At 40.0% G+C, this 55,923-nt stretch carries 46 protein-coding genes and 2 pseudogenes (1 of these 48 running past the window's edge); 12 read left to right on the forward strand and 36 right to left on the reverse strand.

What is annotated here, in order from left to right; all coding sequences use genetic code 11:
- Together gpsA and cysE are read left to right on the forward strand one after the other, a co-directional pair.
- Nucleotides 1-573: the 3' portion of an NAD(P)H-dependent glycerol-3-phosphate dehydrogenase gene (gpsA, locus tag PR709_RS13725; protein ID WP_004924313.1), read on the forward strand. It extends 456 nt beyond the left edge of the window; the window shows 573 of its 1,029 coding nt (coding positions 457-1,029); its start codon lies off the left edge, out of view; the stop codon is at nucleotides 571-573.
- A 23-nt stretch (nucleotides 574-596) separates the two neighbouring features.
- On the forward strand, nucleotides 597-1,418 hold the full coding sequence (gene cysE / locus PR709_RS13730; protein ID WP_004924317.1) for a serine O-acetyltransferase: 822 nt from the start codon (nucleotides 597-599) through the stop codon (nucleotides 1,416-1,418).
- Nucleotides 1,419-1,527: 109 nt separating this feature from the next.
- On the opposite strand, the pseudogene PR709_RS13735 reads toward cysE, so the two are convergent.
- From PR709_RS13735 to cpxR, 21 genes and pseudogenes are all read right to left on the reverse strand, one after another.
- Nucleotides 1,528-1,763, reverse strand: a pseudogene (locus tag PR709_RS13735) (Txe/YoeB family addiction module toxin); the annotation flags it as partial.
- 75 nt (nucleotides 1,764-1,838) lie between these two features.
- Nucleotides 1,839-2,027 carry a type II toxin-antitoxin system Phd/YefM family antitoxin gene (locus tag PR709_RS13740; RefSeq protein WP_014657215.1) on the reverse strand — a complete coding sequence of 63 codons (189 nt, stop codon included), beginning with the start codon at nucleotides 2,025-2,027 and terminating at the stop codon, nucleotides 1,839-1,841.
- 80 nt (nucleotides 2,028-2,107) lie between these two features.
- Nucleotides 2,108-2,611, reverse strand: a complete 504-nt coding sequence (gene trmL / locus PR709_RS13745; RefSeq protein ID WP_014657216.1) for a tRNA (uridine(34)/cytosine(34)/5-carboxymethylaminomethyluridine(34)-2'-O)-methyltransferase TrmL — start codon at nucleotides 2,609-2,611, stop codon at nucleotides 2,108-2,110.
- A 152-nt stretch (nucleotides 2,612-2,763) separates the two neighbouring features.
- Complete coding sequence (gene galE, locus PR709_RS13750) at nucleotides 2,764-3,792, reverse strand: UDP-glucose 4-epimerase GalE (protein WP_154625773.1); 1,029 nt, start codon at nucleotides 3,790-3,792, stop codon at nucleotides 2,764-2,766.
- 17 nt (nucleotides 3,793-3,809) lie between these two features.
- Nucleotides 3,810-5,888, reverse strand: coding sequence for a polysaccharide biosynthesis tyrosine autokinase (locus PR709_RS13755; protein WP_272570940.1), 2,079 nt, complete (start codon nucleotides 5,886-5,888; stop codon nucleotides 3,810-3,812).
- 33 nt (nucleotides 5,889-5,921) lie between these two features.
- Complete coding sequence (locus tag PR709_RS13760; RefSeq protein WP_014657219.1) at nucleotides 5,922-6,350, reverse strand: arsenate reductase/protein-tyrosine-phosphatase family protein; 429 nt, start codon at nucleotides 6,348-6,350, stop codon at nucleotides 5,922-5,924.
- Between the two features lie 5 nt (nucleotides 6,351-6,355).
- Nucleotides 6,356-7,510: a polysaccharide export protein gene (locus PR709_RS13765; RefSeq protein ID WP_272570941.1), complete on the reverse strand. Its 1,155-nt coding sequence runs from the start codon at nucleotides 7,508-7,510 to the stop codon at nucleotides 6,356-6,358.
- 628 nt (nucleotides 7,511-8,138) lie between these two features.
- Nucleotides 8,139-9,263, reverse strand: a complete 1,125-nt coding sequence (locus tag PR709_RS13770; protein WP_272570942.1) for a glycosyltransferase family 4 protein — start codon at nucleotides 9,261-9,263, stop codon at nucleotides 8,139-8,141.
- A gap of 178 nt (nucleotides 9,264-9,441) precedes the next feature.
- Nucleotides 9,442-10,536, reverse strand: coding sequence for a glycosyltransferase (locus PR709_RS13775; RefSeq protein ID WP_272570943.1), 1,095 nt, complete (start codon nucleotides 10,534-10,536; stop codon nucleotides 9,442-9,444).
- Between the two features lie 128 nt (nucleotides 10,537-10,664).
- Nucleotides 10,665-11,840 carry an oligosaccharide repeat unit polymerase gene (gene wzy / locus PR709_RS13780; RefSeq protein WP_272570944.1) on the reverse strand — a complete coding sequence of 392 codons (1,176 nt, stop codon included), beginning with the start codon at nucleotides 11,838-11,840 and terminating at the stop codon, nucleotides 10,665-10,667.
- A 4-nt stretch (nucleotides 11,841-11,844) separates the two neighbouring features.
- Nucleotides 11,845-12,837, reverse strand: a complete 993-nt coding sequence (locus PR709_RS13785) for a glycosyltransferase (RefSeq protein WP_272570945.1) — start codon at nucleotides 12,835-12,837, stop codon at nucleotides 11,845-11,847.
- Nucleotides 12,827-13,846, reverse strand: coding sequence for an ATP-grasp domain-containing protein (locus PR709_RS13790; protein ID WP_171831102.1), 1,020 nt, complete (start codon nucleotides 13,844-13,846; stop codon nucleotides 12,827-12,829). The genes PR709_RS13785 and PR709_RS13790 overlap by 11 nt, the downstream gene beginning before the upstream one ends.
- 2 nt (nucleotides 13,847-13,848) lie before the next feature.
- The gene (locus tag PR709_RS13795) at nucleotides 13,849-14,751 is read right to left on the reverse strand and encodes a 1-aminocyclopropane-1-carboxylate deaminase/D-cysteine desulfhydrase (RefSeq protein ID WP_171831103.1); all 903 of its coding nucleotides are present in this window, start codon (nucleotides 14,749-14,751) and stop codon (nucleotides 13,849-13,851) included.
- Nucleotides 14,748-15,200 carry a GNAT family N-acetyltransferase gene (locus PR709_RS13800; RefSeq protein WP_171831104.1) on the reverse strand — a complete coding sequence of 151 codons (453 nt, stop codon included), beginning with the start codon at nucleotides 15,198-15,200 and terminating at the stop codon, nucleotides 14,748-14,750. The genes PR709_RS13795 and PR709_RS13800 overlap by 4 nt, the downstream gene beginning before the upstream one ends.
- Complete coding sequence (locus PR709_RS13805; RefSeq protein ID WP_171831105.1) at nucleotides 15,190-16,287, reverse strand: DegT/DnrJ/EryC1/StrS family aminotransferase; 1,098 nt, start codon at nucleotides 16,285-16,287, stop codon at nucleotides 15,190-15,192. The genes PR709_RS13800 and PR709_RS13805 overlap by 11 nt, the downstream gene beginning before the upstream one ends.
- Nucleotides 16,280-17,737 (reverse strand): lipopolysaccharide biosynthesis protein, encoded by a 1,458-nt coding sequence (locus tag PR709_RS13810; protein ID WP_102780896.1) that lies wholly within the window; start codon nucleotides 17,735-17,737, stop codon nucleotides 16,280-16,282. The genes PR709_RS13805 and PR709_RS13810 overlap by 8 nt, the downstream gene beginning before the upstream one ends.
- A 4-nt stretch (nucleotides 17,738-17,741) precedes the next feature.
- Entirely contained in the window at nucleotides 17,742-18,605 is an 864-nt protein-coding gene (rfbA, locus tag PR709_RS13815; protein ID WP_040132581.1) for a glucose-1-phosphate thymidylyltransferase RfbA, read from the reverse strand.
- Nucleotides 18,606-18,607: 2 nt separating this feature from the next.
- Nucleotides 18,608-19,666 carry a dTDP-glucose 4,6-dehydratase gene (rfbB, locus tag PR709_RS13820; protein WP_272570946.1) on the reverse strand — a complete coding sequence of 353 codons (1,059 nt, stop codon included), beginning with the start codon at nucleotides 19,664-19,666 and terminating at the stop codon, nucleotides 18,608-18,610.
- 750 nt (nucleotides 19,667-20,416) lie between these two features.
- Complete coding sequence (locus PR709_RS13825; protein ID WP_036942537.1) at nucleotides 20,417-21,856, reverse strand: capsule assembly Wzi family protein; 1,440 nt, start codon at nucleotides 21,854-21,856, stop codon at nucleotides 20,417-20,419.
- A gap of 430 nt (nucleotides 21,857-22,286) precedes the next feature.
- Nucleotides 22,287-23,657 carry an envelope stress sensor histidine kinase CpxA gene (gene cpxA, locus PR709_RS13830; RefSeq protein ID WP_004924389.1) on the reverse strand — a complete coding sequence of 457 codons (1,371 nt, stop codon included), beginning with the start codon at nucleotides 23,655-23,657 and terminating at the stop codon, nucleotides 22,287-22,289.
- Nucleotides 23,654-24,352 (reverse strand): envelope stress response regulator transcription factor CpxR, encoded by a 699-nt coding sequence (gene cpxR / locus PR709_RS13835; protein ID WP_004924392.1) that lies wholly within the window; start codon nucleotides 24,350-24,352, stop codon nucleotides 23,654-23,656. The genes cpxA and cpxR overlap by 4 nt, the downstream gene beginning before the upstream one ends.
- Before the next feature lie 153 nt (nucleotides 24,353-24,505).
- Here cpxR and PR709_RS13840 point away from each other — a divergent pair, with 153 nt between their 5' ends.
- The 6 genes from PR709_RS13840 to PR709_RS13865 all read left to right on the forward strand — a co-directional run bounded on the left by PR709_RS13840 (nucleotide 24,506) and on the right by PR709_RS13865 (nucleotide 30,973).
- On the forward strand, nucleotides 24,506-25,042 hold the full coding sequence (locus tag PR709_RS13840; RefSeq protein ID WP_014657231.1) for a Spy/CpxP family protein refolding chaperone: 537 nt from the start codon (nucleotides 24,506-24,508) through the stop codon (nucleotides 25,040-25,042).
- Between the two features lie 576 nt (nucleotides 25,043-25,618).
- The gene (locus PR709_RS13845; protein WP_004924398.1) at nucleotides 25,619-26,371 is read left to right on the forward strand and encodes a M48 family metallopeptidase; all 753 of its coding nucleotides are present in this window, start codon (nucleotides 25,619-25,621) and stop codon (nucleotides 26,369-26,371) included.
- A gap of 310 nt (nucleotides 26,372-26,681) precedes the next feature.
- Nucleotides 26,682-27,323 (forward strand): lysophospholipid acyltransferase family protein, encoded by a 642-nt coding sequence (locus PR709_RS13850; protein WP_004924402.1) that lies wholly within the window; start codon nucleotides 26,682-26,684, stop codon nucleotides 27,321-27,323.
- Complete coding sequence (locus tag PR709_RS13855) at nucleotides 27,320-28,267, forward strand: phosphatidate cytidylyltransferase (RefSeq protein ID WP_004924405.1); 948 nt, start codon at nucleotides 27,320-27,322, stop codon at nucleotides 28,265-28,267. The genes PR709_RS13850 and PR709_RS13855 overlap by 4 nt, the downstream gene beginning before the upstream one ends.
- 540 nt (nucleotides 28,268-28,807) lie before the next feature.
- Nucleotides 28,808-29,785: a 6-phosphofructokinase gene (gene pfkA, locus PR709_RS13860; RefSeq protein WP_004924408.1), complete on the forward strand. Its 978-nt coding sequence runs from the start codon at nucleotides 28,808-28,810 to the stop codon at nucleotides 29,783-29,785.
- 186 nt (nucleotides 29,786-29,971) lie between these two features.
- The gene (locus tag PR709_RS13865; protein ID WP_042117111.1) at nucleotides 29,972-30,973 is read left to right on the forward strand and encodes a sulfate ABC transporter substrate-binding protein; all 1,002 of its coding nucleotides are present in this window, start codon (nucleotides 29,972-29,974) and stop codon (nucleotides 30,971-30,973) included.
- Nucleotides 30,974-31,941: 968 nt separating this feature from the next.
- Here PR709_RS13865 and PR709_RS13870 read toward each other — a convergent pair.
- From PR709_RS13870 to PR709_RS13890, 5 genes are all read right to left on the reverse strand, one after another.
- Nucleotides 31,942-32,898, reverse strand: coding sequence for an OmpG family monomeric porin (locus PR709_RS13870; protein WP_004924417.1), 957 nt, complete (start codon nucleotides 32,896-32,898; stop codon nucleotides 31,942-31,944).
- A 125-nt stretch (nucleotides 32,899-33,023) separates the two neighbouring features.
- A complete protein-coding gene (locus tag PR709_RS13875; RefSeq protein WP_042117114.1) occupies nucleotides 33,024-34,904 on the reverse strand; it encodes a glycoside hydrolase family 3 N-terminal domain-containing protein in 1,881 nt (626 codons plus the stop codon).
- 424 nt (nucleotides 34,905-35,328) lie between these two features.
- A complete protein-coding gene (locus tag PR709_RS13880; protein ID WP_036942548.1) occupies nucleotides 35,329-36,276 on the reverse strand; it encodes an OmpG family monomeric porin in 948 nt (315 codons plus the stop codon).
- A gap of 475 nt (nucleotides 36,277-36,751) precedes the next feature.
- A complete protein-coding gene (gene tpiA, locus PR709_RS13885; protein ID WP_040132578.1) occupies nucleotides 36,752-37,522 on the reverse strand; it encodes a triose-phosphate isomerase in 771 nt (256 codons plus the stop codon).
- Between the two features lie 186 nt (nucleotides 37,523-37,708).
- Nucleotides 37,709-38,323: a DUF1454 family protein gene (locus tag PR709_RS13890; RefSeq protein WP_004924673.1), complete on the reverse strand. Its 615-nt coding sequence runs from the start codon at nucleotides 38,321-38,323 to the stop codon at nucleotides 37,709-37,711.
- A gap of 53 nt (nucleotides 38,324-38,376) precedes the next feature.
- On the opposite strand from PR709_RS13890, the gene PR709_RS13895 reads away from it, so the two are divergent.
- Nucleotides 38,377-38,799, forward strand: coding sequence for a DUF805 domain-containing protein (locus PR709_RS13895; RefSeq protein ID WP_014657237.1), 423 nt, complete (start codon nucleotides 38,377-38,379; stop codon nucleotides 38,797-38,799).
- Nucleotides 38,800-38,836: 37 nt separating this feature from the next.
- Here PR709_RS13895 and fpr read toward each other — a convergent pair whose 3' ends face one another.
- Nucleotides 38,837-39,583, reverse strand: a complete 747-nt coding sequence (gene fpr / locus PR709_RS13900) for a ferredoxin--NADP(+) reductase (RefSeq protein WP_040132576.1) — start codon at nucleotides 39,581-39,583, stop codon at nucleotides 38,837-38,839.
- Nucleotides 39,584-39,985: 402 nt separating this feature from the next.
- On the opposite strand from fpr, the gene emrD reads away from it, so the two are divergent.
- Entirely contained in the window at nucleotides 39,986-41,170 is a 1,185-nt protein-coding gene (emrD, locus tag PR709_RS13905) for a multidrug efflux MFS transporter EmrD (protein ID WP_014657239.1), read from the forward strand.
- Between the two features lie 38 nt (nucleotides 41,171-41,208).
- Here the strand turns inward: emrD and PR709_RS13910 are convergent, their stop codons facing one another.
- The 3 genes from PR709_RS13910 to PR709_RS13920 form a co-directional block, all read right to left on the reverse strand.
- Complete coding sequence (locus PR709_RS13910) at nucleotides 41,209-45,648, reverse strand: hypothetical protein (protein ID WP_272570947.1); 4,440 nt, start codon at nucleotides 45,646-45,648, stop codon at nucleotides 41,209-41,211.
- Between the two features lie 205 nt (nucleotides 45,649-45,853).
- Entirely contained in the window at nucleotides 45,854-47,380 is a 1,527-nt protein-coding gene (glpK, locus tag PR709_RS13915) for a glycerol kinase GlpK (RefSeq protein WP_004924654.1), read from the reverse strand.
- A 24-nt stretch (nucleotides 47,381-47,404) separates the two neighbouring features.
- Entirely contained in the window at nucleotides 47,405-48,247 is an 843-nt protein-coding gene (locus PR709_RS13920; protein ID WP_004924651.1) for an MIP/aquaporin family protein, read from the reverse strand.
- Between the two features lie 303 nt (nucleotides 48,248-48,550).
- Here PR709_RS13920 and zapB point away from each other — a divergent pair, with 303 nt between their 5' ends.
- Nucleotides 48,551-48,790, forward strand: a complete 240-nt coding sequence (zapB, locus tag PR709_RS13925; RefSeq protein ID WP_004924650.1) for a cell division protein ZapB — start codon at nucleotides 48,551-48,553, stop codon at nucleotides 48,788-48,790.
- Between the two features lie 347 nt (nucleotides 48,791-49,137).
- Here the strand turns inward: zapB and rraA are convergent, their stop codons facing one another.
- The 6 genes from rraA to cytR form a co-directional block, all read right to left on the reverse strand.
- Nucleotides 49,138-49,659 (reverse strand): ribonuclease E activity regulator RraA, encoded by a 522-nt coding sequence (gene rraA, locus PR709_RS13930; RefSeq protein ID WP_014657241.1) that lies wholly within the window; start codon nucleotides 49,657-49,659, stop codon nucleotides 49,138-49,140.
- Between the two features lie 110 nt (nucleotides 49,660-49,769).
- On the reverse strand, nucleotides 49,770-50,690 hold the full coding sequence (locus PR709_RS13935; protein WP_004924644.1) for a 1,4-dihydroxy-2-naphthoate polyprenyltransferase: 921 nt from the start codon (nucleotides 50,688-50,690) through the stop codon (nucleotides 49,770-49,772).
- Nucleotides 50,691-50,915: 225 nt separating this feature from the next.
- Nucleotides 50,916-52,250: an HslU--HslV peptidase ATPase subunit gene (gene hslU / locus PR709_RS13940; RefSeq protein WP_014657242.1), complete on the reverse strand. Its 1,335-nt coding sequence runs from the start codon at nucleotides 52,248-52,250 to the stop codon at nucleotides 50,916-50,918.
- Nucleotides 52,251-52,260: 10 nt separating this feature from the next.
- Nucleotides 52,261-52,791: an ATP-dependent protease subunit HslV gene (gene hslV / locus PR709_RS13945; RefSeq protein WP_004924640.1), complete on the reverse strand. Its 531-nt coding sequence runs from the start codon at nucleotides 52,789-52,791 to the stop codon at nucleotides 52,261-52,263.
- A 154-nt stretch (nucleotides 52,792-52,945) separates the two neighbouring features.
- On the reverse strand, nucleotides 52,946-53,761 hold the full coding sequence (gene ftsN / locus PR709_RS13950; protein WP_036942552.1) for a cell division protein FtsN: 816 nt from the start codon (nucleotides 53,759-53,761) through the stop codon (nucleotides 52,946-52,948).
- A 151-nt stretch (nucleotides 53,762-53,912) separates the two neighbouring features.
- The gene (cytR, locus tag PR709_RS13955) at nucleotides 53,913-54,941 is read right to left on the reverse strand and encodes a DNA-binding transcriptional regulator CytR (protein WP_004924634.1); all 1,029 of its coding nucleotides are present in this window, start codon (nucleotides 54,939-54,941) and stop codon (nucleotides 53,913-53,915) included.
- Nucleotides 54,942-55,240: 299 nt separating this feature from the next.
- Here cytR and PR709_RS13960 point away from each other — a divergent pair.
- Nucleotides 55,241-55,866: pseudogene (locus PR709_RS13960) on the forward strand (transposase); the annotation flags it as partial.
- Nucleotides 55,867-55,923 lie beyond the last annotated feature (57 nt).

The following is a 55,923-nucleotide window of genomic DNA, read 5'->3' on the forward strand; positions in this document are numbered from 1 at the left end:
TCGGTTGCGGCAACCGACAGCCAATTTGGTGATGAACTGCAACAACTTTTCCATTGCGGTAAGAGCTTCCGTGTGTACAAAAACCCTGATATGGTCGGCGTACAGCTTGGCGGAGCCGTGAAGAACGTCATTGCGATTGGCGCGGGTATTTCTGATGGTATGGGGTTTGGCGCGAATGCGCGTACCGCATTAATTACCCGTGGCCTTGCCGAAATGAGCCGGTTAGGTGCGGCATTAGGTGCTGATCCTGCCACCTTTATGGGTATGGCGGGGTTAGGTGACTTAGTGTTAACCTGTACTGATAACCAATCACGTAACCGCCGTTTTGGTATGATGCTCGGCGATGGGGTGAGTGTCAGTGAAGCCGAAAAAGAGATTGGCCAAGTGGTGGAAGGCTATCGCAATACTAAAGAAGTGAAAGCGCTTGCTGAGCGTACTGGTGTTGAGATGCCTATCACGGAGCAAATTTATCAAATCCTCTATTGCCATAAAAATGTGTTAGAGGCTGCACAGGCTCTATTAGGGCGTGCAACAAAAGATGAAATTGCTTATACGCCGACGTCGAAAGATTAAAGTTAAAAGATAAGTGAGTCATTATGTCGCGAGAAGAATTGGATAGGATCTGGGGGTTTATTAAAGAGGAAGCAAAATCGCTTGCTGATTGTGAACCGCTACTAGCCAGTTTTTTTAATGCAACACTGCTAAAGCATGACAACTTAGGCAGTGCGCTCAGCTATATGTTAGCAAACAAGCTAAGCTCTCCCATTATGCCTGCGATGGAAGTGAGGGAGATTGTTGAAGAAGCGTATCGTAATGATGAGCAGATGATCTTTTCAGCTGCAATGGATTTATCCGCCGTGCGTCTACGTGACCCCGCGGTGGATAAATACTCTACGCCACTCCTCTACCTTAAAGGGTTCCATGCATTGCAAGGTTACCGTATTGGGCATTGGCTATGGAAAGAGGGGCGCCAAGCGCTTGCGGTTTACCTGCAAAATCAAATATCAGTCACTTTTGCAGTGGATATTCACCCTGCTGCTCGTATTGGTTGTGGCATTATGCTGGATCATGCTACGGGCATTGTGATTGGTGAAACTGCCGTTGTTGAGAACGATGTTTCTATTCTTCAATCTGTGACTTTAGGCGGTACAGGCAAAACCTGCGGTGACCGTCACCCTAAAGTACGAGAAGGCGTGATGATCGGCGCTGGCGCGAAGATTCTTGGTAATATTGAGATAGGTCGTGGCGCAAAAATTGGCGCTGGCTCGGTTGTTCTTCACCCTGTTCCCCCTCATACAACCGTCGCGGGTGTACCTGCTCGGGTGGTTGGCAAGCCAAATAGTGATAAACCATCATTTGAGATGGATCAGAACTTTAATGGTTCGATTTATGGTTTTGAAGATGGCGATGGGATTTGAGAAGAGTCATTATTTTATCTGAGCTGAAACTGCTAAAAGATATGGATGAATATACTAGCCATACAGATGAGTTATTTCATGTTACTGTATCACAATTTATTGAACCTTATTAATAATAACGACAAGCAATAATAGTTAAACCCTCATCGTCTATTGAATAAATGAGCCTATTTGTTTCATCTATTCGTCTAGACCAGAAGCCAGCTAAGTTTTCTTTTAGTGGTTCTGGTTTTCCTATCCCATAAAAGGGGGTTCTTTTAGTATCGTCAATGAGCTTATTAATGCGTTTGAGCGTTTTTTGTCTTGGGTTTGCCAGTATAGATAGTCTTCCCATCCTTGGTCAGTTCATATTAAAAATCTACTCATTTATAAGCTCTCTTTTCTTTACTTTTCCGGCTTTAAATTGAGCGATTGATTTATTTAAATGTTCGGCATTTGCTGGTGAGCGTAATAAATCGTTTCCATTAGGCTATTGTAATACTCTAAAGACATAACTACAGCATCCTCTGAGTCACGACGAGTGATGATAGTTGTATCTGCATCATCAACAACGCTATCTAATACCGATTTTAGATTATTTCTAGCATCACTAAATGAAATTGTTTTCATTTACCCTCCTATACTTGTACTTTATTCTGTACAGGTATAATGGCGTTATAAGGACAGTTCAAGCATGCATGACTGCTAAATCAGTCGCGTAATAATGCTCCTGCGTAACCCAACTGCCTCCATGCCTCGAACACCACCACTGCAACAGAGTTGGATAGGTTCATACTGCGACTATCTGCCAACATAGGGATACGAATTTTTTGCTCAATTGGCATATTGTCGAGTACGTAAGGGGGTAATCCCCGCGTTTCTGGACCAAACATTAAATAATCATCTTGCCGATAGCTTACATTACTGTGGCTTGGCTTACCTTTGGTGGTTAAAGCAAAAACGCGAGCACCGCTAGCAGATTGGTTATTATCAGGACTTAAGCCTTCGCTATCTAAAAAAGCATAATAGTCATGATGGTGTTTGATATCGGCGAATTCACTGTAATCTAAGCCTGCACGGCGTAGTCGCTTATCATCCCAAGTAAAGCCTAGCGGATGGATAAGGTGCAAGCTAAATCCGGTATTGGCACAAAGGCGAATAATATTGCCCGTATTTGGCGGGATCTCTGGTTCGAATAAAACAATATGTGGCATAACGAATGGTTGTATTAAACAGTCAAGTTAGATGGAACAATGAGGAAGGATTTTACGCGCAAATGGTACAAGTTGCATGTAGTTGTTGAAGCTAAATAAAAAAGCGGGTTCGATAAGGAACCCGCTGTTAAGTGAAGGATCTCAATTAAAGGCTATTGCTGCTTATAGCCGTTAGGGTTTTGAGATTGCCAACGCCAGCTGTCATTAACCATATCTTGTACTGAATATTGTGCTTTCCATCCTAAATCATTAAAGGCCTTTTTAGGGCTAGACCAACATTCAGCGATATCGCCAGGGCGGCGCTCAACAATTTTATACGGGATAGGTTTACCTGATGCTTTTTCAAAAGCAGCAATCATCTCTAATACACTCGTTCCTTTACCCGTACCTAGGTTATAGATATGTAGGCCTGCTTGATGGCTGACATTGTTTAATGCTGCAATATGACCGCTAGCTAAATCCATAACATGGATATAATCACGTACGCCAGTACCATCTGGAGTTGGGTAATCAGAGCCAAATACCATGACTTCTTTATGACGACCAACTGCTACTTGAGCGATATAAGGTGTTAGGTTATTTGGAATACCCTGTGGGTCTTCACCAATTAAACCTGATTGGTGGGCGCCAACGGGATTAAAGTAGCGTAGTAAAGTAACCGACCAATCGTTATGTGCAATATATAGATCAGCAAGAATACGCTCAACCATATATTTACTGGTGCCATATGGGTTGGTAGTACCACCGACTTTAGAGTCTTCGGTTAATGGTACTTCTTGTGGATCACCATACACAGTAGCCGATGAGCTAAAAATTAAGCTTTTGACGCCCGCTTTTTGCATACTGGCAAGTAATACTAACGTGCCATTGACGTTATTATCATAATACTCAATCGGTTTTTGAACGGATTCACCAACCGCTTTTAACCCAGCAAAGTGGATCACCGATGTGATTTGGTGCTCAGCAAAAATCGTATCCAGAATAGCGTTATCACGTACATCACCGGCATAGAAGACAGGTTTTTTACCTGTGATGGTTTCAATGCGGTTGAGTACTTCTGGGTTGGCATTACATAAATTATCTAAAATAATTGGCTGCATGCCTTGTTCAATCATCTGCACACAGGTATGGCTACCAATGTAGCCAAGACCGCCTGTGACTAAGACCTTTGTATGATTCATTTTAAATTCCTGTACGACTAGTACTCATAGACATAGTTATAGTCGTCTGATTTCGCATCGATACCATTGAGGATCACGCCTGTGATTTCGATATCGTTTTGTTTAAAGCGTTTTAGCGATAGCTCAATATCTTTCACCGTATTGACACCATAGTAGGCAATAAGCAGTGAGGTGCCGACGTACTTACCGATAATCGCGGAGTCAGTGATTGCTAAGATTGGGGCGGTATCGATAACCACGATATCATATTGCCCTTTCACCGTGTCGAGCAGGTGTTTAAAACGTTCTCCCATCAGTAACTCAGAAGAGTGAGTGACATTTTTACCACGGCAGATCACATCTAGGTTTTCAATCACACCACGGTGGATGGCCGGTTGCGTAATGTCCTGCTGAGCCAAATATTCGGATAACCCCGCTTTATTGCTTAAACCAAAGGCTTTATGAATACGGCCTTTACGTAAGTCGGTATCAATTAAGAGAACTTTTTTACCCGCATTAGCTAATACAACCGCCATATTAGAGGTAACAAAGCTTTTACCTACGCCCGGTGACGCACTACTGATCATCACCAAGTTATTCCCTTGGTTCATCACCGAGAAGTAAACGCTGGTACGCAGGGAACGGATGGCTTCTACTGCCGTATCGGCTGGGTTTTCCAATGCAAGTGGGCGCTTATTCCCCGCTGCAATTAATTTTTTCTCATGAGTAGAGAATGGAATAGTGGCATAGACGTTAACACCTAATGCATCGATATCTTCAGTACCTTTAATCTTATTATTAAAGAACTCACGGGCGATCACATAAGCGCAACCCACAATAAAACCGAGGATCGTCGCCAGAACCATTATGAGCGCTTTTTTCGGTGCCACGGCATTAGGTTGGGATTCTGCCGAGTCAATAATGCGTACATCGGCGGTGATCCCGGAGTTTAATACGCTCAGCTCTTGCTGTTTGGCTACTAGCTGATTATAGATAGCTTGCTCGGACTCGACATCACGGGTTAAACGCACTATCTGTTGCTGGGTATTAGGAAGTTTTTGGATATTTTTACTGATTTTCTCTTTTTCACGTAACAGTTGCTGACGCTTATCCAGTAATGATTGGTAAGCAGGGTGGTTACGGGTATAGAGCTGTTGGATCTCTACCTCTTTAAAGGTTAACTCATTGAGTTTCTCTTCGACTTGCAAGGCGCTATCAAGAGCCGATTTAGCCTCTAAGGACAGGTCGATAGATTCATTCTTTTTACGGAAAGCATTTAATTGGTTTTCATAGTTGTCCAATTTAGTTTTTACTTTCGGTAAGTATTCATCTAGGAATAGTAGAGTATTGTTGGTAACCTCTTTTTTGCGCTCGGTATTTTGATCCACATAATTTTGAATAATACTATTCAGAATTTGCACATTTTCTGCTTTATCGGCACCTTTAATAGCAAGATTAATAATACCCGTACCTTTACCGACTTCTGCAATCGTTAAGGTATTACGTAGGTTTTCAATGGTTGAATAACGGGCATTTTTAGATAAGGTAAATTCTTGTCCGACTTCAGCATTGATTGAGGATACCAGCAAGCTGATTTCATCTTGTTTTAGGAGTTCGCCCACTTTGCCTTCAAAGGTTTGGTTATCAATATGAAGAGCATAACGGTTTTCGCCTAAATAGGTCAGGATAGCGGGTTCACCAATAAGATGTTCAGGTAAAGAATAGAGGGAAATAGTGACAGAAGCTTTGTCTCCCCAAAGCCTATCGAAAAAACCAGCAGGTGCGGTGTGGGTATCTAAATTAAGGTCTGCAACCGTTTTACCGAGCACCATCCGAGACTTAATGACCTCGATTTCGGAATCGGCTTGGCTATTACTATTAGCAAATGGCATCACATCGCTCATTTGATCTAACAATGAAACTTGACTCATTTTATCGTATTGCAGTGTCGCATTGGCTTGATAGATTGGTGTCGCTAGAAAACTATAAGCGGCACCAATAACAATAAAAAAGAGGGTAAAAAAGCCGATTTTAAGGTAGCTGGATTTGAGTATCTTAAAGAGCGCCAGCAGATCGATTTCGTCCGAGGCAGCGGAGCTGGTTTTTGTCGTGTTCATAATCAATTAACGTTAAGCCTTCAAATAGTAAAATTAAATTTTCCCTTGCCACTGTATAACGGCTTTTTCCATCAGTTGATAAACATGCTCGAACATTTCATCACTGCGTTTATGCGGATCTGGGATCTCGGTTTTATTTAGCCACTGGCCGAACAGCATGACTTTGCCACGCGTCTCGGGGAATTGTTGATGGATTCTATCAATATGGTCGTTTTCCATCACTAGGATTAAATCTGCTTCTTTACATAATTCACTGGTTAAACGACGTGATTGATGGCCATCTAAAGAGAGATTGTGGTTTTGTGCAATACGGATGGCGCTATCATAAGCGGGGCGATCCTCTTTGGCGATAATGCCTGCGGAGTGCACTTTTTTATCGGGGAAATGGGTTTGTAATAGGCGCTCCCCCGTGGGGGAGCGGCAAATATTCCCCATACAGACAACGAGAATATTATTAAACATATGGATTACCAGTCATGAATACGTTTAGTACCTTCGGTTAACTGATTATATGACGCGATGGTTGGTAGCAATTGGGTGATTAGGCGGTTCCAACGTACAATAGGGGCGGCAGTGACATAAACTAAGTCATAAGGTTGCAGTTTAAATTCCGTTCCCATCACCATGGCAGTGGCATCGGATAAATCTAACTGATAGACCGCCGCCATTTTTTTCGGCAGTAGGGCATCCAGCTCTTTATCACCTGAGGTTTGGTTTTTAATTGGACGGATGACAAATACGCCAGTTGCATTAGCGGTATTTTGATCTGTACCGCCTGCTTTACTCAGTGCCTCAGTAATACTCATGCCAGCACGGTCAATGGTTAGGGTGTTTGGCTGACCCACTTCGCCCATCACAAACACTTTTTGCCCGTCATTACGTGGTACATATAGTACATCACCCGGTAGCATCAGATGGTTTTGGGTTAGGTCGCCATACTGAACTAATGCTTGCAGTGAGATTTTTATCTCTTTGCCATTTCGGGTGAGTACGACATTGTCCCAATCGGCTTTTTCAGTCAGGCCGCCTGCATTATTAAAGGCCTCTAAAACCGTTAGCGGTACGTTAGTAATCGGTAATGTACCGGGTTTAGCCACTTCACCTGAAACATACATTTTCTGTGAGCGGAAGGCAGCAATGCTGACATCCACTTGTGGTGATTCGATATAAGTCGATAGACGGTTACTCACTAGATTACGGATTTCAGTGACCGTTTTACCAATGACTTTCACTTTACCGATATACGGATAGTAGATAGTACCATCGGAATGTACCCAGTTACCGGAGTCCGCGGCGCTACGGTAAGAGCCGGCAGGAATAGTTAACTCAGGGTGATCCCAGACAGTAATGGTTAATACATCACCCACACCAACACGGTATTCATAGGTTGCCAGTTGCTTCTCTAGGGTTGGGTTGGGTTTTGCAATAACTTGTGGGGTATACATCTCATCTAACAGTTTTGGCGAGATTGGGTAGATATCGACAAATTTAGAAATATCACGATCGCCAGTGTCGACGACATTTTTCCCCGAGGTAGACATATAAACACCAGGGGTAACAGTACAGCCAGTTAGGAGAATACTAACAGCGACTAAGGTAAGTGGGAGACGCTTACTAAGCACAAGACCATCCTATGTAAAAATGTTTAGATTGAATAAAGCATAAGTGGTAGAGTTCTATCATCACCTTTCACTTATACGTGTTTAATATAAATGTTACGTGCCTTTGGAAAGAAAGGAGAATCTTTATTTATTTTAGTGCAGTCAATGTTTATTTTACACTTTTTGTATTAGCACAATGATTATTCACGCTCCATGAGTTCAAATATAAAATAATTTTGTACGATATGGGAGTTATAATGCGATTTTAACTATTTGAAATTTTTATATGCGGTACATAATCGCCTGAGAATGACTTTCGAGATAAATTTTGGCTAAATTATTATACTATTATGTATGTCCGAAACTAAGAATCAAAATTGACTTTTATCCAACTATGCATTGCCTTTAAACCTATTGTGTTTATTAAAAATTTAATATTTGAAGATAGTGGTCTATGATACTTTTGATTATTCAAAAAAGTTATATTTCAACACGTGAGATGAGTGGGGCTATATTCACTACTTAATCACTTTCCAAACAATGTTTAGATAATAACTTATCATCATTTATAGTAAGAATTCTACAGCTTATATTAACAGTGACTATATCATTGATACGTGATAAATATAAATAGGTTGATTGAGTGATTTTAATCAGTTATTAATTTAATTAAACGTTCGTTTATTTCATTGACATCATATTTAACTTTTGCTATGTCATGACTTTTATTACCCATTTCTATAATTTTATCTGGATTATTAATAAAAAACTCCATTTTATTTACTAAAGCGTTTATATTGTATTTAGGAATTATAAAACCATTTACGCCATCTATAACAGTTTCTCTGCAACCAGGAGCATCTGTTGTGATGACAGCTCGACCTATTGCCATCGCTTCTTGAGTACTTCTGGGGGAGCCTTCTCTATAAGACGGCAAAACAAAAACGCTAGATTTAGATAACCAATCTGGCACATTGATAACATGACCAGGATAAATTATAACCTCATCCGATATAAGCGCATTCAATTGATTTTTACTTAAACCTCCAGGATTATCTTCATCGAGCCCTCCTAAAACTATAAATTGTACATTCGGATAATTTTTCTTTATCAAGCGAGCAGATGAAACATATTCATGAATTCCTTTTTCAGCGAGCAAACGACCAATGAAAATGAATCGAATTGGTTGAATGGGGGCTTCAGAATAAGAATACTCATTTAAATTTAAACCAATAGCACCAAGTATACTTGTTTCTTTTACTTTTAATCTATATTTATTTATTAAATCTAAAGGGTCATCATGGTTTAAAAAAATGATACGGTCTAAAAATAAAAAAGATAATTTATACAGATATACTTGTATTCGCTTAATAATTTTAGTTTTTATGGGAATACGCTTGGGTTGTTCTGTAAAAGTGAAGCCTAACCCTTCTAGCATTGCAATTCTCTTCGGTATTTTGGCTAATACAGCAGAGATAGTTCCAAAAATCACAGGTTTAGAAAAATAAGAGAATACAATGTCAGGTTTTATCTTAATTAGAATTTTCCTAAGTTGAACGATTGTTTTTATATCATGTATAGGGTTTAGGCCTGTTCGTTTTAACTCATAGTCTATTGGAACAGCACCCAATTTTTCCACTATATTTTTTTCACCGTCAGTATAATCAATAGCAAAGGCAAAAACATTATGACCACTTTTAACTAATGAAACTATTAAATCTTTTCGAAATCCTAAGATACTTGAAGCATTAGTCCCTATTATTGCTATTTTCATGATGCCTCTATATATTTTAATTTTTTTCAAATAGGAAAAACATTGATAATATACAAAAACTATTCTTGCTTAATTATTAAAGCATATAGAGTTTATTTTATTTCATATATTAAAAAAGGAAGATAAGATATCTTGAAGTGTTTTTCCTATATTGTTATGAAATAATATTTAAAATAAGTTATTTTAATAAATTCGTGTATAACTTTATCCATTCATTACTAATTTTCTCTAGAGAAAAGTTATTGAGAATATGTTTTCTTGCATTGGTACCAATAGCATTTTTTTCTTGCGGTGTGAGTGATAAACATTTTGTTATTACAGAAGATAAGGCATCTGAATCATTTGTAGGAACAATGAATCCATGTTTACTAATAACTTCACTTACTCCTCCAGCGTTAGTCCCAATAACAAGACGTTCACAAGCCATTGCCTCTGCAACAACTAATCCAAAACCTTCCCATGCAGATGATAAGACAAATAAATCACATGCAGACATCCAATCTTCAACATCATGTCTTATACCTAACCAAATGATATGTTGCGCTATATTTAATTGCTTAGCTAATTTTTTTAATTTTTCTTTATCCTCACCATCACCGATGATCACTAATTTAATATCAATAGGATGATTTAATTTCGAAATAGCATGGAAAAGATTAGGATAGTCTTTAGCTTCAGTTAATCGACCAACAGCTAGTATTAATTGAGAGCTTTTACTGATATTAATATCTTTTCGTTTTTGATTACGGATAAATTCATTGTAATGATATTTATTTATGTCTATTCCATTATAAAATGGGATCATTCTCCCTTTCTTTGTTGCTTTAAGCGATACGAAATTATTTACCGCTTCTTGACTAACATTAGTTGATATATTTGCAAGCCTATCAGTAATTCGATAAATAAACATTCTAAGTTTACCACCTTCATTTTTGTTATGGGCTGTACAAACTAAAACTGGAAATTTTATAAATAAACGCATTATACGAGAAAAGATATTGGCGTGAACCATATGACTATGTATTATATCTGGTTTATAGTGATTTATCATTTTTTTTACTTTAAATACTCCCTTAATAATACTTAAAGGATTTTTTTTTATTTTTAATTCAATGATTCTAATCTTAGGGTTTTTCGGCTTAACAATAGTTTCACCGGTGAGCGAAATTATGAATACTTCATGGTTAAGATCTGTAAACTTGTCTGCAAGGTCAGATATGCTTCTTTCTGCACCACCCATACCTAGGCCAGTGATAATAATGAAAATTCTCATTTGTTATTTCTCGTTAAACTTACTATTTTTAAAGGTTATAATAATTATTTAAATTATTTTTCCATTTTTTCTCGTCAAAAAATCTAATCTAATTTACGGAGGTTCTATTTTGCATAAAAAGTATATACTTAAAAAGAACGCTTTAAATTTATTTTTTTTATTAAGAATAAAATGAACATAGTAACTAATAATGAAATTATTAGATTTATATATGCAGCATTCCAGCCGACAAATAATCTAGAAAAAATCATATACAAGAAAAATGCTTGCATTAATTTACTGTGTTTAGTTATGGCGAGTAGATTAGTGAAAAATATAGTTATAAAGATATATATATATAGGAATAGATCAAAAGGATACATGATAAGCCAAGATTCTATGCCGATATGTATATTCCAATCTGCGTTTGAATAACCTAATAAATTTGTGACGGCATAATTGTTGATACTCTGTAGCTCAATACTGAATATTTTCTCAAAGAATAACTGAAAATTACCTTCTGCCCAATAAGGTTTTATGGAGTCAAAGTTGATAAACTGTAGATTATCTGTTATGAACATAACGCTAGATATGTGCTGAAATCTTAATAAGAGGTATTCAATAGAGCTTGCTAAAGAAGCCGAGTAATCTTTTACATTGAATATCACATCAAAAAAATTGCTCGTGTCATCTGACCTTAGGTACCATTTTGCATTTATTATAAATGGCATAGATAATAGTAATAAGGTCATGGTAAGTAGCAATATAATATAAACACGAAATTTAAATTTTTTTGTAATAAAGTAATATAATAAAACATAAAGAATCCCAGCCATCCATCCTCGAATTGACATTGAAACTAAATAAACTACTATATTAATTTTTTTAATTTTTGATTCTTTTGTAAAAAATAGATATATTAAGAACAGTATGTCTGGATTAAATATGACGAAGAAAAGTGAAAGCAAGGCTGGCAGGTCTTTACGTCCTGGTTGGCCAGCAATATTTATTCCATAATGAATATTGATTATAAAATATGATATTTGAAGAATTAAAATAATAAATGAATATTTATTTTCATTTATTATTATAGGTTTTATATTTCTCTGTGTGGAAAAAAAAGAAAACAGTATAAATATAAAACATATTAAAAAAGCCACATAAGAATAAATTGCATTTTCTATGTTTACTTTGAAATAATCTCGTTCTACATAATAGTAACCGTCATTTAAAAACATAATATATGAAACGGTATTTGATAAAAATTGAAAAATGAAAATCAAAAAAAGAGTTTTTTTTAATTCTGGCGATATATTTTTAATCATTTTATTATCTTAGTACTGAATTTATATAGGAAAGTAATATTTTTATATAGTTTTTAACCTTCATTTTTTTTATTCTTTTTATACAGCCATATGCATTTTTATAATTTTTTAGATTTAAATTTAATCTAGCTAGGTCTTTATATACTTCAGATTTTCTATATTCTATTTCTTTTGTTAAAGTATTGTTCATAGACTTATTTAATAAATCTAATGCATATAACATTTTTTCATTTCTGTCGATTGAGTTTTTTATGTTTTTTAATTCATTGTTTGTCCATGAACCGATTGAACTATATCGATAGAGACTCATTTTTTCTTTAATATAAAATACACCATTATCTCCAAGTATAGTTTCTAGGAAAAAATCCAGAACAGGGAATTTATTATATATAGGGAGATATTGTAAGAAAATTTCTTTTCTAAAAAAAAGAGATGCAGTAGCTGAAAATTGACCTGGTGTAGTATATATTAACAAAGAGTCAACAATTTGATTTTTTTTAGTCTGAAATTTAAATAAATTCGTTAAACTATTATTTTCACAATTTAAAGAGTATGAATTATGAACACATAAGTTAATGTTTTTATTTACCTCTAAAATTTTTATTTGAGTATCAATTTTATGTTTTTTTAGCCAATAATCATCACCCTCACATATAGCTATATATTCTCCATTTGAAGATGATACTGCTAATGGAATTATTTTCTCCCCTTTTTGATATTGGTTCTCAGTTTGTAGAATTAATTTAATTATATTAGGATATTTTTCCTTATATTCTAACAGAATCAAGCGGGTGTTATCTGTAGATACATCGTCATGGATTATAATTTCAAAGCGGTAGTCTGTAACTTGCGCTAACATTCCATTAATTGTATCTTTAATATAATTTTCTTGATTGTATGTAATGCAAATACAGCTAATATAGATCTTATCTGTATATTTCCAATGCTTAATGATTGAAGCTTCATCTTCAGGGGCTTGTAATGGATTAATATTCATCGTTTATCACAGTTGGTTGGATATCTTTACAACTTAGTACATTTTCTTTGAGCGTAGTATATTTTTTTAAAGTATTTCCGCTTATAATCCACTCAATGATTTGTCTTGGTATATTTACCCCAGCTAGATGTGAAAATGGGTACTGGCCTCCAAATCTAGCGTTCATTTCTAATACATAGAATTGTCCATTCTGCTCTAGACAATCAGTATCTAAAATACATATATGCTTTAATTCTTTTGCTAAAGACTCGCCTAATTTACTGAGAGTTTCATTTTTAATAGTTAATGCTTGGTCTGTCTCTCCAGAACGCATAGCTATTTTCTGTTTACAAAATGTAGTAATGTAATTACTGTGTAAATCATTCACAATTTCGAGTCCATATTCTTTACCTGAAATATATTGTTGTATTAATACAGACTGCTCTAAATCTACAGCAGATTCATACTTGAGATAAGTAGACTGTATTTCATTTTTAACTTTAGAATAAAATATTTTGAGCTCATCTAAATTGTCTGCTTTATAAATTCCAATAGATCCCATACCCCAGCGTGGTTTGACAATTAAAGGAAATACTAATGAATTTTTTTTAATTTCTTCCTCGGCGAAGGGTAAAGATAGAAATGTTTTTGGCGTGGGAATATTAGAATCTAATAAAAAATTATATGTTTTCCATTTATCGTTGCAAATATCTATCACATCAGGAGAGGATATTATTACCCTTACGCCAATGTTTGAAAATAATTCTTTATTTTTAGCTAAAATAGGTAAGTCAATATCAAATAGTGAAATTATTATCTTAATTTGATTGTCTTTACAATATTTTAAAAGAAATTCAATATAATTGTCTGAATATATTTCAGGCGTTATAGTATATGAATCAGCTTGAGTTATTGCATAAGTTTTTACACTATTAGCGGCAAATACTTTACTATTAAACTCACGTAAAGCATCTTTAAAATAATCAATCAAATATGTACGTCTACCTACAGATGTTAGTAATATATTCATTTTTATGCCATTAGATTAAGTAAGCCGCCAGTGTGCCAAAATAAAATATTTGTATTTTTAGGATATTGTTTAGACTTGATAATATTTTCCATTCCCATCCACGCTTTTCCAGTGTATACGGGGTCTAGGATAATTCCTGTTTTCCTAGCCGTTTTATTCAATACATTGAATAGCTCATGATTGGTTTTTTCGTATCCACCGCAGTTATAATTATCATCAAAAACAATATCACTGATGTAATTACTATCTAGACTACTTAAAGATATAAATTCTTCAATAGACTTTTTAACTTCTATTGTTCCTCTGTTCTTATCTCGTGCAATACTTATTCCATGAACTGTTGTATTGTTATAATAATGTTTGAAACCACAATGTAGGCCAGCTTGTGTTGCTCCTGTTCCACTAGCTAGGAAAACTGCATCAAATTCAACTTTACTTTGTTTTTTTAGCTCTTTTACTGCATCAAAATAAGCTAATGTCCCTTCATAGCAATGTCCTCCTCCCCAAATATAAAAAGGAGTATCTCCTTGCGTACGATAGCATGCCATCTCCAAATCCATAACTTTTGCTATATCATGGAGCTCACAATAAACAATTTTTACACCTAATAACTCAAGTATTCTTAAGTTACCCGTACTATGGGTAACAGTCTTGCTGTGTATAACTATTGTGCATTTTAGCCCTAATTCACGACAGCGAATTGCAGTTGCTCGTGTATGGTTTGATTGTATACCACCACATGTAACTACTGCATTACATTTCATATCGATGCATTTTTTTAAAATATAATTAAGCTTTCTACCTTTATTACCACCACCGGATATAGGATATAGGTCATCTCTTTTTACATATAAATTTATATCTGTAACTGAATTTATTTTTTCTAAAGGTGTTATGAAATTCATAATTGTAGTTCCATATCACATCCAAGAATTTTAGTATTGGTATATAAAAATTCTTTTTTTTCAATAAAATTATATTTTTTATATAAGTTATAAGCAGCTGAGTTTTTTCTTACTGTTAAAGATAACAATTTAAATTCATTCTGATTCAAATAATCTATTATGCTATCTAGTAATAGCTTTGAATAGCCATAACCTCTATATTTTTTATCTATAGCAATATATGGTATATATGCTTTTTTTTCTATAAAATCATTAGCGTAGCAAGCTACTAGCCCAATAATAATATCACCCTCTTTAATAGCAAATATGACAGAATTAGCTGCTAATTTCTTTGCATAAATAGAAATGTTAATACGTGACGACAAAGATGGTGTGAATTCATTGTCAGTATTGTGAATGAATTTTTCAAGAGCAAGAATATTAATATTTTTTATTTTTTCAATCTTCATTTTTGATAATTTTCACAATGAACTCTAAATCATTGTTGTTCAGCGCAGTGTGAATAGGGAGGCAAATGACACTATCAGAAACACCCTTAGATTTAGGAGTATATGATGAGTATTTTTTATATAAATTAAACTCAGTAATCAAAGGAAAGAAATATCGTCTAGCTAATATATTATGATCTTTTAATTTTTTAAATAAATCATCTCTGCTCATTCCATACTTATTTTCATTTATTAATATAGGGAAGTATGAATGGTTCATTGTAATATTTTTATCTATAATAGGTAACGATATCCCCTTAACCTCCATTAAGTTATTTATATAAAATGAAGCAACATTTTTTCTTTTTATTAAGGCAGAATCAATATGTTTTAGTGTCGCTAACCCAAATGCTGCTTGTACTTCGTTCATTTTTGCGTTTGACCCAAGCATAGATATTTCAATTTCTGATTCATATCCAAAGTTTTTTAGTCTATCTAATTTTTCTTTCATCTCTTTGGTATGACAGATAATAGCACCACCTTCAATTGTTGAGTATGCTTTAGTTGCATGAAAACTCAGAATAGAAAGATCGCCCCAATTAAGAATGGATACGTCATCTTTTTTAACACCGAAAGCATGTGCAGCATCATAAATTACTTTTAATCCATGCTTATCAGCAATTTCTTGAATAGCATCATGATCGCAAGGGTTACCATAAACGTGAACGGGTAATATCGCTGATGTCTCTTCTGTAATTGCCTCTTCTATTTTTTTAGGATCTATATTGAAGGTGTTAGGATCGATATCGACAAAAACAGGTTTCAAATTGTTGAGTAAAATGGCATGACTTGTTGCTACAAAACTGTAAGGTGTTGTTATTACTTCCCCTTTTAGGTCTAAAGCTTGTAATGCAGTAATTAAAGCGAGTGTTCCATTAGAAAATAGAGAAATATAGTCGACACCTAAATAGTTACATAATTCTTTTTCTAATAGTTGGTGGTAATACCCATTATTTGTCAACCATTTCCTTGACCAAATATCTTCTAAATAAGGAGTCAATTCTTCTAATGGTGGCAATAAAGGTGATGTTACAGTGATATTATTCATAAGTTTTAGTTAGCTTCTTAGGCAGAATATTTAACATAATATATTTGTATAAATCTTTTTGCAAAAAACGGATACTTAATATGTAAAATAATGTAGCCATGGTGATTATTAATATAATTGAAATCCATGGAGATACTGATATTAAATTTGTTATTAACCATGCTATAGAACAAGTAGTTATTGAAATTAGCCATATGGGTAATAATGCTTTTAATTGAGATCTACCAGATAGGCTACCAATTTTACCGTTATAATAAGTATTTATTACTAATGCGAGATAAGATTGAATTACAACTCCAATACATATTGCATTCATTCCATATGGAATAGTAATAAAAAGAACAATCGTTGTAATAATTTTTTTTATAACTTCTAATCTTAAGAAAAGATCAGATCTACCTTTTACTTGAAGATAATTTAGATTTATAGCATGGATAGGATAAAGCAGTAATCCAGTAGCTAGTATGCTGGCAAGTAATGAGGCTGATTTCCATTCATAGCCTAATAGCTCAGGTATTAACGGATCAGCTACTACAGCAAGTCCGAAAAGCAACGGAAAAATAATAACAGCTGATAAGCGTAGTGTTAGTAAATATGCATTATTTAACCGTTGTTCATCGTTTTGTATGCTACTAAGCATTGGATAGGTGACCCTTTGGATTATTGAGGTCATTGTAATCGCCGGTGTTCTAGCCAGTTGGTTTGCTTGGGTAAAATAGCCTACTTCTAACACATTAAATTTTTTACCGATAACTATTTGATAAATATTTTGATAAATACTATCGATTAAACCAGATAGCATAAGTTTTGAGCCAAACCCAAATAGTTGCTTAAATGAGTCAAAGTTAAAACTGAGTTTTGGTAGCCATTTATGTAGTATATTAAGGAAGATAACATTACATAATGTATAAGTTATAGTTTGTCCAATTAAAGACCACACACCAAATCCACAATATGCCATAGCGAATGCCACTATACTGCTTATACAAACAGCGGCTAGTGAAGCTTTTGCTTGGGTTTTGAAATCCATATTTATGGATAACTTAGTACGCTGTATTATTGCAAGGGCATTAATTATGATAACCAATGCTAATACCCGAGTTAAAGAAGTCAGCTCTGGCTGTTTATAAAAATCAGCAATATACGGTGCACTAATATATAAAATAAGATAGCAAACAAGTGCAATGGCAATATTGAAATAGAAAGCTGTTGAATAATCTAGCTCTGTTCTATCTAACTTTCTAATTAATGCCGAACTTAATCCACTATCAACGAAAACTTGGCTGACGGCAATAAATATAGCTAACATACCGATAAGGCCGAACGCTTGAGGGCCAAGCATTCGGGCAAGTACAAGCATTACCACTAATTGAATGGCTTGTGTTGCTAACCTTTCAATTGCACTCCATTTTAAGCCTGAAGTTGTTTTTTGTTTTAAATTACTATCCATAGGGTTACTTCAGTAAAGATAGCAAATATTCGCCATAGCTATTTTTAGCCATTAGCTTAGCTCTTGCTAATAAATCTTCTCGTGTTAGCCATTTGTTGTTGTATGCTATTTCTTCTAAACAAGCTACTTTGTAACCTTGTCTTTTTTCTATTGTTTCTACAAATTGGGCTGCCTCAAGTAAACTTTCATAGGTGCCTGTATCTAACCAAGCGAAGCCGCGACCCAACATTTCTACATTTAATGAACCTTGTTTTAGATACAATTCATTAAGTGTTGTTATCTCTAATTCCCCACGTTGTGACGGTTTTACTTGTTTTGCTAGTTTGACCACTTGGTTATCATAGAAATATAAACCAGTGACAGCATATTTTGATTTGGGTTTTTGAGGTTTCTCCTCGATAGAAATAACTTTTTTATTCTGATCAAACTCAACAACACCAAAGCGTTCTGGATCTTTTACTTGGTATCCAAAGACTGTTGCTCCTTTTTGGCGTGAAGCGGCTTCCTTTAACTTCGGTGTAAAGGCTTGTCCGTAGAAAATATTATCTCCTAATACCAAGCAGACACTATCAGAGCCAATAAACTCTTCACCAATGATAAAGGCTTGTGCTAAACCTTCAGGTTTAGGTTGTATTGCATATTGTAATGAAATACCAAATTGAGACCCGTCACCTAATAAACGCTCGAAGCTGCTTTGATCTTCTGGGGTTGTAATAATCAGGATTTCACGGATCCCTGCCAGCATAAGAACTGACAATGGATAGTAAATCATGGGTTTATCATAAATAGGAAGCAATTGCTTTGATACGCCCATTGTTATTGGATATAACCGTGTTCCAGAGCCACCCGCTAAAATAATACCTTTCACTTTTAAGCCCCTAACCTTTCTCTATTATATTTATTATTTTGAACTGACTCACACCACTTTGAATTACTCAAATACCATTCAACTGTTTTACGCAAACCGCTCTCAAATGTTTCTGCTGGAACCCAGTTTAGTTCATTTTTGATTTTAGTTGCATCGATGGCATAACGTAAGTCGTGGCCTGGCCTATCTGTAACGTAAGTGATTAGGTCGCTATAACTTTGAATATTATTAGGTTTATTAGGCACTAATTCTTCAAGGATATTACAGATAGTTTTAACAACATCAATATTGGCTTTTTCATTATGACCACCAATATTATAAGTTTCACCAACTTTACCTTCGGTAACAACTTTGTAGAGTGCTCTTGCATGGTCTTCAACGTATAACCAGTCCCTGATTTGTTGACCATTACCATAGACAGGCAGTGGTTTACCTTCTAGGGCATTTAAGATCATTAAAGGAATGAGCTTTTCCGGATAGTGGAATGGGCCGTAGTTATTAGAGCAGTTAGTAACGAGGGTTGGTAAACCATAAGTGCGTTGCCAAGCTCTAACTAGATGGTCACTCGATGCTTTTGATGCTGAATAGGGGCTACTTGGGGCGTAGGGTGTTGTTTCAGTAAACAGATCCGTCGTTGATTCTAGATCACCATAGACTTCGTCCGTCGATATATGATGGAAACGGAATGTTGCTTTCTTGTCTGCTGGTAGTTGGTTCCAATATTGGCGAGCCACTTCTAATAATGTGTAGGTGCCGATAATATTGGTTTGAATAAATTCACTTGGACCATCAATTGAACGATCAACATGTGATTCGGCGGCTAAATGCATAATTGCATCAGGTTGGTGCAAATTGAATATATTTGTGATAGCGGCTGAGTCACAAATATCAGCTTGAACAAAGGTGTATCTAGGATCTTCACAAATAGATGTGAGTGACTCTAAGTTTCCCGCATAAGTTAATTTATCAACATTAATAACGGTATCATTGGTGTTATTAATAATATGGCGAATAACTGCGGAACCAATAAAGCCTGCACCACCAGTAACTAATATTTTCACTGAAAACCTTGGTATTTAATAATTTATTAAGTAAGAATAAATTTAGCTATGGTATAAATGTTTACTGCAATATTTGATCAGCCATAGCTACCGCACTGGGTTGTCGGGTCCCAGAGCACCATCGAATTCTACATTCGTGCTTATTAATTGAAAACATTACGTTTTTACGTAGTTGCTCAATTGATAAGCACGTCTTATCATTCATCGCCCTTCAAAAGGGCATGCATTTTCGCTGACTCGGTCAAGCGAAAGCGCCTAATAATATCACTAAATATAGTTGCTGACTATCGGTGTGATTGTCTTAGAGAATAGTCTTATTATTTTGCTAACTCTCTAACCTATTGTAAAGAATAGATTTATATTCTTTTGGATTCCTTTGCTGACCGTAGGCAATATTTTATCTGCCATCTTAGGAAATAACCTTATTTTTTATGGATGTATTTTATTCATTCGATTGAGATATATTTCTATACCCGAATATCGAGTTAAGATAAGTGAAATAATTTAGAAATATATCATTTTTATTTTTTGGTTATGCTAATACGCCTTAGTGACGTTAAATTAATAAAGAGCAATAATTAATTTTATTATTTTATTAAATGAATAAAAAAGCATCAGAAATAAACCTTGCTGATAATTATAGTGTGATTTCTAAATAAGTCGAATTTCGACTAGAAATAAAAAACTAGCCGCGAATAATTCAGCGGCTAGTTTTATCATGGATATAACACTTTTATTAATGGCGATTGATTACCATTCGAACGGTACGGTTACCATGACGGAAGCACCAATATCATCACTGGTGTCGTAATCTGTTTTCGATACCCAGACTTTTGCATCGGTGCTGACCATGTTATCAAAGTTATGCCACCAACCTAAATCGACACCCTTGATTGTTTCTGATTTAGGGTAGATTTTGTTTTGTGGATAACTTTCTTTATTGACCTTGGCATAGACTAAACGTGTACTAACACGGTTATCATCGTCAAGGGTGTATTCCACTTTGGCTGATAACATACGCCCATCACCACCCATGGCATGACCCAAAGGTGCACCTTGTTGGTAGTATCCATTTTGGTAGATAAAGTGAGTATACATCACGCCGTTTTTGTTCCATTCGGTATGGGTATTAGAACCTTCAATATACCAGCTTAAAGGCTGACCCCATGCAGTATGGTAGCCTTCGATACCCCCCATAAAAGCATTTTTCGATGGGAACATACCGGCTTCATCTTCACCGATCATTTGGCCGTAAACACTGACAGGTAAACCAATCAGCGGGTAGAGTTTGATTTTAGCGTCAAGCCCTGCAAGCTGGTTACCGGGGTCATCATTTTGATCACCTGTGTTATCTTTACCGGCCATCGCATTCCAGAAAGAATTCCAGTTGTTAGGGCGACCTTCACCTCCCCACATGACTACGCGTGAACCCCCTAACTCAAAGAAATCCGTTGGGTTCATGGTCATACGTAAACCAATGAGCTTGGTATGGGGTTGTGAGGAGTACTGCTTAATTTGACCTGCTGTAAGCTGATATTGCCATGAGCCAATCCATGATAACCAAGGGGTTTCAAAAGGACTTTGGTCTGCACGCTGTATTAGGAAACCTGTGACAGGACGTGCTGCATCAGTACGGATCAAGCTACCATCATGGCCTGGCCCCCACCATTGAGGGATCTCACCAAAGCTAACCCATTGGTTCCAAATTTTCACGCCGCCGTAAGAACCATTAAGGTTATAGTCAGAGCCATTTTCAACACGTAACGCTCGTTCAGCATTCGCTTTTAAATTTAAATCGACATCATCGGTGCTGTAATTACCTTCAACGGTATAACGGAAATCACTGTATTCGCTTTGCGCGAACCCCTGTGGCATGGATGGCTTACTCGTTGACAGGTAGGTTTGTAATTGGAGGTTATTTTTAGTGCGACTGAGTTGTTGCTTAATACGCTGCACAATCGCTTCTTGTTCACTATTGGTGATATTTGCATTATTAAGTGAGCGGGTAATTTCTTCTGAAGATAGGGGCCATGTAGAAAGGCTGATTTGAATAACATTACGTTCTGATAACCATGCAAGGTCGTTTCGTAAGTTATTATCCGGTAGAACGAGACCCCCAGCAAGAGTATTGCCACTCATTACGCCCAATACCGTTAAAATGGCCAACTTGGTAAGCTTGATTTTTTTCATTGATGAATCCGTTGAGTTGAGTCGTCTAATTTTTTGTGTTTTAGCGCGAAAATAGGCGCAAAAGTAATAAGTAAATTCCGAACACGAGTAAAGTACGATATCGCCCACAATTATCTTACTGTTCTATTTGACGTATTAGTTAGGCATGTGTGCGGTGTTTTTTTTATATAATAGGCAAACTCTGAATAAATAAAAAGCAGATTATAGGCGCATGCGGTAAATTGCCTTTTTATGATGATATATCACAACATAATTAAAACAGTAGGCTAGAGGAACTATTTGTCTTATTTGGTGATACTGACTGTCTTAAAATGATTGAATAGCAAATTGATTAAACGGATTTTAATTAGGTGAAATTACTTATATTGGCGTGGGAATAAAATTGGCGCCTTAATCAAATGAATATTAAGGCGCCGAGAGTTAATTGGGATTATCGACCATGCTCGGGTAACCAAATTTGCAAACGGAGGCCACCAAGTGGGCTATCGTCTGCTTTTACCCAGCCTTTATGCTGTGAGATTGCGGTTTCAACAATCGCAAGGCCTAGGCCAGTTCCGCCAGTCTCCCTATCGCGTGCTTCATCTGTACGGTAGAAAGGGCGGAAAATGTGTTCGCGATCAGCGGGGCTAACTCCTGGGCCATCATCATCGACAGTGATTAAGATGCCGTTGTTTTCCTCTTTAAAATTGACCGCAATGTGGGTATTTGAGTAGCGAAGGGCATTGCGAACGATATTTTCAAATGCACTGCCTATCGCCGATGGATTGCAATAAATCGGCCATGGGCCTGGCGGGGCGGTGACATCTAACGTTTTATTCATCTGCTCTGCTTCAAAGCGAGCATCTTCTAGAATATCGCCCCATAATTCATCGGCTTTAATATTCTCCCTTAAGATCTCATTTTTGTGCTGGCTGCGTGATAGCACGAGTAAGTCATTGATCATACTATCTAAGCGATGCGTTTCGGTTTCGATACGTTCTAGCTCTTTACTTTCACCATGGCGGCGGCGTAAGAGTGCCGTTGCCAGTTGTAAGCGTGTGAGTGGCGTCCGTAGTTCGTGCGAGATATCAGAAATCAGTCGTTGTTGGGCAGTGACCATGCCATCAAGCGCGCTAATCATCTGGTTAAAACTGTTACCGGCAGAAAGAAACTCTTGCGGCCCCGATTCAAGTTCAGGGTGTGGTCGTAAATTGCCTTTTGCGACATCGTCTGCCGCCATTTTTAATTTACGGGCAGGGCGTGCCAAGCTCCATGATAACCAAAGTAATAATGGGGCGCTAATCAGCATAGTGGCAATTAATAACAAGAATGGCCGGTCAAACAATAAGTTAATAAAGTCTGATTGTGGGCTATTGGCTGGGCGAACTAAATAGAGTTGGTAATGGTCTTCACCGTCGCGAATGGAAAAAGGCCCAAGAATTTCCGCGCGACCATATTTTTTCTTTTTCGGGTGATCGGCATTGTCGGATTGCCCGATAAAGTTACGGATCACTTGCATTTCACTGGGCATCGCCCCGATAACACGTCCTTCACTGGTCACAATGATCAGACGTTGCCCCGGAGGCGCCCATTTTTTGATGGAATTAGAAATCCGCCTCCACCAAAGAAGGTCATTCATCGGCGCCTGTGCAAGTTCGGCTTCGATGTGTTGTTCAAGCATTTCCCCTTGGCGCTGCTCACTTTCCAGAAGGGAAGTGAGCTGCCGAGAGTCTAGCTTGGGTACCATCAGCACTAGCATTAACACTAGTGCGAGGGTAAACCAGAAAATTGCAAATATTCTTGCGGTTAAGCTATTTATCATGTTGCTGAAACCATCAAGTATCCACGACCACGTAAAGTTTTAAACCACGGTTGACCATCTGTACGCTCTGGCAATTTACGGCGTAAGTTAGAAATGTGCATATCGATAGCACGGTCAAATGGCGTTAAGCGTTTCCCAAGAACTTCTTGGCTTAGATGCTCTCTTGAAACGACTTGACCGAGGTGCTGAGCTAATAAATAGAGTAGCGTGAACTCAGTACCTGTTAGGTCTAGAATTTCGTTATCAAAGCTGGCCTCTTGGCGACCAGGGTTTAATTGTAGCTTATCAACTTGCAGAACAGGCGTATTGCTATTGTCGCCCTGATTCTGTTCGCTCCAATTAGAACGGCGCAATAGTGCACGGATACGGGCAACGAGTTCGCGGTCATTGAAAGGTTTAGGAAGATAGTCATCTGCACCTAACTCAAGGCCTAACACTTTGTCTAGCTCACTACCGCGAGCGGTTAACATAATGACAGGAGTTTGGTGGATTTGACGCAACTCTTTTAATGTCTCAATACCATTTTTCTTTGGCATCATGACATCAAGTAATAACAGATCAATGGACGAGTCCAGTTGTTGTAAAGCCTGTTCACCATCATAGGCGATGACAACGTTGAAACCTTCCATTTCGAGCAGTTCTTTTAAGAGCGACGTGAGTTCACGGTCGTCATCAACTAATAGGATTTTATGCATGTGTTTAAGTCCTCCAACTGCCAAAATACGATAACAATCTTCATGATTCCATGACTTTACGTTCTTTTACATGCTCTGACGCTAGTTTGCAGCCACCGGCGTATAGTTGTCCACATTGAATCACGAGCACTGTCCGAGAACAAGGAGTCAGAAATGCAAAGAACAGCACAAACAACAGTAATGTTGACGTTAGCCTCTGCATTCATTTTCGGCTCAGTGACGGCTTTTGGGGATACACCAGAAAATGTGGCACAAACTGGTGATGGTTCGACTCCCCTAATGTTGCAAATGCAAAATGAGCCTACCTCATCAGCGTTGGCTAAACTTCAGCATTATGAGCTGTTTGGTAGTGAAGAACGCACGAGTACATTTATGTTTAATGGTATCACGTTAAATGAAAAACAGCGCCAGCAATTACGTGATTTAATGGCAACACAACGCCGTTATCAATTTGATAACCCAGTTTCAGTGCAAGAGCGTGAAGCATTGCACAGTTTAATTACCGCAGACGACTTTGATGAGCAGGCAGTACGTGCCCAATTAGAAAAAAGTTTGCAAAAAGAATTAACTCAGCGTGTTGAAATGGCGCGAATTCATCATGAATTGTATCAGTTATTAACACCTGAGCAGAAAGCCCAACTTGAGCAGATCCATCAACAAAAAATGTCTCAATATCAGGCTTTGCAATAACTCATTGAATGAAATTTATTGAGTACCGAATTCTCTTGATCGTAGTAGTGAAGTAGCAATAAGTGAAGTTTTTTCCTTGCCATAGACACCATCCCTGTCTTTTACAGCCCCTTTTAGGGGCTTTTTTTTTGCGCTTAGCTTTTAAAATAAAAAATGGATCCCTCTCTATGCTTCCCTTTTGATCACCCGGTTGATGAAGGTTTTTATCGATAATATAAACATGCTGAGCAAATAATATAGGTTCTGAAACAACGGCAAAGGCGCTCTTTAGTGCTTCTATTTTTAATCATCAAGTAGACAAAGCCCTGCGAATTTTATCCTATCTTAGTGTTGTGCGTTTGGTCGATCGCCGCTTTGTGGTGAATTGTTCAGACTCGACTCTACAGAAACTGATTATTTAGTTAATTATTTTGGATAAAGCGAATTATTATTCCAATGATTTTGCTATTAAGACAAAAAACGGGTTAAATTCATTTTATGAAGATGATCTCACTCTATTCCTATTGTTATTTTGCTCAAAATTCATAGTCTTTATGCCGTAAAATTGTTGTGTGTATTGCAAAGGAAAATAATATTATGAAAATGAAGGCTCTTGTTGCAGTCGCTGTCTCTGCTGTCATTTTGACGGGATGTAAAAACTTAGACCAAGGCATGCTAACTAACTCTGGTATGCAATTATTCCAAGCCGCTACTTTAACGGATGGTGACGTTAAGCAATTAAGCGACCAATCTTGTAAAGAAATGGACGCACAAAATAAAATTGCACCCGCTTCAAGCAAGTACTCTAAACGCTTAGATAAAATTGCTAAATCATTAGGCAATGAAATTGATGGCACACCAGTTAACTACAAAGTTTATATGACTGATGATGTGAATGCTTGGGCAATGGCGAATGGTTGCGTTCGTGTCTATAGCGGCCTGATGGATATCATGAATGATAACGAAGTTGAAGGTGTATTAGGTCATGAAATGGGCCACGTTGCACTCGGCCATACACGTAAAGCAATGCAAGTTGCTTATGCCGCGGTTGCCGCGCGTACCGCAGCAGCTTCAGCGGGTGGCGTTGTTGAGCAACTCAGCTCTTCACAATTAGCTGCGCTGGGTGAAAAACTGATTAACTCTCAGTTCTCTCAACATCAAGAGAGCCAAGCGGATGATTTCTCTTATGACTTGCTGAAAAAACGCGGTGTTAAAACTGACGGCTTAGTCACTGGTTTTGAGAAATTAGCTCAAATGGGTAGCAAAGAAAGCAGCATGTTCGATTCTCACCCACCGTCAGCAGAGCGTGCACAACATATCCGTGACCGTATCGCGGCTGACAAAAAATAATTATTTATCCAGTTAGAATAATATTGAAAAGCAGTAGAGGTGCCGCCTTTACTGCTTTTTTTTGTATCTTCATTTGTGTTGATCTTGTGATCATGCCATTAACTTTTTGCTAATAATCTATTCTTTGCTGTTTATCTGCGAATGTTGTCTCAAAAAAAACGAAATCAGACCTTGCTGCTTGCACTCTAAAATAACTCCGCCTATTTTGATGCTTAAATTTCTTTTTGGGTGTATTCGCTAAAAAATAGCTACCCTATTTTTTGTCGTGGCTGGGTAGCAAAAATAAAATAACGATTCGCAAGGAATAAAAATGGAAAAAGCTCAGAGGATTTCTTTGCTAGCAAAAGGCATGGGAATGTTGCTGTCATTTACTTGTCGTTTATTAACGGGCGTACGTACCCGTTGGGTTGGTTGCCAACCGGCAATGACACCACGTATCTATTATGCTAACCATTCCAGCCATCTTGATGGTTTAGTTATTTGGGCTGGATTACCTCCTTTAATGCGCCATGCTGTTCACCCTGTCGCCGCAAGAGATTATTGGGATAAAACGCCCTTTCGACGCTATCTAGTCAATAACGTTTTTCGCGCTGTTTTAATCGACCGTAAAGGTGATGGAACGGCGAAAGAGAATGTCTTAGAGCCACTTGAGGCGATCTTGGAAAAACAAGAATCATTGATTTTGTTCCCAGAAGGTACGCGCGGGGATGGCGAAGAATTAAGTCATTTTAAAAGCGGTATCTATCACTTAGCCAAAAAACACCCTCATGTTGAAGTGGTGCCTGTGTACCTTGAGAATTTAAATCGCGTACTACCAAAGGGGTCGAAGTTGGTTGTGCCGGTGATCTGCTCTGCGGTTGTGGGCAAGCCATTAGCCCCATTAGGCGAGGATGAACCAAAAGCCGTATTCTTAGAGCGTGCGAAACTCGCACTAGAGGAGTTGATGCCATGAGTAGTATTTGGGATAGCGAAATCGTGTTATTGCTATCAGGTGTCTTTAGCATACTTGTGGTCGCTAGTATTATTGGCGGGATCCTCGCTTACCGTTATTCAGGGGATAACAGCAATCCAACTATTGATAACTTGAATGCTCGGATCCGAGCTTGGTGGTTAATGTGTATTGTCTGTGTACTCGCCGTTGTGATTGGCAATATCGGTGTCGTGATTTTATTTGCACTGATCTCATTTTTTGCATTACGGGAGTTTATTACCTTAACACCGACTCGGCGTAGTGACCATGAAGCCCTATTTTGGTGCTTTTTTATTTTCCTCCCTCTGCAATATGTTTTAGTCGGCATTCAGTGGTATGGCATGTTCTCAGTCTTTGTGCCGGTGTTTGTGTTCCTTTTCTTACCTACTCGCATTGCCTTAGCGGGAGATACGTATCATTTCCTCGAGCGTACCTCAAAAATTCAGTGGGGGATGTTAGTCGCGGTATTCTGTTTAAGCCATGTGCCAGCCTTGTTGATGTTGGATATTCAAGGTTATGAGGGGGAAAACGTCAAACTGCTGCTGTTCTTGATTGTGGTTACGCAACTTTCTGATGTGCTGCAATATGTGTTTGGAAAATTGTTTGGCAAACATCCTATTGTGCCAAAATTAAGCCCGAACAAAACCATTGAAGGCTTTGTTGGTGGCATTTTATCTTCCGTGCTAATTGGTATCTGCTTGTATTGGGTAACCCCATTTAGTTGGTGGGCAGCAGGGCTAATGTCACTGGCGATTACCCTAATGGGCTTTGTGGGAGGATTATGTATGTCTGCTATCAAACGCGATAGCGGCATCAAAGATTTTGGCGCCATAATCGAAGGGCACGGCGGGATGCTAGATCGTATCGACTCTTTATGCTTTGCCGCGCCAATCTTCTTCCATCTAACACGCTATTTTTATACTTAATCTTAGGCCTTGTGCCTGATGGCTCCAAGTATTAGCCTTTGAAAATGGAGCCCCGTTGGTTAACCCATAACCGCTAACGGGGCTTTTTTGTTTCTCACTCAATCAATCAATAAACGCTTGAGCCAAAACGGCTCAGTTGCGTAGTTTTGCTTTGGTTTTGAGAAAGCCAGTGAACATTTATTTTTTATCGTGTGGGTAGTAGGCGCCTCTGTTTACTTTTAACTCGCAAGGTTAAGCTTCTATGTTACATAAATGCTATGATATGCACTTAATTTTTGTTTCGAAGTAAGACAACACCCGCTATAGTGAGCCTCTGCTTCTGCGGCAATCCGTTTTATAGACTAAAATTGTGTAAGCTGGATCACAATAAACAAGCAAAGCTTGATAGAAAGCAGGTATAGATAGGTTCCTTTGTCTTATTATAACGCTAGGTGAATCAATTCAGCATGAGTTGTTTATAACAGAATGTACGTTAGAAAAGTACGATATCATTGTGTTTTTCATCGATTTGCAATTTATATTCATTAATCAGAGGTCATCATGGTCAAACAGATTAAAAGAATTGGGGTACTAACAAGTGGTGGTGATGCACCGGGTATGAACGCTGCAATCCGTGGTGTTGTACGTGCTGCACTGAGCGAAGGTTTAGAAGTCATGGGTATTTATGATGGGTATCTAGGCTTATATGAAAACCGTATGAAACAGCTAGATCGCTATAGTGTTTCTGACATGATTAACCGCGGTGGCACCTTCCTTGGCTCGGCTCGTTTCCCTCAATTCCGCGATGAAAAAGTTCGTGCTGTTGCCATTGATAATCTGAAAAAAAATCATATTGATGCGCTGGTGGTGATTGGTGGTGATGGCTCTTATCTAGGGGCAAAATCACTGACAGAGGCAGGTTTCCCCTGTATTGGTTTGCCGGGAACCATCGATAATGATGTGGCGGGAACGGACTATACCATTGGTTATTTCACCGCACTTGAAACGGTAGTGGAAGCGATTGACCGTCTGCGTGACACCTCGACGTCTCATAAACGTATTTCGATTGTTGAAGTTATGGGGCGCTATTGTGGCGATCTGACGCTTTCGGCTGCGATTGCGGGGGGTTGTGAGTTTATCGTTCTGCCTGAAAATGAAATGTCATTTGACCGCGAAGAGCTGTTATCTGAGATAAAACAAGGCATTGAGAAAGGTAAACGCCATGCCATTGTGGCAATCACTGAGCATGTTTGCGATGTTGATGAGCTAGCGAAATATATTGAAGCAGAAACGCATCATGAAACGCGCGCAACGGTATTGGGGCATATTCAGCGTGGTGGCTCGCCAGTGGCTTATGACCGTATTCTCGCATCGCGCATGGGAGCCTACTCTATTCAGCTATTATTAGAAGGTTACGGCGGTCGTTGTGTCGGTATTCAAAATGAAAAACTGGTTCACCACGATATCATTGATGCTGTAATGAATATGAAGCGTGTATTTAAGAAAGAGTGGTACGACACAGCGAAAAAACTGTATTAATCTCTACCTCTACGATTGCAAATCTCACCTGTGCGGTGCCGTTTCAGTGCCGTGCAGGTTTGATCTCTCTGCCTGATTTTTCTGCCTTATATTCTTTTGTTGCATAATTTGTCATTTTTAATTATTTCATGTTATTGATGAGATCTGTCAGCCTTCCTTAACAATTGATTGATGAGGAATGGAAGAATGGCGAGTAAATGGCAGGTAACAACCACATTATTATTAGCGCTCACAGCAAGCGCATGGGCAAAAGACATCCAATTATTAAACGTTTCTTATGATCCCACTCGAGAATTCTATCAGCAATATAACCAAGCCTTTAGTCAGTATTGGAAAGAAAAAACCGGGGATACGGTAACTATCCGTCAGTCTCATGGCGGGTCAGGAAAGCAGGCCACTTCTGTTATTAATGGCTTAGAAGCGGATGTTGTGACGCTGGCTTTAGCCTACGATGTGGATGCGATAGCGAAGAGTGGACGTATTGATAAGAATTGGATCACTCGTTTACCCGATAATTCCGCACCTTATACCTCAACGATTGTTTTTCTTGTGCGTAAAGGAAACCCTAAAAATATCCAAGATTGGGATGATTTGATCCGTAAAGATGTTGCGATTGTCACGCCAAATCCTAAAACGTCAGGTGGTGCACGCTGGAATTACCTCGGTGCTTGGGGGTATGCATTAGAAAAAAATCATCATGATCCAGAGAAAGCCAAGCAATTTGTTAAACAGCTTTATCAAAATGTTGAGGTACTAGATTCAGGTGCTCGCGGGGCGACAAATAGCTTTGTTGAGCGGGGAATTGGGGATGTGTTGATTGCATGGGAAAACGAAGCGTTATTAGCGATTAATGAGCTTGGTGAAAATGGCCAATTTGAAATTGTGACGCCAAGTATCTCAATTTTAGCAGAGCCAACAGTGGCCGTCGTTGATAAAACCGTTGATAAGCGCGGGCGTAGGGAAGTGGCTCAAGCCTATTTAGAATATTTATATTCGCCTAAAGGGCAAGAGATTGCCGCGAAAAATTACTATCGACCACGTAATGAGGAAGTGGCTCAGAAATATCAGCAGCGCTTTCCGAAGTTGAAATTATTTACAGTGGACGATTTGTTTGGCGGTTGGGAAAAAGCTCAAACAACGCATTTCTCTAATGGCGGTGTATTTGATGAAATAAGCCGTCGCGATTAGTTGGTTAGGTTTTAAGCTGAGTTATTGTAAATAAATCCATTGCCTTAAGTGAAATAAAATGCGTTAATTAACTTAAGGCAAATTAATGGAAAACCAAGAACGTGTCATCACGGCGGGCATCATCGACTTCCCCTAAATGGGAATAAACAAGGGCTGATCTCCGCCTGTTGTCCATTTTATCATTCACAAGATAATCAATATCAAAAAGATCGCACTGCTGAATTTGTGTCTATCTAACCGGATATTCGATCTTACTTAGGCAAAATATTACCCATGTCGAAAAACTATGCTGACATTACTACGCCAATTATTTCTGAAAAATAATCAGTATTCCGCGCTTATTTCTTACATCTCTCTTTGTGTGGGGGTGATTTTTTATTATCTGACAGTCATTCTTCAAGTTTTTAGGACGCTATACACTGAACAGAACGGCTTTTATGAAGTCACATACGCGTTTTTTAAAGTCGTGAATTTTGCCTTGCTCGCCTATGTAATTATACTGGCGCCGGTATATTACTATTACCTTAAAACGCGAATTCATTTTTTTTATCGCGTGTTACTGTATTTTATATTACCGTGTTTTATAACTTCTGTTATTTGGTATTTTCGTTTGTACTCTCTATCGCCTAAATCATATAACTCCCCAGAGTTATCACTTGCATTCGTTGAGCACATTATATTTTTTTGTTACATACAAGGCCTGTCGATTGTCATGACTGTACCTGCAATCATGACAGATTGCGTGCTGAGTATACTCAGAAAAATAATCGCTCTAATTTATGGGGCGTTTTCTTCAAAATAAAAAAATCGCATACTCTTAGCGCTATATCCTGACGAGCATTCATCGCATTGAGGATTTTAAGCGAAACTTATATCTGTTGAACAATACTCGTCGCGGATACCCAAAAAAGCTTTTTATAGTGAGAGTGACTGACTTGTGAGGGAGAAGTCAGTCACCTTTTTTTAGCTTATTGCCATACGTATTTGACACCCAGTTGGCCTAGGTAGAATGTCTGGCGGTTGTTGCTGCCAGAGGTGATCCCCGCCCCTTTTGGGTTTTCCCATGTACTTGGCTCAACGGCAAATCCGCCCCATAGCGTCAGTTTTGGGGTCAAATTATAGAAAACTTGGGTGCCGACACGATAGCCATCTTTCACTTTCTGGGTCGTGCGCTGGTTACTATCATAGTTGTGCTCGTTCAGGTAATAGCGGAAGTACGGCATGATGCTCCAATCCTGATTCAAGGTCACTGGGAAGTAGCCGCGGATCTGATTTTGTTCCCATGTTTTATTGAAGTCTTTATCCCACGTCCAGTCGGTATACATGTACAGTTTGGCGGTGGCGGAATCATTGATCTTATAAACAATACCGTGTTCAGATTCCCATTCATAACTATTGGGCGCATGGAAATTGTCATAATGATAAAAGGCATCCCAGAAATTAAATGCCCATTTGTCGTTAAAGTGATAAGTACCACTAGGCATCAACCAAAAGAGTGTATTCGATGGGCGAGCCATAGTACCTGGTGCGGAATCATTAGACTCTTTACGGTAGGTTACGTTTAAGTTGAATTGGCCTACATCGCTAGAATACATTTTTCGTGTCGCACCGATTTGAGTACGGTTACGAATAAATGAGTCTTTTGAGGTTGAAAAATTGTGGTTGTAGCTTCTTAATGACTCTTTGTGCTCAAGAAAAAAGCTCCATTTAGATTCAGGGTTTGACAGAAACAGTTGGCCGATCATGGTGGTTTTGTCGTAGACCTTACCGCCGCTGGTATTATGGTGGCCTTCAAATTTCTCCAGCTCCATATAGACATTGGAGGTAATGCGCCAGTAGTCATTATTCACCGTCTCAACAGCTAATGCAGACGTTGTTAGTGTTGTGGTGGCGAGAAAGAGTAAACCATTCAAAGATGTTTTCATGATGATCCTTTAATTTTTAATTATTGTTTATGAAATAGCAGTGTCAGTTTATTTAGGGTGTAGCAACCAGCCCTTGATATCGCTTTGGATATCAAGGCTGGGAAGAACCTTGTTTAGAAAATAAATTAGTGAGTCGTGTTGTAGGTTTCACCGTGACCATAAGGGAACAGAATTCTGTTACCTTGTGGATTTTTGATGTTAACGGGTAATAGCCCTTTTGGTGGATTTAGAGGTTGTGCCTGTGGATTTGCAAATAGCGTACGTAATCCACTACGAATGTTGGTTTCCAGTGAATTACGGTTGTTATTGGTGATATCAAACCCTGTAATACCGTAGATAGCGATATTCGCTTTGACGCCTTTTAGGTAAGCGATGTCATATGGGTTACGTGATGAAATAACGACAACCGGAATATTCGCTTTGTTAGCTTCATCAATCACCAATTGTGCATTAGCAGGGTTATCTTTTAGGTTATACGTCGTCAGTAATACGAGATCTTGGCCTTTTAAGAGCGATTGAACCTCTTTTGCACTAAGCGTATTTTCAGCCAGTTTGATCATTGCAGTTTGGCTCTCAATCGCGACACCCGTTTCATTAGCAATATCATTTAAGTGCTTTTGAATTAATGTGTTACGTGGGTTTTCATCAGAAATCACCAGAATGCGATTTTGTGGTTTGAGAACATAAGGTAGAATATTATCGTTTTTAATCAGTGTGATAGCTTGCTCGGAAACCATATTTTCTAAGTCTTTATGGCTCTTTGAGGCGACAACAAGTTGAGCATTGTTTAAATCAACAGGCTGTGCGGTGATCTCCTGCTGTAACTTTTTCAGCACGACACGTTTTGCCGACTCATCAATCCGTTTCCTTAACTCAGGATTTTTCTTGGCTTCGCTCTCAAGGTGGCGATACATATTGTCTAAGCGTGTTACCGCTTCGCTATCCCACATTTTGATTGGCATAAGGATAATATCGGAGCCTGCTAACAGTGACGTTTCCACTGCCCAGTTCATATCAAAGTTATCAGCGATTGCTCCCATATCCATAGCATCGGTGATGATAAGACCGTTGTATTTGAGTTCATCACGTAAAACACCGTGCAGGATCGGCTTGGAAAGCGTGGCAGGAGTGCCAACCTCTTTTCCTGATAATGTTTTGATTTTGTTGTTATCTAATGCAGGCACAATAATGTGTGCTGTCATTACCGCATCAGCACCATGACTCAGCGCATATTGGAACGGCGGTAATTCTGTGGAGCGCCAAGCTTTAGCATCGGAATTCACTACGGGTAAGTCGACATGAGAGTCAGAGGAAACATTACCGTGTCCGGGGAAGTGTTTCAGTGAGGTCAATAAATTATATTTGTGGATCCCTTTGATGTAATTGGTTGATAGCGCTTCAACAAGCTCTTTGTTGTCGGAGTAAGAGCGGACACCAATGACAGGGTTGTTTTGGTTGTTATTGACATCAACAACGGGGCCAAAATTGATATTAAAGCCAAGGCTAGATAATTCATAGCCATGGATCATACCCGTCAATTCCGCTAGAGCTGGGTTACGTGTTGCCCCTAATGCCATATTGCCAGGCATTTCGGTGCCGACACGGAGGCGAGTCACATAGCCGCCTTCTTGGTCAGTACCAATAAAGAGTGGCAAATTACTCCGTGAGGCTTGTAGTTGATTAATTAATTCAACGGTTTGTGGGGTATCAATAAGGTTTTCACGGAATAAAATAACAGAGCCTAAATGGTATTGATTAATGACCTTAGCGACTTCGTCATTCATCGCTAGAAATGGTGCAGGCTCGCCTTTGCTGTCTTTATTCCAATAACGGAAATCCAACATAAAAAGTTGGCCGATTTTTTCAGCTTCAGACATGTTTTTCACAATTTCATCAGCCGATTTTTGTTTATCTTTCCACAATTCGTTGAGTTGTGTTTGCGAAAGGGGGTCGGCTAACGACATTGCGCTGAGTAAGCACAGAGAAAGTAGAGTCAGATTTTTCATCGAATCAGTCCTTGGTTATTTTTCGATGAATAATAAGTATCGTAAATTAATTGTAAAGTGAGATTAATCACAGTTAAGACTATTCTTATCCGTTATTAAATAAGAATAGTCGATTATTTAATAATTGAGAAGCCTGCAATTATCTTATTGATTTTAAATGGGTAAATTATCTGGAATAATCAGCGAAATTGTAGAATAATTCCGTTTTGGAATTATTTCTTTATGTGATCTTGACGATAAAGTCGACGAAATAAATTAATCATCTAAATGGTTATCTTACGCTCTAATTTTATTCTGATTAATATGTTAAGTGTAATTTTATTGTTTTTATTAACGTAAAATAGAGGGTTTAATAAAAAAGTCGCAGAAAATTTCTGGCGACTTTTTTAAAGTTATAAAATAAGAAGGTGGTACGCTGTTTTTATCACTGCCAGCTATATTTGAAGCCAATCTGTCCTAAATAAAAGGTTTGCCTGTTATTGGTTCCAGAAGTCATATCATCGTCTTTTGGGTACTTCCACTGTGTGGGTTCAATAGCAGCACCCCCCCATAAAGTCAGTTTTGGCGTTAGCTTGTAGGCTACCTGCGTACCAATACGATAACCATTTTTTACTTTCTGAGTTAAGTGTTTGCGCTGATCATAACTGCTTTCATTCAGGAAGTAGCGGAAATAGGGGGAAATTTCCCATTGATCACTCAGCTTAATGGGTAGGTACACCCTGATCTGATCTTGCGAGAAAATGTTCTTGAAATCTTTATCCCAAACTCTATCACTGTATAACGTCAGTTTTGCCGTAATCGTGTCAGAGTATTTATAGGTGACACCATGTTCAGCTTCCCATTCATAGTTGTTTGACTTTAAAAAGTTACTGTAATAGTAAAAAGCATCCCAGAAATCGAATGACCATTTCTTATTAAAAGCAAAGCTACCTGCTGGCATTAACCAATATAAGCTGTTGGATGAGCGTGATAGGGTGTTGGGTGCAGAATCATTGGACTCTTTACGGTAGGTGCCGTTTAGGCTCAATACGGCGTCTGTACTACGATAAAGTTGGCGTGTGGCCCCAATTTGAGTTCGATTGCGAATATAGGAATCACGAGACGTTGAAAAATTACGCCCATAGTTGCGTAAGGATTCTCGATGTTCTAAATGGAAGCTCCAAAGTGAAGATGGGTTAGTGAGGCTAAGTTTACCGACCATACTGGTTTTATCGAAAACTTTGTTATCAAAACTATCCCGTTGACCGCGGTACTCTTCAAGTTCCATATAAACATCAGTATCAACATGCCAATAATCATTATTTGTTTGAGATACCGCAGTTGCAGGTAGTATTATTGCAGTGCTTAGAATTAAACCTTTTAAATATTCCATAATCATCCTTATAGCGAATGTTTTATTTTATAAACGCCGATGACAATATTTCTTAAATAGGTGGCGACCATTGTTTGTTGATATTAATGAGATGATTAATCTATTTATTTAAATATCTTTCTCATAAAGATAAATAGATAAAACAATAATCACAAACGAGGTCAATATAATGTTGGGAGATAAGAGGTGTCCAGTATTCTCAAACGGAGGTATAACAGGAATAATCAAGTTTATTAGTGAGATGTGTGGTTTTTTATATTGATGATTTGAAGTTTTTTTCTATTGGGAATAAATAAAATATTGAAAGAATAATTTGCATTAAGGAATTTCTGTTTTTGTGATCGCATTAAGTTAATATAATCGTTTCAAATATAATTATTTATTATTCCTTAATAGGGGGATTATGTTTTTAATTATGGCATTAAATAAAAAAACCGCCAATAAATATTGGCGGTTATTATCAATGAAATATAAATTATTTGGCTTTTTTAGCTTCAGCGGCTGCTTTAACGATAACAGCAAACGCATCTGCTTTAAGTGATGCGCCACCAACAAGTGCACCATCGATATCCGGTTGAGTGAATAGCTCTGCTGCATTGCCTGCATTGACTGAACCACCGTATTGGATGATGACTTGCGCAGCAACCGCAGCATCTTTTTTCGCAATATGGTCACGGATAAATTTATGAACAGCTTGAGCCTGAGCTGGCGTCGCTGATTTACCTGTACCGATAGCCCAAATTGGCTCATAAGCGATGACCGCATCTTGGAATGCTTGGGCGCCTAGTGTATTGAGTACAGCGTCGATTTGGCGAGCGCACACTTCTTCTGTTTTACCTGCTTCATTTTCTGCTTCGCTTTCACCGATACAAAGAACAGGAACCAAGCCTTGCTCTTTCAGTACAGCAAATTTTTTAGCAATAAACTCATCGCTTTCTTTGTGGTAGGTGCGACGCTCTGAGTGACCGATAATAATGTATTTTGCGCCGATATCTTTGAGCATTTCGGCAGATGTTTCACCAGTAAATGCGCCGGAAAGATTGACGTCAACGTTCTGTGCACCTAGGGCGATACGGCTACCTGCAAGCGCATGTTTTGCTTGAGTCAGATAAATAGCCGGTGGCGCAATTGCTACGTCACAGCCATCAACACTGCTCAGCTCGTTGCGTAGGCCAGCAATCAGGTCATTAACCATGTGAGTGCTGCCGTTCAGTTTCCAGTTACCCATTACCAATGGATGTCGCATGTTGTTTCCTCCAACCAGAGAGTTTGATTTATCAATAAGTGACTCGCTGCTGTGTAACACGGGGTGCAACGAGAAAAATTTTTCTGTTATGGACCTTAAAAATTTAGGTGTTAAGTATAAAGAGAATACATAACAATAGCTTTGCTTTTTATCACGCTGATGACGATTGCTGTGATCATTATCCGGTTAAGGTGCTTCTGTCTTTAGCTTAATCGGTTCAACAGCAAAAGTAAGCACATTATTTTCACTTTTTACTAAAATGTAGCGCAGTGCACCTAAACGTACTTCGTCTGCATAGGTTGGCTCTTTATTCGCGATGAATGCCTTTAGTGCTTTTGTCAATTCAGGGGTTTTATCTATTGCAACGGTTGGATCAAATTGTTGAATAACAGCCACCGCATAGCGTTCCATCAATTGTCGATTGGCTTGAGCCTCATTGTTATCGCGGGTTGGCAGTAGCGTGATCTGTAAGCTTTTAATTTTCTCGCTTCCACGCTCCAATACGGCGGATGAATAGATATTGGCATTGATCCGAGAAGCCGCTCGTATATAGGGAGCTGAAATGTCTTGGCTTGCAATCACTTTATATTCATGTAGTGGTAAATTGGGGTTTGTTTGATTAAATTGGTTACGAAACTGTGGGATGGTAAGGTCAAACGAAGGCGCATCCGGCGCTAAATAAGCGACTTCAAAATCACTATTCGGTAGCGTGGGTACTTTTTGCGCAAATGTCATTTGTGGCAAACCAAGTACAAAAACGGTTATCATGACGTGAATTGAATGGAGTGCGTGTTGTTTCATTTGTTTTTGCCACTCATTTTATGGTTTTTAATATTGTATCAGGATCCGGTGTAATGACATTACAACAATGGGCTTTCTCCTTCAAAGGTCGTATTGGTCGTCGACCATTTTGGGCAGGTATCGCATCGTATTTTATTTTAATGACAATCATTGTGTTACTGCAAAATGCATTTGCATTACCTGAAACGGTTGTGATTGTATTACTGGTTTTATTGCTTTATCCGCTAGCTGCAATATTTACTAAGCGTTTGCATGATAGAGGGAAACCCGGTGGCTGGTTTGCACTGGTGATCCTCGCTTTCGCCCTATTTTCAATGGATGTTAGCCAATTAGCCCCTGTTTGGCAGTGGGGAATTGGGCGCTTTTTACCGCTGTTAATCGCTATGATTATGTTACTAGACTGTGGTGTTTTTGTAGGGATGGATTCTGAAAATCAGTATGGTGAAAAAACACAATCTGTTGATTACCTGTCTTGATCCCCTCTCTACGGGTGAAAGAGGGGGATCAAAATGGTTACCAATATTGTTCACTGCTGATATGACCCGGTTTACGGCGTAGGTGTTTGCTCATTCCTCGGGTTTTTACCAATAGCTCGCGAGTATCTCTGACCATTTCAGGGTTACCACATAACATCACATGGCTGCTGGTGGCATCAAGCGAAACGCCAGTGGCTTCTTCGAGCGTATTGTTTTCAATCAATGCTGGCACACGTCCATATAACGCATCGTCGCAATGTTCACGGCTAACAACGGTAACTAAATGCAGCTTTTCTGGGTAGCGTTTGGCTAATTGCTCCATTAAGGGGAGATAGCTGAGATCTTTCTGGTAGCGAACCGCGTGCAAAAGTACGATTTTTTCAAATCGTTCAAGGTCTTTGCCTTCTTGTAATATCGATAGAAAAGGGCCTATCGCGGTGCCAGTGGATAGCATCCAAAGGTTTTGGCAGTTGGGAATTTCGTCTAATACAAAGAAGCCTGACGCTTCATCCGTAACTTGTAAGGTATCTCCAGGGCGTAATTGAGCCAGTTTAGGGCTAAGTTTACCATTTGGTACAACCACAAAGTAGAATTCAAGGCGATCGTCACTCGGGGCGTTAACGTAAGAGTAAGCACGTTGCACTCGTTCACCTTCAATTTCGAGAGCAAGTTTTGCAAATTGGCCGGCGATAAAAGGTTTGATAGGGGCGTTGATCACTAGGCTGAATAAAGAATCTGTCCAAAATTTTGCTTCAATAACGGTTCCGGTAACCCAATTAGCCATAAATATTCACCTCTGGATTTTTTTCTAACTTTGCTGCTTATCAGAGTTTCATACTAAATCAGTTTACTATTTGCGCTTATCGATAATGTGTTCTAGTGAATTATTCTTTTTAAGAGATCACAAACAAATTTAATGTACAGTTTTATTGCCATATCCGGCGAATATCGCTGACATTGCACCATTAATTAAAATGCTGTCCTACCTCGAAAAAAAAATTAGTTTTGTTATCTTAGTCACGCAACGGTGACATGGGCATGATGTACTGCCGATTAACCGTTTTATCAAAGAAAACAATCAATAACTCTTTGTGGTTTCACTCTGAAATTAAACCTTCATGTTATTTGTATTGAATAACATGGCTAGGCTGTGCATTCAGGTTGATAAATTGGTTTTGAGAAGAAAATGAGAAAACTGGAACATTTTAATTTACTGATCTTGCTGATCGCCCTAGCAGCGGTAGGGCAAATGACACAGACTGTTTATGTACCTGTTATTGCAGACATCGCTGTGTACTTTGGTGAACCGTCTGGCTCAGTGCAGCGAGTCATGGCGGCTTACTTGTTTACTTATGGTTTCTCTCAACTGATATATGGACCGTTATCTGACCAAGTTGGCCGCCGTCCGGTTATTTTAGTTGGGATGAGCATCTTTTTACTCGCGACAACGCTGGCACTTTTTGCCCCAACGCTGGATATTTTAGTGCTCGCCAGTGGCTTGCAAGGGCTGGGTACAGGGGTGGCTGGGGTCATGGTGCGTACGATGCCTCGTGATCTCTACAAAGGAACCTCATTGCGCTATGCAAATAGCTTATTAAACATGGGCGTATTAGTTAGCCCACTGCTCGCGCCTATGTTTGGTGGATTGCTTGCTCATTTTTGGGGTTGGCATGCCTGTTATATCTTTTTGTTTATTCTTGGCGCTTTTGTGCTGGTGAGCATGTATCGCTGGCTACCTGAAACACGCCCTGAGTCTTCAGAAAAACGCAGAATGTTGAGTTCTTATCACCAGTTACTGTCGAGTGGCTCCTTTGTTTCTTATTTAATTATGTTGATCGGTGCGCTGGCGGGTATTGCGGTTTTCGAAGCCAGTAGCGGTGTTTTGATGGGCGGTGTACTTGGTTTGAATAGTATTACTGTCAGTATCTTATTTATTATTCCTATTCCTGCCGCATTTTTTGGGGCTTGGTATGCAGGGCGAGAAGGTAAAAGTTTTTACCATTTAATGTGGCAGTCCGTGATCTGCTGCTTGATTGCAGGGTTGCTAATGTGGATCCCCGGCTGGTTTGGGGTGATGAATATCTGGACGCTATTGGTGCCCGCCTCGGTGTTTTTCTTCGGTGCGGGCATGCTATTCCCTTTAGCAACAACAGGGGCAATGGAGCCTTTCCCTTATTTGGCCGGAGCCGCTGGGGCATTAGTCGGCGGTATGCAAAATGTGGGTTCAGGGGTGGCAACATGGGTTTCCGCACTGTTGCCGCAAAATGGGCAGTTTAGTTTGGGCTTATTGATGCTGCTGATGTCTATGTTAGTGCTATTGTGCTGGCTACCGTTGGCTCATCGTTTGAATCGAACAGAGCATACGATTTAATCAGTGATAGCAGGCGATCACTCATCGCCTGCTTAGTTTTATACGGTAAGGGGCGCTGAAATGACCCTTGGCGTGCTCGGTAATCTCCCTTCATTTATTGCCATCGTTTGATTTGCTGTTTTCTCCATCATGGCGATTAGCTCCGGTTGCTGCTCTATGTGATTGAATATCACTGGCTGGTTATAATCCAAAAAGCGTGTATTTTCGGTGATGGTGGCGGTGTGGTTTTGCGTCAATGTCACCGTACTTGGGGGCGTGTCATCTTGCAGGTGTTTGTCGAGATAAATTCGGATTGCCGTTATTTTCAGGTTTGGTGTGCTGTCGGTGGTACCAATAATCGACAATAGCTCCCCTTGGCGAGTGATCTGCCACGGCGCTAATGGGGTTTGTTCACGAATATCACCTGATGGATCTTCGACCAATAAGGTTACCCAATAATGCTGTTGCTCTTTAGGGAGTTGTAGCGTTGTGATATCAACAGTTTGATTAATGTAAACATCGGCAAGCAGTGGGGCATTCGCTTCGATATTGTAATGCGCCAAGGGTGTTGTTCGCCTGTCAGCCTGCAACGTTAAGTGGTTGATGGGGAGAAAAGGTTGCTTTGTATTGATTTGCCCATTCTTACCCCAAGGGTCACTCAAAGAGAAATATTGTTGGTGGCGTTGTCCATCGCTAATCCAAGTAGCACACAGAGCGCTATTTGGGGTTATCCTTTGATTGTTGACCCGACCCGTTGAAAAGTCGATTAAATGGGGATCGGTAGCAGACCAGAACAGTGGGCTACCACACCAGTAATTATCGAGAGTGACATATTGTAATGGCTGATTGGCCTGATATTGGTGAAAGAGCCGATTGGCTAAAGCGTCCGGATTGGCATAGGTGTAAATCGGCTGTTGATTATCGGCTTTCATTATTTGAATTTTCACTAATTCGCCATGATCAGCCATATTTAAGCTAATGGATTTAATATCTTCAATCGGGCAGCTATCTGTCGTCATGAGTCCATTTTGGGTTGCATAAGTGGCAACTAATAAGTACACATGGGGTATATCACGCAATTTGTCTCGTTGTGCCACGATAGGGAGATCCCCAAGAGTACGCTGAATATTAAGGTGGCTATAAGGATGGTTATTACCATCGGGTAAGGTAACTATCGAACCACTGACCCAATAAACAGGGTGGTTTTGCTGTCTGTTCGATGTTGGTATTGGTCGTGATAAAAACCGCTGAATTTTCTGGTTGTAGTGAGATGAATGGGGAATAAATGCATCATAGGGGGCCTTATTGTTTTCCCCCGCCGTTGGGTACATGGCAGGCCGGATCTCTTGAGTGCTTCTATTTTCGGGGTGAGTATAACGATAGGTAATATAGGCGCTACGTGCTTGGTCATAAGCAATTTCAGGGCCATTACTCTGTTTGGAAAATGGATAATATGGGTGATTCGTATGCGATAATCCTAAGCCATGCCCAAATATTTCATGCCATAACACATCTGATTGGGCGATCCCACCACCAAAAAGTGGTGACGCCATTCCCAGCAATGAACCGTAAATCGATGGCTGTATCGCCGTATAATATAACTCATGGTGCGTACCGTTAGCCTTTTTTATCCAATCACTTTGTTGGTAGGCCCATGCAATGTGCAAGTTAGCAGGATCAAAGAACGGGTTTCTTTTATCGTATTGCGGCATGGTCAATGTAGAGGCATAAAAATTAGGGTGAATATAACCCGAAAGTACAGGAGCAAGTGTATGTGACGGGCTACTATGGAGCGTAAGCTGTGAGACCGGTAACTTAGCAACCGCCTCTTTTCCCCAACTCAGTGGAGAGTATGCATAAAGCCCTTCTCCTGTTTGATAGAGATGATGGTTTGCTACTCGCGCGGTCAGCGGAGGCACCTCAGTGACCTTAGGGGAAAAGTAGCCATCACTATCGGTGTAAGGCAGTGTGATAGGCTGATTATCCGCGATTAGACGAATACGAATATCGGGTTTTATCCATGCTCCTTTTAAGGGGGCACTGTAGCTTAGCTGGTCGGCAATTTTGTGACTGACTGACGGGGCGACAGGCATATCGGCTAATTGTTGTGGAAGTTGCCGCGGCCCCATCAATCTTACCCTTCCTAGTTCGTTTCCTTGCTGATCGCTAACAATAGCGACAATATCGGGGGCATTCGCCGCGGTTCGGCTTGTAATATCGACTTTAACCAGCGCCCAGCGGTGAGCGATTAAGCTTAAATAGGGGGAGTCTGGATGCTGTTGGTGGGTTTGTGTGAGGGTAATGCCATGCACTTGCATATCTTCAGGTACAGCGTAGTTACGTGCGGCTGGTGGATTGTAAATAGGGTCGGGGACACTGAAGGTCCTTATTCCTGGACGCGATAGGATAGGTGCTTTTTCTGTTTGTATTTGGATGGATAGAGGAGCCGATCGCCGACCATCTTTGAATATCGCCACAAAATCAAATTGGTCATGACCAGTAAAAGGCGAACGGCGATTAGGCAGATAGAACCATTCCCCAGTATGGCTATTTAGCCTGATTGAGCCTGACTTAGCCCCTTCGAGTTGTTGATAGTGGCTAATATTAGCATGTTGAGGCAACTTTCCTGTGATGGCCCCGACGGTGAGGTGGTTAGGCAACTCAGTTGTGTTTTCAGCAATGATTAAGGGGTGTTTTTGCTCTTGGTAACCAAAGCTAAGCGCTTTAAGCGCTCGATTAACGTGGTCAATCACCTTTAAGCGCTCATCTTTATCATCCCAAACAACCTGTAGTGAAGTATCTTGACTATAGTGGCGAAGGACACGCTGTAAGTAGCCTGCAAATTCTTCTGGTGAGGCAAATTGCACGTTAGCAGATTTGAAGGCGCGACGTATCAAGTTGATTTGACGACCATGTTTGCCTGTTAACGATAGGGTGATATGTGTCAGGCTATTGAGCTGCTCTAACGTAAAATGAATAGAGTGAGTGACGGATTGTGGCGCTTGAACGGTTGTGACGTTCTTTAAGATCTCAACATAAGGGATCTGCTGGCTTTTTTTCAGTTGAAATTGTGTGAAAGTTAACCCGTTTCCTTTTAAGGTTAAGGTGTGATCACGGTAATCAACAGTAATAGGAGCCGCTAATGGCGCTAATCGCTGATTAATTTTGTGTTCAATGTCTTTAGCGAGTGTTTGCCATGATGCATGTGAGGCGAGCGCAATATCATCTAATTTTAGGATCTGTTGCTGGCTCCCTTTTTTTAAGGTGACAGAAAAATATTCAATTTCACGCAGTCGCTCGTCGGTTAAAGCCAGTTGGTTTATTGCTGTTGAAGGGAGTGAGATAACCTGCTGGACGCCATGAATAGAAGGCGCCATTCGCATCACATCTGCAAGTGGCATTTCGTCACGGTATCGCGGTGCTTTTTTTATGGGGGCTGAGTTTTGCAAAATAGGCTCATGCACAAAGGCATCTTGAGGGATCAACGCTAATGTGTCGGTATTTGGTGGTGCCCAACCAAGACGAAACTCAGGAGGTCGCCCATCGGTTGTGGTGGTGATCCGCATAGCGCATCGCTCACCTTCCTTTAAATGGTTGAAAGTGAGTGTTGGGGTTTGCTCCCCTTTTGTCACTGTTATTTTTTGAGTCCCTATTTCTAGCTGTATATCCTGCTCTATCCTTGATGTATCAAGCGCAAAGGTGTATTTCCCTGCTTTTGGGATAATGATCTTAGCATCATAAATCCAGACAGTATCTATTTGCTGATGGGGAAGAGGCGATGTTAAGTTTTGCAAATGGGGAAGAGTCATTATATGAGTGGGCTGCCTATTTGCTTGTGGCTCTGTTTTCTTTTGGCTATAAACGGCAATTCCTGTTTGTGTGGGCTGGTTTGATGCTATCTGTGTAGACGATGGGCGGATATGTCGGTCATGTGGAGGGATGATTGTATCAAGTAATTTTTTTATTGCGGAGGAAGTTTCTTCCTCTTGATAGATTAACACGCTCCCCCCTGTCAGTAACATCCAATGTTGAATCAGAGACACTTGCTGCTCTGTCGCCTTTGATGACAGTACAACGATATCGTAGTGGCGGTGCCATTGCCCGCTTGGGAGTAGGGCATCGGCCAGTTGCTCAGCGGCCCGCGTTTCACCTTCCTGCCATTGATAAGGTGAATCAAAAGTATCAACAAACAGATTGTGGTTAGGGTGGATGGTACTGCCTGAAAATTTATCGGGGCTGATACTGCTTAAGAGATAGTGAGTTGTGCGGCTGGCGGGTTGTCGTGGTTTACCCATCAACCAACTCATCACTAAAAACAGGGTTTGGCTGTCGGGTGATTGGTCTGGATCCTGCTTTAGGGCGTTAAGTAGTGCTGTATTTTGGGCGATCACCGCCACTCTGCCCCGAGATTGGTAATACCCGAATTTAATATGTTCTTGGTGTATTTCATGGCGTAAAAAATCACTAAGATCCGTTAGATATTTGTTCTGGCTATCCATCGCCGTTCTCCATCATCTTAAAAAATATCATTAATCCCATTTAGGATTTCTGCATTTTTCAATGAGGCATAGAGAATGTCTAATTTATTATTTGTACACTAATGAGCTAACTATTTAATAAATAATTAATTAGCTATGATATGAAATAAATAAGGCAACACGGTAAGGTGCTGCCTTATGGATCTATATCAGGAGTGAAGAGGGATTACGCGCGGTCTTCCCACTCTTGTGCGCGAGCCACGGCTTTTTTCCAACCACCGTATTTATAGTTACGTTCGGTTGTTTCAATACCTGGCTTGAACACACGCTCAATTGTTGCTTTGCTTTGTAGCTCGTCGAGGCTTTTCCAGAAACCAACCGCAAGGCCTGCAAGGTAAGCTGCACCTAAAGCCGTGCTTTCGCGAACTTCAGGGCGTTCCACAGACGTTCCTAAAATATCTGCTTGGAACTGCATTAAGAAGTTGTTCGCAACCGCACCACCATCTACACGGAGTGCTGCAAGGCGCGTTTCCGCATCGGCTTGCATCGCATCTAGCACATCGCGAGTTTGATAAGCAATAGATTCCAGTGTTGCACGGATAATATGGTTACGGTTAGCACCACGTGTTAGGCCGAAAATAGCACCACGCGCATACGGATCCCAGTATGGTGCGCCTAAACCGGTGAAGGCTGGCACCACATAGACGCCATTGCTGTCTTTCACTTTTGTTGCGAAATATTCAGAGTCAGTGGACTCATCAATCAGTTTCAGCTCATCACGTAGCCATTGAATAGATGCACCGCCAACGAATACCGCACCTTCAAGGGCATAGTTCACTTCGCCTCTTGGGCCACACGCAATAGTTGTCAGCAGGCCATGGTTTGAACGAACCGCTGTTTCACCTGTGTTCATTAGCAAGAAGCAACCTGTACCATAGGTATTTTTTGCCATGCCTTCTTTCACACATAACTGGCCATAGAGTGCGGCTTGTTGGTCACCTGCAATACCAGAGATAGGAATACGAGTACCGCCTTTACCACCAATGTTAGTTTGGCCATAAACTTCAGACGATGGGCGAACTTCTGGCAGCATTGCACGCGGAATATTCAACGCTTTAAGGATCTTATCATCCCATTCCAGATTGCGGATATTAAACATCATGGTACGAGAAGCGTTCGTGTAGTCGGTTACATGAACACGGCCTTGGGTCATTTTCCATACGAGCCATGTATCTACTGTACCGAATAGTAATTCCCCTTTTTCAGCGCGTTCGCGAGCACCTTCAACATGGTCTAAAATCCATTTCACTTTAGTACCAGAGAAATAGGGGTCAACAACGAGGCCAGTATTTTGGCGAATATACTCTTCTAGCTCTTTATCATTTTGCTTGAGATGAGTACAGAAATCCGCAGTACGACGGCACTGCCAAACAATCGCATTATAAATTGGCTTACCTGTTGCTTTTTCCCAAACAATGGTGGTTTCACGTTGGTTAGTGATCCCGATACCTGCAACTTCATCGGTACGAATATCTGCTTTTGCCAATACTTCGATAAGCGTTGAGCTTTGTGTTGCCCAAATTTCCATTGGGTCATGTTCTACCCAGCCTGGCTTAGGATAGATTTGAGTGAACTCACGCTGTGAAATACTGATGATATTGGCGTCGTGATCGAGTACAACGGCCCGCGAACTGGTTGTTCCCTGATCAAGAGCGACAATATATTTTTTCTCGATATTTGTTTCTGTTGTCATAATTTAAACCTGTTCCGGTGATGATTAAGCGTTTTTACTAGATGTTTTTGATGGCTCGTCTTTTTTCGTATGCACGAAACCTGGTAAGTGACGAGTGATCAGCATGCGGTAACCGAATGCACCAATCAGTGCGCCAACGATAGGAGCAATCAATGGTACTAAGAAATAAGGAATTTCACGTCCACCTGTCAGGGCAATATCCCCCCAGCCTGCGAGATAAGCAACAACTTTTGGTCCGAAATCTCGAGCAGGGTTTAAGGCGAATCCTGTTAGTGGGCCGAATGAACCACCAATAACGGCAATCAGAATACCAATTAATAGCGGTGCTAGAGGTCCACGTGGAATACCGTTACCATCATCGGTTAAAGCCAAAATTAGGCACAGGAGGATGGCAGCGATAACCACCTCAATAAAGAAGGCGTGCATTTCGCTAATTTGCGGGGCTGGGTAAGTAGAGAATACACCAGCAGTAAAGAGGCTTTCTTGTGTGCCACGAATAATGTGGTGAACTTGGTCGTAATCAATGAATACAGGTGAGTACATCGCATAAACTAAGGCGGCAGCGAAGAAACCTCCTAACATTTGTGCAACGATGTAAGGTGCGACTTTATGTCTTTCGAAGCTAGCAAATAACCAAAGTGCAATGGTTACGGCAGGGTTAAGGTGAGCCCCAGAGATGCCAGCGGTTAAGTATACAGCGAGTGCAACACCAAAGCCCCATATGATACTGATTTCCCAGAGGCCAAGTTGTGCTCCGGCGATTCGGACTGCTGCAACACAGCCTAAACCAAAGAATACGATGAGTGCAGTACCTAAAAATTCTGAGATGCACTGACCGGTAAGTGTAGTCGTGGTCGTTTGGCTCATATCTTCTATCCTACGAAAATTAAAATTATTGTAATGTTTTTCAGGTTAAGATCTTCAAAGTGAAAACCTATAGTGTAAATTTATCGTTAATGAGCGCAAACGAGAAATATCGAAATTGAAATATGTGTGTTACATCACCAAAACGAAAGAAAACGACCAAAAATAGTGACGCAATCGACCTTTACGATGTGATCAGACCAGTGTTTTAAAATAAGGGATTTGGGGAATCAGAGTCAAGCCACTAGACACAGAGGATCATGCTACTTACAATCGATATTAAAGCTTACATGGGAGGTCAGAAGAATGTCATTTGAAGTATTTGAGAAACTAGAAGCAAAAGTCCAACAAGCGATTGATACCATCACACTGTTACAAATGGAAATCGATGAGCTAAAAGATAAAAATAGTGCGCTTGTTCAAGAACTGGATAATGCGAAATCGGGCACCGAATCACTGGTACGTGAAAACGAACAACTGAAACAAGAGCAACAATCGTGGCAAGAGCGTCTGCGTGGTTTGCTGGGTAAAATGGAAGAAGTCTAAAATACCGGTTATATTTCGCGCAGCAGCGTTGTTGGCTTCTTTTGGTTACCTGAATGGCATACTTATGTATGCTCATCGCGATAACCTATGACCGCTGACGAGCAGCAACACGAATTATCTAGGGGTACATAGGGTCAATAAGTTATAGCTGTTGCTGATGATTGTAGGTTATCTATTGATATCAAAAGTTGAAATAGCTTGGCATGAGTCGTTAGGATTTTTACGTTGCTATCCCTTGTGATAGGGGAATAGCCAAATTGTACTTTGTACCACAGAACCATAAAAAGAAGGGCTGATATCATTATCAGCCCTTCTTTTTTGAAACCGTATGATCATGCGATTGATGATTAGAGGTCGTCGTCTAGTACTTCAAACTCGCTACCATCCTGAGTTGAAAGTGGTTCTTCTGATAAGATGATGCCTGTGTTATCTGCATAGAGATAGTCACCCGAGAAGAAGGTAACGCCGCCAAAATTGACGCGAATATCGCTTTCGCCAATACCTTCATCTGGGCAGCCTGCTGGTATGGCGGCAATTGCTTGAATACCCAGATCTAACTCCATCAATGCGTCTACTTGGCGTACAGCGCCATAAACCACAATACCTTCCCAGTGGTTATCAACGGCTAAGCGAGCAAGTTCCGCATCAATGAGGGCTTTGCGTACAGAGCCGCCACCATCGACAAGGAGAATACGACCATGACCGTCTTCTTCCAGCAAATCATATAGTAGGCCATTGTCTTCAAAGCACTTGACCGTAATGATTTGACCGCCAAATGAAGTACGTCCACCAAAGTTGGAAAAGAGAGGCTCTACCACATTGACGCTTTCTTGGTAGATATCACAGAGTTCGGAAGTATCATATTTCATAGTGTATAGGTCTTTATTTGCTGCAAGAGAGATAAAGTATATCCCTTTTGAGAGGTGATTGGCAAAATCCACCTCCCAAAAACAAGGGGGCTAAGTCAAAAAATAAGCAATTACTTACTCAATATTACACCGATAGAAAAGAGAACGTTAGTGAATAGTGCGGCTTTTACCATGTTTTCTAACATTGGGCGCATCCCTTCAGGGGTTGGATCACTGAGTACGCGACGCACATGGTTCATTAACATGGGAACGGCAAGCAAGAACAACCAGCCCGTCCAGCCACGAAGATAAAGTAAGTTAAAGAAAGCTAAGCAGAGTATAGCAACAATAATAATAATAGCATGATAGATTCGCGCGCCTGATGGGCCTAAACGCACAGCAAGGGTATTCTTACCTGCTTTTACGTCATTTTCGATATCGCGCATATTATTAATATTCAGTACGGCAACGGAGAGTAAACCACAGGCTGTAGCCGGTAAAAAGGTGATCATGTTCAGTGTATTGGCTTGTAGGTAATAAGTCCCCATCACACTCAGCCAGCCAAAGAAAATTAGGACGGATATATCACCTAACCCTAAGTAGCCGTAAGGTTTTTTCCCGACGGTATAGGTGATAGCGGCGACAATCGCGATTAAGCCTAACACTAAAAAGCCAATGGCATCTTCAGGTTTTTCACAAGCGACAACAACCAGCAGCAAGCCTGAAATACAGGCAGCAATAATATTAATTTTTAATGCTTTTTTCATGTCTGCTTGGGTAATCACCCCTTTTTGCATACCACGCAAAGGGCCAATACGTTCAGCGGTATCTGAGCCTTTTACGGCATCACCATAGTCATTTGCAAGATTAGAGAGTATTTGCAGTAAGCCTGCGGTAATAATGGCTAATAGGGCAACAGGCCATTTAAAATTACCCGTTAAATAGGTCAGTGCGGAGCCAGTAATAATGGCTATGACTCCTAATGGTAAGGTCTTAGGACGTAAACTTTCTAGCCAAGCCTGCTTACGGCTAATAGAAGTAGATGAGCTCATTCAATAATTTCACAGGTTTGTTGTGTACAATACATTAAAAGCCCTCGCGTGAAAAACCGTATACGGCTTGTCCATGAAAACGTGCATATGGAAAGCGATGTAATGGCTGCGCGACAGGCTAAATATTTACCGTCTAACGTAAAATTATAAAGTACAACGATGGGTCACCGTTGTACTTTATTAGACGTATCTTAAGGATACATGAAAACCTGATAATTAATAAGCTTATAAAATAAATCTGCTTAGATCTTCATCTGCAACCAGTTCATCAAGGTGCTGTCTGACATACTCGGCATCGATTTGAATGGTTTGGCCGTTACGTTCGCTAGCATCATAGGAAATGTCTTCCATCAAGCGTTCTAACACGGTATGTAAGCGGCGTGCACCGATGTTTTCAGTTGATTCATTGACTTGCCATGCCGCTTCCGCAATACGGCGAATGCCATCGTCAGTAAACTCAATCGTCACACCTTCTGTTGCCATCAAGGCTTTGTACTGCTCAGTTAAAGAGGCACTTGGCTCAGTGAGGATACGCACAAAGTCTTCTGTTGTCAGCGCTTGTAGCTCAACACGAATTGGCAAACGGCCTTGTAATTCAGGGATCAAGTCTGATGGGCTAGAAACTTGGAATGCACCCGATGCGATAAAGAGGATATGGTCGGTTTTGACCATGCCATGCTTAGTCGAAACGGTACAACCTTCGATCAGTGGCAACAGGTCACGCTGTACGCCTTCACGAGAAACGTCAGGGCCAGAGGTTTGACCACCGCGCTTACAAATTTTGTCGAATTCGTCGATAAAGACGATACCGTGCTGTTCAACCGCTTCGATAGCTTGCTCTTTCAGCTCTTCAGGGTTGACCAGCTTAGCGGCTTCTTCTTCCACTAGCAGTTTAAACGCTTCTTTGATCTTCATCTTACGTGCTTTTTGTTTTTGGCCCGCAAGATTTTGGAACATAGATTGTAGCTGATTAGTCATCTCTTCCATGCCAGGAGGAGCCATGATCTCAACACCCATTGGTGCCGCAGCGACTTCAATTTCGATTTCTTTGTCGTCTAATTGACCTTCACGTAATTTCTTACGGAAAGATTGGCGAGCAGGTGATTGCTCATCAACAGGCTCGGATTGACCCCAATTATTTTTTGCAGGTGGGATCAGAACATCAAGAATACGTTCTTCAGCCAGTTCTTCAGCACGGTAACGGTTTTTCTCAATGGATTGTTGACGGACCATTTTGACAGCAGAATCAGCTAAGTCGCGAATGATAGAGTCAACTTCTTTACCGACATAACCCACTTCTGTAAATTTTGTCGCTTCAACTTTGATGAATGGCGCGTTAGCGAGTTTTGCAAGGCGGCGAGCAATTTCAGTCTTACCGACACCCGTTGGACCAATCATTAAAATATTTTTTGGTGTGACTTCGTGACGTAACGTTTCATTCAGCTGCATACGGCGCCAGCGGTTACGTAGGGCAATTGCAACAGAGCGTTTAGCTTTGTTTTGACCAATAATATAATTATCGAGTTCGCTAACTATTTCGCGTGGAGTCATTTCGGACATACTGTAATCCTTATGATTTTGAAGAAATTTCTTCAAAGTTGACATTGTGGTTGGTATAGATACAGATATCGCCGGCAATAGAAAGTGCTTTTTCAGCGATTTCACGAGCACTTAATTCTGTGTTTTCAAGTAGTGCGCGTGCCGCAGCTTGCGCATATGGACCACCTGAACCTATAGCAATTAAATCATTTTCTGGCTGAACGACATCACCGTTACCTGTGATGATAAGAGAGGTGTGTTCGTCGGCTACGGCTAGCAGAGCTTCAAGTTTGCGTAACATACGGTCAGTACGCCAATCTTTTGCTAGCTCAACAGCGGCCTTCGTTAAATGGCCTTGGTGTAGTTCAAGCTTGCGCTCAAACAGTTCAAAAAGAGTAAATGCGTCGGCAGTGCCACCGGCAAATCCGGCAATAACTTTGTCGTTATATAAGCGACGAACTTTGCGGACATTGCCTTTCATGACGGTGTTACCCATCGTCGCCTGCCCATCTCCACCAATTACGACCTGGCCATTACGGCGAACACTTACGATTGTTGTCATGAGTTAGCCCCTGGTTTTATGACGAAAAAAATGCGGGTATCAATTTTTCAAGTTACCAGCCTTCTTAAACGGGTAACTTGAAGCAAGCAAAATGCTGTAATAGCCGCTCTTGATAGTACGTTAAAACAGTACATGGGGGAGGGGATTGTATTTTTCAACCCCCAGAGGCACGAAGAATACAACCTGAGACACCAACACCGCTTGCACGATCGCGCATTTTTTCTGCCGTTGACTTGGAATAAGGGCCAAGTACGATACGATGCCAGCCGCCGCCAACAGTGACTCGGCTCTCTATGCCAGCAAAAGCGAGTGTAGCACGAACGGACTCTGCTTGTTCCGCGGTACGGAAAGAACCACATTGAACCAGCATATTTTGTAAATTATTCGCGGGTTTGCTTTCAACGGGTGCAGGCTGCGTTGATTGTACAGGGCGATTTTCTGTTTTTGCCTCGGTCGAGGTGACAGGTTTACGTTGTACTGGTGGATTGACGGGTTGAGTTGGTTCTTTAATGATCACTTGTGAACGAGGAACCGGCTGCCCATTATAAGGCACTTCCGGTAAATTCGTCACAGGGCCACGTCTATCCGAATCAATCTGTTCTAGTAGTTGACGCTGCTCAGGGGTTAGCTCCGATGGGCGCATAATGTTGCTACCCGTACTCTTTTGCGTCTGCTCAATGTTTGGCGTATCAACACCCCGACGCTCTAGCTCTTTAATATAGCGCCAGCGTTCTTCAGGTTTAGGCGGTAAAGTATCGACAGGTGCTGATGATGAATGGCTTCCCGTACTTTGGGGGGATTCCTTCTTATTTTGAGTGATATAGAAAAGGCCGCCCACAAACAAGACAACAATTCCGACAGCAACAACTAATGTTGTCATCGGTAGGCCTTGCGCTTTCTTGGCTTTGCCTTTACTGGTTTTACGGCGGGCAGATGACCGCCCGCGAGCTACATAATCTTTTTGTGCCACGCTGTTAATTCACTAGGTTATTGAGTGTCTGTGATTATTCAGTTTTATACTCGTCGTATTTCAAGTTGCAGTATTGTTGGTGATGTTTTAGCAACAAACTGCAACTTGAATGATTTAGGTGGTACATGTTACTTAACCTGAACGACTTTGCCTAGCTTTTAGGCGCTTTTGTACTCTCTCTGATGATTAAATCAGAATCTAGGAGACGAGAGCCAGGGGTGACACTATTACCTTGTAGTTGTTCCAGCAGTAATAACATGGCATGGCGACCAATTTCATCGCGAGGGTGATTTATCGTTGTTAAGGCTGGCAATGTATACTGAGCCTGCTCTAGATTATCGAACCCAACAATAGATAGGTCATCGGGAAGGATGAGTCCTGATTTTTTTGCTTGCCACATTGCACCGATTGCCATGATATCACTATGACAAAAAACCGCTGTGGGTGGTTCAGGTAGGGCGAGTAAAGTTTTGACAGCCTCAGCACCGCTTTCATGCGTAAAATCACCACGAACGATATATTGCTCGCGTAATTTTTCACCCGTACGCAGCATGGCTTTTTTATACCCTTCTAAACGATACTGGCTGTGTGGCATATGTTCAGGCCCCGCGATACAAGCGATACGTTTATGACCTAATTTCTGTAAATAGTGCGTAGCATTAAACGCAGATGTTAGGTTATCGATATGTACGGTTGGTAGTTTAAGTTCAGGAGAGAACTCGTTAGCCATCACGATAGGGGGGAGATTTTTTTGTTCTTCAGCAGAGACATCGAAAGGTAAATTCGAGCCTAACAGTACCATCCCGTCGATTTGTTTCGTAATAATCAGATTAATGAAGGCGTTTTCTTGTTTTTGTTGATGTTTGCAGTCGCCAATCAAGACAAAATAACCTTCTTGCGCGGCAACTTTTTCCAGTCCACAAATCACATCACTGAAAAAGGGATCACTAATATCGGGAACGATCGCCAAGATCGTTTTTGATTCGTTACGTTTGTAGCTCCTTGCTAAGTTATGTGGATAGTAGCCCACATCCATCACAGCTTGCTCTACTTTCTGACGTGTCTGTAAAGAGACTTTTTCAGGTGTCATTAATGTTCTAGAGACCGTTGCCGTTGATACGCCCGCTGCATTAGCAACATCTTTCATGGTTGCAGTACCACTGTGTTGTTTCTGTTCCACAACGTCTTCCTTACGTTTAGTTAATCGATTGCTTTTTTTGAATGGCGTAAAGACGTCATCACATCAAGTAACGAGTTATTCTAAATGGTTTAACAATAATATCTGTTACCTAGTTTACATAAAAACTGTGACTTGCGTCATTTTTTAGAGCTACTTCGCAAATATTGAAAATAGTTACCATAAAGTTTCCATATGAAACATAGGGGCAATATCAAGTGGAGCAGTTTGCTATTGTCCACTTCCCCTAAAATAAGACAGCTATAATTAGATTTTCTGCCCTAAAATTTGCAGAGGTCATGATGAAAAAAGCCCGTTTTACTGAAACTCAAATCGTTAATGTTTTAAAACTCGCTGATTCAGGCATGAAAGTGGACGATACTTGCCGTCAAAATGGGGTCAGTCATGCTACTTATTATAATTAGAAATCAAAGTATGGTGGCATGGAAGCCAGTGATGTTAAACGATTAAAAGAGCTTGAAGATGAAAACGCGAAACTGAAAAAGCTCTTTGCGGAAGTCAGCCTTGAAAATCATGCGATGAAGGCGCTTTTCGCAAAAAAGGGCTGGTAGTGGCTGAAAAGAAATCCTGTACTCTATCATTAAAAGAGGCAGGCTTATCAGTCATTAAGGCTCGTGAGCTGACGTCATTGTCACGAGCCACGTTTTACCGTCAGCGAATAGACTGGCATAAAAAAGACCGTGTGGTGATCGATGCCATACAATCCGTTTTAGCTAAATCGCCACAATCAGGGTTTTGGAAATGCTATTTTCGACTGAGATTTCAAGGCTATCCTTTTAATCATAAACGAGTTTATCGTGTTTATTGTCGATTAGGATTAAACCTGAAACGACGGGTTAAAAAAGTGCTTCCAAAACGTGAAAAAAGGCCATTAGTGATTGAAAAAGTCCCAAATATTCAATGGGCATAGGATTTTATACACGACAGTTATATTGCGGTAAGCGGTTCAGAGCCCTCAATATTA

The sequence above is a fragment of the Providencia sp. PROV267 genome, from assembly GCF_028477825.1.
GTDB classification, from domain to species: Bacteria; Pseudomonadota; Gammaproteobacteria; order Enterobacterales; family Enterobacteriaceae; genus Providencia; species Providencia stuartii.

What these genes read in the sequence shown, in the direction of transcription:
- cysE (WP_004924317.1), top strand. Translation starts at nt 597, where the DNA reads ATGTCGCGAGAAGAATTGGATAGGATCTGGGGGTTTATTAAAGAGGAA.
- PR709_RS13740 (WP_014657215.1), bottom strand. Translation starts at nt 2,027, where the DNA reads ATGAAAACAATTTCATTTAGTGATGCTAGAAATAATCTAAAATCGGTA.
- trmL (WP_014657216.1), bottom strand. Translation starts at nt 2,611, where the DNA reads ATGCCACATATTGTTTTATTCGAACCAGAGATCCCGCCAAATACGGGC.
- galE (WP_154625773.1), bottom strand. Translation starts at nt 3,792, where the DNA reads ATGAATCATACAAAGGTCTTAGTCACAGGCGGTCTTGGCTACATTGGT.
- PR709_RS13755 (WP_272570940.1), bottom strand. Translation starts at nt 5,888, where the DNA reads ATGAACACGACAAAAACCAGCTCCGCTGCCTCGGACGAAATCGATCTG.
- PR709_RS13760 (WP_014657219.1), bottom strand. Translation starts at nt 6,350, where the DNA reads ATGTTTAATAATATTCTCGTTGTCTGTATGGGGAATATTTGCCGCTCC.
- PR709_RS13770 (WP_272570942.1), bottom strand. Translation starts at nt 9,263, where the DNA reads ATGAAAATAGCAATAATAGGGACTAATGCTTCAAGTATCTTAGGATTT.
- PR709_RS13775 (WP_272570943.1), bottom strand. Translation starts at nt 10,536, where the DNA reads ATGAGAATTTTCATTATTATCACTGGCCTAGGTATGGGTGGTGCAGAA.
- wzy (WP_272570944.1), bottom strand. Translation starts at nt 11,840, where the DNA reads ATGATTAAAAATATATCGCCAGAATTAAAAAAAACTCTTTTTTTGATT.
- PR709_RS13785 (WP_272570945.1), bottom strand. Translation starts at nt 12,837, where the DNA reads ATGAATATTAATCCATTACAAGCCCCTGAAGATGAAGCTTCAATCATT.
- PR709_RS13790 (WP_171831102.1), bottom strand. Translation starts at nt 13,846, where the DNA reads ATGAATATATTACTAACATCTGTAGGTAGACGTACATATTTGATTGAT.
- PR709_RS13795 (WP_171831103.1), bottom strand. Translation starts at nt 14,751, where the DNA reads ATGAATTTCATAACACCTTTAGAAAAAATAAATTCAGTTACAGATATA.
- PR709_RS13800 (WP_171831104.1), bottom strand. Translation starts at nt 15,200, where the DNA reads ATGAAGATTGAAAAAATAAAAAATATTAATATTCTTGCTCTTGAAAAA.
- PR709_RS13805 (WP_171831105.1), bottom strand. Translation starts at nt 16,287, where the DNA reads ATGAATAATATCACTGTAACATCACCTTTATTGCCACCATTAGAAGAA.
- PR709_RS13810 (WP_102780896.1), bottom strand. Translation starts at nt 17,737, where the DNA reads ATGGATAGTAATTTAAAACAAAAAACAACTTCAGGCTTAAAATGGAGT.
- PR709_RS13825 (WP_036942537.1), bottom strand. Translation starts at nt 21,856, where the DNA reads ATGAAAAAAATCAAGCTTACCAAGTTGGCCATTTTAACGGTATTGGGC.
- cpxA (WP_004924389.1), bottom strand. Translation starts at nt 23,657, where the DNA reads ATGATAAATAGCTTAACCGCAAGAATATTTGCAATTTTCTGGTTTACC.
- cpxR (WP_004924392.1), bottom strand. Translation starts at nt 24,352, where the DNA reads ATGCATAAAATCCTATTAGTTGATGACGACCGTGAACTCACGTCGCTC.
- PR709_RS13840 (WP_014657231.1), top strand. Translation starts at nt 24,506, where the DNA reads ATGCAAAGAACAGCACAAACAACAGTAATGTTGACGTTAGCCTCTGCA.
- PR709_RS13845 (WP_004924398.1), top strand. Translation starts at nt 25,619, where the DNA reads ATGAAAATGAAGGCTCTTGTTGCAGTCGCTGTCTCTGCTGTCATTTTG.
- PR709_RS13850 (WP_004924402.1), top strand. Translation starts at nt 26,682, where the DNA reads ATGGAAAAAGCTCAGAGGATTTCTTTGCTAGCAAAAGGCATGGGAATG.
- PR709_RS13855 (WP_004924405.1), top strand. Translation starts at nt 27,320, where the DNA reads ATGAGTAGTATTTGGGATAGCGAAATCGTGTTATTGCTATCAGGTGTC.
- pfkA (WP_004924408.1), top strand. Translation starts at nt 28,808, where the DNA reads ATGGTCAAACAGATTAAAAGAATTGGGGTACTAACAAGTGGTGGTGAT.
- PR709_RS13865 (WP_042117111.1), top strand. Translation starts at nt 29,972, where the DNA reads ATGGCGAGTAAATGGCAGGTAACAACCACATTATTATTAGCGCTCACA.
- PR709_RS13870 (WP_004924417.1), bottom strand. Translation starts at nt 32,898, where the DNA reads ATGAAAACATCTTTGAATGGTTTACTCTTTCTCGCCACCACAACACTA.
- PR709_RS13875 (WP_042117114.1), bottom strand. Translation starts at nt 34,904, where the DNA reads ATGAAAAATCTGACTCTACTTTCTCTGTGCTTACTCAGCGCAATGTCG.
- PR709_RS13880 (WP_036942548.1), bottom strand. Translation starts at nt 36,276, where the DNA reads ATGGAATATTTAAAAGGTTTAATTCTAAGCACTGCAATAATACTACCT.
- tpiA (WP_040132578.1), bottom strand. Translation starts at nt 37,522, where the DNA reads ATGCGACATCCATTGGTAATGGGTAACTGGAAACTGAACGGCAGCACT.
- PR709_RS13890 (WP_004924673.1), bottom strand. Translation starts at nt 38,323, where the DNA reads ATGAAACAACACGCACTCCATTCAATTCACGTCATGATAACCGTTTTT.
- PR709_RS13895 (WP_014657237.1), top strand. Translation starts at nt 38,377, where the DNA reads ATGACATTACAACAATGGGCTTTCTCCTTCAAAGGTCGTATTGGTCGT.
- fpr (WP_040132576.1), bottom strand. Translation starts at nt 39,583, where the DNA reads ATGGCTAATTGGGTTACCGGAACCGTTATTGAAGCAAAATTTTGGACA.
- emrD (WP_014657239.1), top strand. Translation starts at nt 39,986, where the DNA reads ATGAGAAAACTGGAACATTTTAATTTACTGATCTTGCTGATCGCCCTA.
- PR709_RS13910 (WP_272570947.1), bottom strand. Translation starts at nt 45,648, where the DNA reads ATGGATAGCCAGAACAAATATCTAACGGATCTTAGTGATTTTTTACGC.
- glpK (WP_004924654.1), bottom strand. Translation starts at nt 47,380, where the DNA reads ATGACAACAGAAACAAATATCGAGAAAAAATATATTGTCGCTCTTGAT.
- PR709_RS13920 (WP_004924651.1), bottom strand. Translation starts at nt 48,247, where the DNA reads ATGAGCCAAACGACCACGACTACACTTACCGGTCAGTGCATCTCAGAA.
- zapB (WP_004924650.1), top strand. Translation starts at nt 48,551, where the DNA reads ATGTCATTTGAAGTATTTGAGAAACTAGAAGCAAAAGTCCAACAAGCG.
- rraA (WP_014657241.1), bottom strand. Translation starts at nt 49,659, where the DNA reads ATGAAATATGATACTTCCGAACTCTGTGATATCTACCAAGAAAGCGTC.
- PR709_RS13935 (WP_004924644.1), bottom strand. Translation starts at nt 50,690, where the DNA reads ATGAGCTCATCTACTTCTATTAGCCGTAAGCAGGCTTGGCTAGAAAGT.
- hslU (WP_014657242.1), bottom strand. Translation starts at nt 52,250, where the DNA reads ATGTCCGAAATGACTCCACGCGAAATAGTTAGCGAACTCGATAATTAT.
- hslV (WP_004924640.1), bottom strand. Translation starts at nt 52,791, where the DNA reads ATGACAACAATCGTAAGTGTTCGCCGTAATGGCCAGGTCGTAATTGGT.